This window comes from Pseudomonas sp. G5001 (assembly GCF_013385475.1).
Taxonomy (GTDB): domain Bacteria; phylum Pseudomonadota; class Gammaproteobacteria; order Pseudomonadales; family Pseudomonadaceae; genus Aquipseudomonas.
On sequence record NZ_JACAPZ010000019.1, the window covers coordinates 1 to 57,671 of the forward strand.

General features: G+C 61.2%; 42 protein-coding genes (1 of these 42 running past the window's edge). 25 read left to right on the forward strand and 17 right to left on the reverse strand.

Translation table 11 applies throughout. The features are described from left to right. Positions 1–227: 227 nt before the first annotated feature. The 3 genes from nfuA to HX805_RS17735 form a co-directional block, all read right to left on the reverse strand. On the reverse strand, positions 228–812 hold the full coding sequence (nfuA, locus tag HX805_RS17725) for a Fe-S biogenesis protein NfuA (protein ID WP_003210817.1): 585 nt from the start codon (positions 810–812) through the stop codon (positions 228–230). A 59-nt stretch (positions 813–871) separates the two neighbouring features. Continuing rightward, a complete protein-coding gene (locus tag HX805_RS17730) occupies positions 872–1,894 on the reverse strand; it encodes an acyltransferase (protein WP_177117124.1) in 1,023 nt (340 codons plus the stop codon). A gap of 81 nt (positions 1,895–1,975) precedes the next feature. Next, the gene (locus HX805_RS17735) at positions 1,976–4,267 is read right to left on the reverse strand and encodes a fatty acid cis/trans isomerase (protein WP_177117125.1); all 2,292 of its coding nucleotides are present in this window, start codon (positions 4,265–4,267) and stop codon (positions 1,976–1,978) included. Between the two features lie 164 nt (positions 4,268–4,431). On the opposite strand from HX805_RS17735, the gene metH reads away from it, so the two are divergent. Further along, positions 4,432–8,142 carry a methionine synthase gene (gene metH / locus HX805_RS17740; protein ID WP_177117126.1) on the forward strand — a complete coding sequence of 1,237 codons (3,711 nt, stop codon included), beginning with the start codon at positions 4,432–4,434 and terminating at the stop codon, positions 8,140–8,142. Positions 8,143–8,181: 39 nt separating this feature from the next. On the opposite strand, the gene HX805_RS17745 is transcribed toward metH, so the two are convergent. Next, the gene (locus tag HX805_RS17745) at positions 8,182–14,814 is read right to left on the reverse strand and encodes an NEL-type E3 ubiquitin ligase domain-containing protein (RefSeq protein WP_256348188.1); all 6,633 of its coding nucleotides are present in this window, start codon (positions 14,812–14,814) and stop codon (positions 8,182–8,184) included. Between the two features lie 141 nt (positions 14,815–14,955). Between HX805_RS17745 and HX805_RS17750 the strand changes: the two genes are divergently transcribed. Beyond that, the gene (locus HX805_RS17750) at positions 14,956–15,171 is read left to right on the forward strand and encodes a DUF2970 domain-containing protein (RefSeq protein ID WP_008432997.1); all 216 of its coding nucleotides are present in this window, start codon (positions 14,956–14,958) and stop codon (positions 15,169–15,171) included. A gap of 6 nt (positions 15,172–15,177) precedes the next feature. Here HX805_RS17750 and HX805_RS17755 read toward each other — a convergent pair whose 3' ends face one another. Beyond that, positions 15,178–16,257, reverse strand: a complete 1,080-nt coding sequence (locus tag HX805_RS17755) for an ABC transporter substrate-binding protein (protein ID WP_102604658.1) — start codon at positions 16,255–16,257, stop codon at positions 15,178–15,180. 449 nt (positions 16,258–16,706) lie between these two features. Between HX805_RS17755 and HX805_RS17760 the strand changes: the two genes are divergently transcribed. After that, a complete protein-coding gene (locus HX805_RS17760) occupies positions 16,707–18,365 on the forward strand; it encodes a nitrite/sulfite reductase (protein ID WP_003210800.1) in 1,659 nt (552 codons plus the stop codon). Then, positions 18,349–18,843 carry a DUF934 domain-containing protein gene (locus HX805_RS17765; RefSeq protein ID WP_003210798.1) on the forward strand — a complete coding sequence of 165 codons (495 nt, stop codon included), beginning with the start codon at positions 18,349–18,351 and terminating at the stop codon, positions 18,841–18,843. Before HX805_RS17760 ends, HX805_RS17765 begins: the two co-directional genes overlap by 17 nt. A 44-nt stretch (positions 18,844–18,887) precedes the next feature. On the opposite strand, the gene HX805_RS17770 is transcribed toward HX805_RS17765, so the two are convergent. Together HX805_RS17770 and HX805_RS17775 are read right to left on the reverse strand one after the other, a co-directional pair. After that, positions 18,888–20,534 (reverse strand): SulP family inorganic anion transporter, encoded by a 1,647-nt coding sequence (locus tag HX805_RS17770; protein ID WP_177117127.1) that lies wholly within the window; start codon positions 20,532–20,534, stop codon positions 18,888–18,890. Positions 20,535–20,614: 80 nt separating this feature from the next. Next, a complete protein-coding gene (locus HX805_RS17775; protein WP_102604662.1) occupies positions 20,615–21,892 on the reverse strand; it encodes a serine/threonine transporter in 1,278 nt (425 codons plus the stop codon). A gap of 252 nt (positions 21,893–22,144) precedes the next feature. On the opposite strand from HX805_RS17775, the gene HX805_RS17780 reads away from it, so the two are divergent. The 3 genes from HX805_RS17780 (at position 22,145) to HX805_RS17790 (ending at position 23,930) form a co-directional block, all read left to right on the forward strand. After that, positions 22,145–22,528: a tautomerase family protein gene (locus HX805_RS17780; protein ID WP_003210790.1), complete on the forward strand. Its 384-nt coding sequence runs from the start codon at positions 22,145–22,147 to the stop codon at positions 22,526–22,528. A gap of 52 nt (positions 22,529–22,580) precedes the next feature. Next, positions 22,581–23,177, forward strand: coding sequence for a TetR/AcrR family transcriptional regulator (locus tag HX805_RS17785; protein ID WP_102369272.1), 597 nt, complete (start codon positions 22,581–22,583; stop codon positions 23,175–23,177). 216 nt (positions 23,178–23,393) lie between these two features. Continuing rightward, positions 23,394–23,930, forward strand: coding sequence for a cysteine hydrolase family protein (locus HX805_RS17790; protein WP_087692888.1), 537 nt, complete (start codon positions 23,394–23,396; stop codon positions 23,928–23,930). A gap of 15 nt (positions 23,931–23,945) precedes the next feature. On the opposite strand, the gene HX805_RS17795 is transcribed toward HX805_RS17790, so the two are convergent. Next, complete coding sequence (locus tag HX805_RS17795; protein WP_003210784.1) at positions 23,946–24,272, reverse strand: hypothetical protein; 327 nt, start codon at positions 24,270–24,272, stop codon at positions 23,946–23,948. Beyond that, entirely contained in the window at positions 24,269–24,754 is a 486-nt protein-coding gene (locus tag HX805_RS17800; protein ID WP_177029357.1) for a hypothetical protein, read from the reverse strand. The genes HX805_RS17795 and HX805_RS17800 overlap by 4 nt, the downstream gene beginning before the upstream one ends. A gap of 29 nt (positions 24,755–24,783) precedes the next feature. Between HX805_RS17800 and HX805_RS17805 the strand changes: the two genes are divergently transcribed. From HX805_RS17805 to HX805_RS17830, 6 genes are all read left to right on the forward strand, one after another. Beyond that, entirely contained in the window at positions 24,784–25,734 is a 951-nt protein-coding gene (locus HX805_RS17805) for a 2-hydroxyacid dehydrogenase (protein WP_102369274.1), read from the forward strand. 91 nt (positions 25,735–25,825) lie between these two features. Then, positions 25,826–27,682, forward strand: a complete 1,857-nt coding sequence (locus tag HX805_RS17810) for a pilus assembly protein TadG-related protein (protein WP_177117128.1) — start codon at positions 25,826–25,828, stop codon at positions 27,680–27,682. 130 nt (positions 27,683–27,812) lie between these two features. Continuing rightward, a complete protein-coding gene (locus HX805_RS17815) occupies positions 27,813–28,880 on the forward strand; it encodes a phosphotransferase family protein (protein ID WP_003210778.1) in 1,068 nt (355 codons plus the stop codon). A gap of 19 nt (positions 28,881–28,899) precedes the next feature. Then, the gene (locus tag HX805_RS17820) at positions 28,900–29,667 is read left to right on the forward strand and encodes an SDR family oxidoreductase (RefSeq protein WP_003210776.1); all 768 of its coding nucleotides are present in this window, start codon (positions 28,900–28,902) and stop codon (positions 29,665–29,667) included. A gap of 59 nt (positions 29,668–29,726) precedes the next feature. Next, positions 29,727–31,160: a PLP-dependent aminotransferase family protein gene (locus HX805_RS17825; RefSeq protein WP_102604666.1), complete on the forward strand. Its 1,434-nt coding sequence runs from the start codon at positions 29,727–29,729 to the stop codon at positions 31,158–31,160. 83 nt (positions 31,161–31,243) lie between these two features. Then, positions 31,244–31,645 (forward strand): cupin domain-containing protein, encoded by a 402-nt coding sequence (locus HX805_RS17830; RefSeq protein ID WP_003210770.1) that lies wholly within the window; start codon positions 31,244–31,246, stop codon positions 31,643–31,645. Between the two features lie 134 nt (positions 31,646–31,779). On the opposite strand, the gene HX805_RS17835 is transcribed toward HX805_RS17830, so the two are convergent. Continuing rightward, the gene (locus HX805_RS17835; RefSeq protein WP_177117129.1) at positions 31,780–32,409 is read right to left on the reverse strand and encodes a DNA-3-methyladenine glycosylase I; all 630 of its coding nucleotides are present in this window, start codon (positions 32,407–32,409) and stop codon (positions 31,780–31,782) included. A gap of 232 nt (positions 32,410–32,641) precedes the next feature. On the opposite strand from HX805_RS17835, the gene HX805_RS17840 reads away from it, so the two are divergent. From HX805_RS17840 to HX805_RS17850, 3 genes are all read left to right on the forward strand, one after another. Beyond that, the gene (locus HX805_RS17840; RefSeq protein ID WP_177117130.1) at positions 32,642–33,952 is read left to right on the forward strand and encodes a C4-dicarboxylate transporter DctA; all 1,311 of its coding nucleotides are present in this window, start codon (positions 32,642–32,644) and stop codon (positions 33,950–33,952) included. Positions 33,953–34,097: 145 nt separating this feature from the next. Beyond that, positions 34,098–34,802: a FadR/GntR family transcriptional regulator gene (locus HX805_RS17845; protein ID WP_003212959.1), complete on the forward strand. Its 705-nt coding sequence runs from the start codon at positions 34,098–34,100 to the stop codon at positions 34,800–34,802. A gap of 17 nt (positions 34,803–34,819) precedes the next feature. Beyond that, positions 34,820–35,506 carry a GntR family transcriptional regulator gene (locus HX805_RS17850; RefSeq protein WP_102369279.1) on the forward strand — a complete coding sequence of 229 codons (687 nt, stop codon included), beginning with the start codon at positions 34,820–34,822 and terminating at the stop codon, positions 35,504–35,506. Positions 35,507–35,702: 196 nt separating this feature from the next. On the opposite strand, the gene HX805_RS17855 is transcribed toward HX805_RS17850, so the two are convergent. Continuing rightward, positions 35,703–40,562 (reverse strand): NAD-glutamate dehydrogenase, encoded by a 4,860-nt coding sequence (locus HX805_RS17855; RefSeq protein WP_003212956.1) that lies wholly within the window; start codon positions 40,560–40,562, stop codon positions 35,703–35,705. Between the two features lie 1,020 nt (positions 40,563–41,582). Here HX805_RS17855 and HX805_RS17860 point away from each other — a divergent pair. The 9 genes from HX805_RS17860 (at position 41,583) to HX805_RS17900 (ending at position 52,124) form a co-directional block, all read left to right on the forward strand. Then, on the forward strand, positions 41,583–42,773 hold the full coding sequence (locus tag HX805_RS17860) for a YcaO-like family protein (RefSeq protein ID WP_256344656.1): 1,191 nt from the start codon (positions 41,583–41,585) through the stop codon (positions 42,771–42,773). Positions 42,774–42,809: 36 nt separating this feature from the next. Then, positions 42,810–44,528: an ATP-binding cassette domain-containing protein gene (locus HX805_RS17865; protein ID WP_256345119.1), complete on the forward strand. Its 1,719-nt coding sequence runs from the start codon at positions 42,810–42,812 to the stop codon at positions 44,526–44,528. Between the two features lie 83 nt (positions 44,529–44,611). Beyond that, a complete protein-coding gene (locus HX805_RS17870) occupies positions 44,612–44,968 on the forward strand; it encodes a hypothetical protein (RefSeq protein ID WP_003212949.1) in 357 nt (118 codons plus the stop codon). Positions 44,969–45,278: 310 nt separating this feature from the next. After that, complete coding sequence (locus HX805_RS17875; protein ID WP_003218556.1) at positions 45,279–46,238, forward strand: MoxR family ATPase; 960 nt, start codon at positions 45,279–45,281, stop codon at positions 46,236–46,238. A 5-nt stretch (positions 46,239–46,243) separates the two neighbouring features. After that, the gene (locus HX805_RS17880; protein ID WP_003218540.1) at positions 46,244–47,176 is read left to right on the forward strand and encodes a DUF58 domain-containing protein; all 933 of its coding nucleotides are present in this window, start codon (positions 46,244–46,246) and stop codon (positions 47,174–47,176) included. Beyond that, the gene (locus tag HX805_RS17885) at positions 47,173–47,667 is read left to right on the forward strand and encodes a DUF4381 domain-containing protein (RefSeq protein ID WP_003218539.1); all 495 of its coding nucleotides are present in this window, start codon (positions 47,173–47,175) and stop codon (positions 47,665–47,667) included. Before HX805_RS17880 ends, HX805_RS17885 begins: the two co-directional genes overlap by 4 nt. Beyond that, complete coding sequence (locus HX805_RS17890; RefSeq protein WP_087694057.1) at positions 47,660–48,748, forward strand: VWA domain-containing protein; 1,089 nt, start codon at positions 47,660–47,662, stop codon at positions 48,746–48,748. Before HX805_RS17885 ends, HX805_RS17890 begins: the two co-directional genes overlap by 8 nt. Continuing rightward, positions 48,745–50,487: a tetratricopeptide repeat protein gene (locus tag HX805_RS17895; RefSeq protein ID WP_177008209.1), complete on the forward strand. Its 1,743-nt coding sequence runs from the start codon at positions 48,745–48,747 to the stop codon at positions 50,485–50,487. Before HX805_RS17890 ends, HX805_RS17895 begins: the two co-directional genes overlap by 4 nt. Further along, on the forward strand, positions 50,484–52,124 hold the full coding sequence (locus HX805_RS17900; RefSeq protein WP_177117131.1) for a BatD family protein: 1,641 nt from the start codon (positions 50,484–50,486) through the stop codon (positions 52,122–52,124). Before HX805_RS17895 ends, HX805_RS17900 begins: the two co-directional genes overlap by 4 nt. A 140-nt stretch (positions 52,125–52,264) precedes the next feature. Here the strand turns inward: HX805_RS17900 and HX805_RS17905 are convergent, their stop codons facing one another. The 6 genes in view from HX805_RS17905 to HX805_RS17930 are tightly spaced (at most 35 nt apart) and all read right to left on the reverse strand, a layout consistent with a single transcriptional unit that may run on beyond the window. Beyond that, positions 52,265–54,007 (reverse strand): ABC transporter substrate-binding protein, encoded by a 1,743-nt coding sequence (locus HX805_RS17905; RefSeq protein WP_003218534.1) that lies wholly within the window; start codon positions 54,005–54,007, stop codon positions 52,265–52,267. 35 nt (positions 54,008–54,042) lie between these two features. Beyond that, positions 54,043–54,315, reverse strand: a complete 273-nt coding sequence (locus tag HX805_RS17910; RefSeq protein ID WP_003218532.1) for a DUF2160 domain-containing protein — start codon at positions 54,313–54,315, stop codon at positions 54,043–54,045. A gap of 10 nt (positions 54,316–54,325) precedes the next feature. Next, complete coding sequence (locus tag HX805_RS17915; RefSeq protein WP_008433050.1) at positions 54,326–55,126, reverse strand: carbohydrate ABC transporter permease; 801 nt, start codon at positions 55,124–55,126, stop codon at positions 54,326–54,328. A 10-nt stretch (positions 55,127–55,136) separates the two neighbouring features. Next, the gene (locus HX805_RS17920) at positions 55,137–56,003 is read right to left on the reverse strand and encodes a carbohydrate ABC transporter permease (protein ID WP_003218527.1); all 867 of its coding nucleotides are present in this window, start codon (positions 56,001–56,003) and stop codon (positions 55,137–55,139) included. Continuing rightward, the gene (locus HX805_RS17925) at positions 56,000–57,097 is read right to left on the reverse strand and encodes an ABC transporter ATP-binding protein (RefSeq protein ID WP_003218526.1); all 1,098 of its coding nucleotides are present in this window, start codon (positions 57,095–57,097) and stop codon (positions 56,000–56,002) included. The genes HX805_RS17920 and HX805_RS17925 overlap by 4 nt, the downstream gene beginning before the upstream one ends. After that, positions 57,097–57,671: the 3' portion of an ABC transporter ATP-binding protein gene (locus HX805_RS17930; protein WP_003218524.1), read on the reverse strand. Its footprint extends 520 nt past the window's final position; only the last 575 of its 1,095 coding nucleotides appear in the window; its start codon lies off the right edge, out of view; the stop codon is at positions 57,097–57,099. The genes HX805_RS17925 and HX805_RS17930 overlap by 1 nt, the downstream gene beginning before the upstream one ends.

Below are 57,671 nucleotides of genomic sequence, written 5' to 3' on the forward strand. Positions count from 1 at the left end.
GCGAGGCACCGAGTGGTGGGGCAAAGACCTTTTGGTTACTTTTGGGGCGTTTGCCAAAAGTGACCCGCTGTAAGAGCGGAACCATAAGCCGCCGTTACCTAAATAACGGATATGTACACAACATACCTAACCTAAAACCTCACAACCCTAACGCAACCCACTGAATCCAAACCATAAAAAAACGGCGCTCACGGGGCGCCGTTTTTCACATCCGCAGCGAACACCCTTTAGTAGTAGGCGTTTTCTTTCTGCGTATGGTCAGTCACATCCCGCACACCCTTGAGCTCCGGAACCCGCTCAAGCAGCGTACGCTCAATACCCTCACGCAAGGTCACGTCCGCCTGGCCGCAGCCCTGGCAACCGCCACCAAACTTCAACACAGCAATACCATCATCAACCACGTCAATCAGACTCACCTGACCACCGTGGCTGGCCAACCCAGGATTAATCTCGGTCTGCAGGTAATAGTTGATGCGCTCGTTAATCGGGCTATCCGCATTAACATTCGGCACCTTGGCGTTCGGCGCCTTGATGGTCAGTTGGCCACCCATGCGATCAGTGGCGTAATCAACCACCGCATCGTCAAGGAACGCTTCACTGAACGCATCGATATACGCCGTGAAGCTTTTCAGCCCCAACGCCGTATCTTCAGGTTTTTCTTCTCCCGGCTTGCAGTAGGCAATGCACGTCTCAGCGTACTGGGTGCCGGGCTGGGTGATAAAGACGCGGATGCCAATGCCCGGGGTGTTCTGCTTCGACAGCAGATCAGCCAGGTAATCGTGGGCGGCGTCGGTAATGGTTATGGCGGTCATGGAAACTCCTCGCAGGCTTGCCGGCAGTTTACGCCAAATTATTACCGAGGTACAAAGTCCTAGTATTTTTGTCGGGAAAGCACCAACCGTTCGTCGCCATCGAACCAGCCTTTGAGCCGACGATAGCTGCCCTTTTCCAGCCAGTGGTAGCTGGCCAGCGACCCAAGGGCGATCAGCACCACGCACACGCCGAGCATCACGTAGGCGTTAACCCCATAACGCTGGGCGACAAAACCACCCGCCGACAGCACCAGCACGTGCATCAGATAGACCGAGTAGGAACAATCCCCCATCACCTTGAGCAGCCGGCTGCGCTCGAAATAGCGTTCCATCGAGATACAGGCCACCACCAGCACCGCACTCGGCAAGCCCCAGGACAGGGCCCGCGGCGATGCCGGCCAGTGATAGATCGCCAGCAATGCCCCCGCAATCCCCAGCAATGGAAGCCACAGCCCGGGGCGAATCCAGCCCTTGCGGTAGAGCATGCCGATGCCTATCCCCAGCAGGAACTCATACACGATGTCCGAACGATAGAAATCGCTGATCCAGCCGAAAGAAGTCCACGCCTGGCACACCGCGAACAACAACGCGCCCACCACCAGCACCCGCCACTGCCGGCGAAACAGCAACGCCCACGCAAACATCACGTAGAAGAGCATCTCGTAGTTCAGGGTCCAGCCGACGTTCAAGGTCGGGTACACCCCATAACCACCGGGATTTTCGGAAGGTATGAACAACAAGGACATCAACACATGGGCCGCATCGACGCTCTGGTCCGGCAACACCGGCCGCGCAAACACCACCAGCAGCGCCATCAACAGCGTGTAGAACCAGTAGGCCGGGACGATTCGCAGCAGGCGATACAGCAGGAATCGCCAGGGCGGCAGCTGTTTGTTCTCGGTGGAGAGGAAGATCACCAGGCCGCTGATCACAAAAAACACATCCACGCCCGCCGCACCTTTGTCGACAAACAGGTGGCCCAGCGCCGAATCGGCCTTAAAGCCAAAGAAAATCTGCATGAAGTGATGACCCACCACGGTCCAGGCCGCCAGGGCGCGCAGTGCCTGTACTGAAATCAACATCGTCGACCCACTCTCCCAACCCTCGACACTGGTTATTCAGGTGCCTATGGCTTGGGACAGCCGTCGACGGTCAAAGGTCGATCAAAGATTCTCGTAGCGGTTCATGTCCAGCACGCCCTCTTCCACCGGCGTGGTTTCGCGGATGTACTGCGACAGGTCGTGGAAGTACTGCCAGAACTGCGGGTGACTGCGGCGGATGCCCCAGCGGTCGACAATCTTCTCGAAGCGATTGGCGTCCTTGGCATTCTCCATGGCCGCGACAAACTCCGGCACTTGCTGCGCCGGAATGTTGAACATGAAGTTCGGGTAGCTGCTCAGCACGCCGGGATAAATGGTCACGGTGTCCAGGCCCGGCTGATAGCGATAAGCCTCACCGAGCATAAAGGCCACGTTGCTGTGGGCGCGGTTGCGCAACAGGCTGTACATCTCACGTTTGCCGCTGCGGGTTTCGATGCGCAGCATGGTCGCTTCCGGCAACAGGTCGATCACCTTGAGCCCCGCCGCCGGGCGGTTGGTCAGGCGGCTCAGGGCCTGTTCGGCGTCCTGCAACGCAGGGTCAATGCCCGGACGCGAGCAATAGGCGCTGACGCAACGGTTGATCGGGTCCGGGCTGGCGTTCAGGTCGCCGTAGCGGGCCAGCAACTGGTTGGCGAAGTCGCGCTTGGGGTCCTTTTCATCGAGCTTGAGGCCCGTGGGCTTGTCATCGTCGATGGCTTCATAGTCCAGCCACAGCTTGACCTTGCCGCTGTTCTGGTACCAATCGTCAAGGAAGTCATTCCGCGAGTCCGCCGGCATCAGGCGCAGGAAGTTCTGCTCGGCACCGTTGCGGATCAGGTCGAAATACAGGCGCGTCTGGGCCTGATGGGAAACGTTGCCGAACACATCGAAATTCACCGCCAACTGGTAGTAGGTGCGCTCCAGCAGCGGATAGTCGAACAGCCACAGGGTTTGCGGCACTTCGCCAATCAAGCCCTTGGTCACCGAGGCGCTGTCGAAGTGACGGAAGATGCTCAACAAGGCGTTGTCGTTGCCCGCCCACAGGCTCGACCAGCTCGGCGGCGGCAGGTCGGCATAACTGTCCCGGCGCAACGCCTCGTACTCGTTGCGCTTGTCGCGGTATTTGAGCCAGAGGCTGAGCACGCTGCCCACATCGTCAATCTGCCCCGGCATCGCCAGCAACGGCGTGGCCTGGCCGCGGTAGCGGGCATCGGTGATGTACAGGTCGTGGTCGGGGTCCTGGAACAGGGTCCAGAAGTTGTCGCGGATCACGTCTGTCGCGATCTGGCCCCGGCATACCGGCCCGCGAATAAAGGTGCGCACGAAGTATTCGGCGTTATCCAGCATGAACTGGTAGCGCGCCTTGGCCGGAATCGCCTCGAAGGTCTCGAACGGGTTTGCGCGCCGGCCCGGCCCGTAGCCCGGCAAGGCTTGCACCTGCCAGTCATCGGTATAGAACAGCGACTTGATCCGGGCCATCTTCTCGGCGCTGAACGGATAGGTGATGTGAGTCTTGTGCACGATTACCCCCTGCACCGGCCACAGGCGGTAGTACACCTGGGTGCCCGGGTCGTCGTTGGGGCGGCGGGTGTTGATCAGGTCGATCGGCTGCCCGCTCGGGGTGCGCGAGCGTACCCACTGGAAGAAATGCCCCGGCTCGCCGCCTTCAAAGTAGATGTGAGCAAGGAACAGGTGCTCGAACAACCAGCGCGCCACCAGGCTTTCCCGGGCCCCGGGCTGGTTGAACAGGTTTTCCCATTGCTGCACTTGCAAGGCTTCCTTGGCACTCGGGGCCAGGCCTTGTTCGTCGATCGGTGCGCCGGAGGCCAGCCAGCGTTGCAGGGTCTGGTACTGCTGGTCGGTCAGGCCGGTGACGGCCAGGGGCATGCCTTCCTTCGGGTGGTTACCTGCGTAGGCGTTGAACTCCCCCGGCATCGGGCAGGTGTTTTCGCGGCTCAGGCCCAGCACGATGTCGTCGGGCAGCTTGGCGTTGGGCGCAAGCGGCGCGTTATGCCCCAGCTCCAGCATGCGCGCCATCAGTGCGGCCTGGCTGCCCTGGGCGTCGAGTACCGAGTAGAAATCCTTTTGCTGCCAGGCGGCTTTGCCGAAGGCGTCATAGAACAAACGGGTGGGCTGGCTGGCCTGGCTGCGCTCGCCGTCGTACACCGGCACCTTGGTCGCGCCACGTGCGGCGCCTTCGGCACTGCCCAGGTTGAGCTGGCAGGCCGAGTCGTAGCAGGCGTGGCAGGCCACGCATTTCTCGGTGAAGATCGGCTGGATGTCACGGGTATAAGAGATCGCCGGGGCGGGACCTTCTGCCTGTGCGGTAAGGGCGAACAGCGCAAACGCGGCGCTGACGATGAGGCGAAGTGACATGTTTCCGGTCCCGATTCAATGCGTGCAGTGAAAAACCCGTCGATTCTACCGATGTAACGCCCCCGCCAACATGAGCGATATTCATGCAAACCCAGCACATGCTCTAAAAGCGCACAGGTTTGTTATGATCTTCGCCCTCCGTAATACCTGACCAGAGTAGTCCCATGCCCGATCGTAGCGCTCGTCTGCAAGCCCTCCACCAAGCCCTCAAGGAACGCATCCTGATCCTCGACGGCGGCATGGGCACGATGATCCAGAGCTATAAACTGGAAGAGCAGGACTACCGTGGCAAACGCTTCGCCGACTGGCCGAGCGACGTCAAGGGCAATAACGACCTGCTGGTGATCACCCGTCCGGACGTGATCGGCGGCATCGAAAAAGCCTACCTGGATGCCGGCGCCGACATCCTGGAAACCAACACCTTCAATGCCACGCGCATTTCCATGGCCGACTACGGCATGGAAGACCTCGCCTACGAATTAAACGTAGAAGGCGCGCGCCTGGCGCGCAAGATCGCCGACGCCAAGACCCTGGAAAACCCGGCCAAGCCGCGCTTCGTCGCCGGCGTGCTCGGTCCGACCAGCCGTACCTGCTCGCTGTCGCCCGACGTAAATAACCCCGGCTACCGCAACGTGACCTTCGATGAGCTGGTGGAAAACTACACCGAAGCCACCAAAGGCCTGATCGAAGGCGGCGCCGACCTGATCCTGATCGAAACCATTTTCGACACCCTCAACGCCAAGGCCGCGATCTTCGCCGTACAGGGCGTGTTCGAAGAATTGAACGTCGAACTGCCGATCATGATCTCCGGCACCATCACCGACGCCTCCGGCCGCACCCTGTCGGGCCAGACCACCGAAGCCTTCTGGAACTCGGTCAGCCACGCCAAGCCGCTGTCTGTGGGCCTGAACTGCGCACTGGGCGCGAGCGAGCTGCGTCCGTACCTGGAAGAGCTGTCGAACAAGGCCAACACCCACGTTTCCGCCCACCCGAACGCCGGCCTGCCCAACGAATTCGGCGAGTACGATGAACTGCCGTCGGAAACCGCCAAGGTCATCGAAGAATTCGCCCAGAGCGGCTTCCTGAACATCGTCGGTGGTTGCTGCGGTACCACCCCGGGCCATATTGAAGCCATCGCCAAGGCCGTGGCCGGTTACGCACCGCGCCCGATCCCGGACATTCCGAAGGCCTGCCGCCTGTCGGGCCTGGAACCGTTCACCATTGATCGCAACTCGTTGTTCGTCAACGTCGGCGAGCGCACCAACATCACCGGTTCCGCCCGCTTCGCCCGCCTGATCCGTGAAGACAACTACACCGAAGCCCTGGAAGTCGCCCTGCAGCAGGTGGAAGCCGGCGCCCAGGTGATCGACATCAACATGGACGAAGGCATGCTGGATTCGAAGAAGGCCATGGTGACCTTCCTCAACCTGATTGCCGGCGAGCCGGACATCTCCCGCGTACCGATCATGATCGACTCATCCAAGTGGGAAGTGATCGAGGCCGGCCTGAAGTGCATACAGGGCAAGGGCATCGTCAACTCCATCAGCATGAAGGAAGGCGTGGAACAGTTCATTCACCACGCCAGGCTGTGCAAGCGCTACGGCGCGGCGGTAGTGGTGATGGCGTTCGACGAAGCCGGCCAGGCCGACACCGAAGCGCGCAAGAAAGAAATCTGCAAGCGCTCCTACGACATCCTGGTGAATGAAGTCGGCTTCCCGCCGGAAGACATTATCTTCGACCCGAACATCTTCGCGGTCGCCACCGGTATCGAAGAGCACAACAACTACGCCGTCGATTTCATCAACGCCTGTGCCTACATCCGCGACGAGCTGCCGTATGCGCTGACCTCGGGCGGCGTGTCCAACGTGTCGTTCTCGTTCCGCGGCAACAACCCGGTGCGTGAAGCGATCCACTCGGTGTTCCTGCTGTATGCGATCCGCAACGGCCTGACGATGGGTATCGTCAACGCCGGCCAGCTGGAGATCTACGACCAGATCCCGGCCGAGCTGCGTGACGCGGTGGAAGACGTGGTGCTCAACCGCACCCCGGAAGGCACCGACGCCCTCCTCGCCATTGCCGACAAGTACAAGGGCGACGGCAGCGTCAAGGAAGCCGAGACCGAAGAATGGCGCGGCTGGGAAGTCAACAAGCGCCTGGAACACGCGCTGGTCAAGGGCATCACCACCCACATCGTCGAAGACACCGAGGAATCCCGGCAGTCGTTCGCGCGCCCGATCGAGGTGATCGAAGGCCCGCTGATGTCCGGCATGAACATCGTCGGCGACCTGTTCGGCGCCGGCAAAATGTTCCTGCCTCAGGTGGTGAAATCCGCCCGGGTGATGAAGCAGGCCGTGGCCCACTTGATCCCGTTCATCGAGCTGGAAAAAGGCGACAAGCCGGAAGCCAAGGGCAAGATCCTGATGGCCACGGTGAAGGGCGACGTGCACGACATCGGCAAGAACATTGTCGGCGTGGTGCTGGGTTGCAACGGCTATGACATCGTCGACCTGGGCGTGATGGTCCCGGCCGAGAAAATCCTGCAGGTGGCCAAGGAGCAGAAGTGCGACATCATCGGCCTGTCCGGGCTGATCACTCCGTCCCTGGACGAGATGGTGCACGTCGCCCGCGAGATGCAGCGCCAGGATTTCCACCTGCCGCTGATGATCGGTGGCGCCACCACTTCCAAGGCCCACACGGCCGTGAAGATCGAGCCCAAATACAGCAACGACGCGGTGATCTACGTCACCGACGCCTCCCGCGCCGTGGGCGTGGCGACGCAATTGCTGTCCAAGGAATTGAAGCCGGCGTTCGTCGAGAAGACCCGCCTGGAATACATCGACGTGCGCGAGCGCACCTCCAACCGCAGCGCGCGCACCGAGCGCCTGAGCTACCCGGCCGCCATCGCCAAGAAGCCGCAGTTCGACTGGAACAGCTACACGCCGGTCAAGCCGACGTTTACCGGCGCCAAGGTGCTGGACAATATCGACCTCAACGTCCTGGCCGAGTACATCGACTGGACACCGTTCTTCATCTCCTGGGACCTGGCCGGCAAGTTCCCGCGCATCCTCACCGATGAAGTGGTGGGTGAAGCGGCGACGGCGCTGTACGCCGACGCACAGGACATGCTCAAGAAGCTGATCGACGAAAAACTCATCAGCGCCCGCGCGGTGTTCGGTTTCTGGCCGACCAACCAGGTGCAGGACGATGACCTGGAAGTCTACGGCGATGACGGCCAGCCGATTGCCAGGCTGCACCATTTGCGCCAGCAGATCATCAAGACCGACGGCAAGCCGAACTTCTCCCTGGCCGACTTCGTCGCACCCAAGGACAGCGGCGTAACCGACTACATCGGTGGCTTCATCACCACCGCTGGCATCGGCGCTGAAGAAGTGGCGAAGGCCTACCAGGACGCCGGCGACGACTACAACTCGATCATGGTCAAGGCCCTGGCCGACCGCCTGGCCGAAGCCTGCGCCGAGTGGCTGCACCAGCAGGTGCGTAAAGAGCACTGGGGCTACGCCAAGGACGAAGTGCTGGATAACGAAGCGCTGATCAAGGAGCAGTACAGCGGTATCCGCCCTGCCCCGGGTTACCCGGCGTGCCCGGATCACACCGAGAAGGCCCAGTTGTTCCAACTGCTGGACCCTGAAGCCCGGGAGATGCACGCCGGCCGCAGCGGCGTGTTCCTGACCGAGCACTACGCGATGTTCCCGGCAGCAGCCGTCAGCGGCTGGTACTTCGCTCACCCGCAAGCGCAGTACTTTGCGGTGGGCAAGATCGACAAGGACCAGGTCGCCAGCTACACCGCCCGCAAGGAGCAGGACCTGAGCGTGACCGAACGCTGGCTGGCGCCGAACCTGGGTTACGACAACTGATATGCGGCAGGCCCGCTTTCGGGCCTGCCGCGGTGCGTCTTATAGCCCCAACGTCGCTCTCTCCTGTACGGACAGGCGAATCAGCAGGGCCTGGCGTTGCTCAGTCCTTTGCTTGGCCAATACCACGGCTTGCGCCTCGTACTGCGCACCAAACGCCGGATAGCGATCCTCCAGGGCTTCAGCCTCGCGGGCCTGGGTCTGGGCCAGCGTCGTAAAGTCGGCGGCGTATTGCTTCTGCACGTAGTCGACCCAGTACTGGCGCGTGACCAGATCGGCCGTGAACGCCTCGGTCGCCTCCCGGCCGATGATGCTGGCGTAGGCCTGGTCGATATCGGCCTGTTTCACTTGGGAAAGGTTGCGGTACAGCATGCCGGACGGCTGGCGCGGCAACTCCAGGCGTTGGGCCAGGCCGATGCGGTAGGCCAGGCGAATTTCCGCCGGGTCAACACTGGGCTTTAGGCTGACCACGCGGCTGGCGGTGGCTTCAGTCTGTTCCAGGCGGATCATGCTTCTGGCCAGCTTGAACAGCGCCGCGCCTTCTTTTCCGGGTTCCACGGTTTCCAGGGCCTTGAACTCATAGACACTGACTTCAAGGTCGCTGAACAGCAGGATCCAGCCGTCACCGCAGGTCGCGTTGATCCGCATGCCGCGAGCCTTGCCGAACAGTTGCTCGCGCAACGCCGGACGTTGCTCGGCGGCCTCCAGCACCTCCCATACCCGGCGCGTCAACTCAGGGCGGTCGGTGATGAAGTCCTGGGCGTTTTTCAGCTGGGAAATGATGTAGAAGAAATCCTCACTGTCGTCAGCGCTCTTGAGCGACTCCCAGACTGCGTGTTTGCTGGAGTCGGCCGCCACGCCAGCAAACCACTGGGCCTTCTGTGCTGCGGGCGTCAGCAGCTCCGGATGCAGCTCACCGCTCAGATCCGCTTCCTCGTGACTGGTACTGAGGAGGAAGCCATCGAGCTCGCGATCAATTTGCTCCCGGGTATAGCCCAGGCCGAACCCCGTTTCCTCGAGGAAGTCGCTCAGGCGCTCGAACACGCGTTCTTCCAGCCCGTTGTCCGTCAGGTTGGTGTTGCTCATCAGGAGGTTGTGGCGAGGCAACAGGGCATCGTCCGGGATGGTCTCGATCTGGTTATTGCTGAGGTCGAGGGTGCGCAGTCGCGGCAGTTCCAATGCCCCGGCCGGCCATTCCTCCAGGACGTTGTTGTGCAGGTCCAGGTTTGTCAGCCCGCGCAGGCCGCTGACATCCAGGCTGGCCAGGGTGTTTTCGCCAAGGTCGAGCCATTCCAGCGCACTTAATGGGCCGAGCAGTGCCTGTAGCTCCACAGCGTCGCGCAAATCATTGTAGGTGGCTTCGAGATGAGTCAGCGCCGTGTATTGGTTGATCACCTCGGGCAGGTGCGCCAGGCCATTCTTGTTGAGCACAAGCCGGCGCAGGTGGGGGAAACTGCCCAGGAACCCATTGGACCCCTGCTCCGTCAGCTTCACCTCGGTGAGGTCGAGCACGCTGACGTGGCTCATTGAAGCCGGCAACGTCGGCAGGTCGCCCAGATACAACCCGGACAGGTCCAGTACCTCGCGCCCGTCCACCGGCGGCACCTCGGGCCGGGCACGCAGGTTGTGGCGCCAGCTTTCAAGGAGCCGGCCGGCGGCACGACGACGGTCGAGGGCACTGACCCAGCCGCCCCCCTCGCGATAACCTTCGATGTCGATCCAACTGTTCAACACCCGGCTCAAGCGTTGATGCTCGGCGCGCAACTGCACCAGGCGTGTGTCGACGCCGGTGGCGCCCAGGCCGGCGGCCAGCCATTCATCAAGGCGCGCCACCGCCTGGGCACTGCTCAAGGCAGGATCCAGTTGTTGCAGGCGCGCCGCCGGAGTGAGGCGTGCTTGCGCGTCGACGTTCTCGACGTGCAGGGGCAACAGCAACTGGCCGGGGTCGTCGGTGACCCTGACCGGGAAATACTCCGGATCGCCGCCGGTCCGGCCGATGCGCAGCTGTTCCTGGGGAATGCCCAGCGGCTTGTGCAGGTAGATTTCCGGCCCCACCAACGGCAGTAATTCCACATCAAGGCCCAATGGATTTTCCCGCAGGGTGCGTTGCGCAAAGGCCAGGATGTCGGCGCAGGCCCGGGCAGTCAGTCGGCAACCCCGCAGGTTGCTCTTGAGCATCAGCGTGTCGTGGCCGGTGAGCGCCTGGGCGGGCACCCGGGTGATAGCGCTGTGGCTCAGGTCCAGGCTCTCCAGGACTGGCAAGTCCAGGACACCCTCAGGCCATTCGGTGATTCCAGTGCGGCTGAGGTTCAAGTGGCGCAAGGCGTTGAGGCCACGCAGATCCAGGCTCGCGACACGGTTGTATTGCAAGTCCAGGGTTTCAAGAGCCGTCAGGCGGCTCAAGCGTTGCTGGATGGACGGGATGATGCTCAGTTGGTTGTGGGAAAGATCCAACTGGCGCAGGGCGGTGAAGTTGTCCAGGGCCGACGGCAGCTGTGCCAGGTTGCTGGCACTGAGGTTCAAGTCTTCAATGGCGTTGAATGCGCCGAGAAAGTCATTCAGCGCCTCAATCGAAACCCGGGTGCCGCTCAGGTTGACCTGTTTGACATGGGCGAACGCGGCCGCCGGCAACCCGGGCAAGTCGCCCAGCACGCCCCCCGACAGGTTCAGTGTGGCGGTCGGCAGGTTGGAGCGCGCCGACATGCCCGACGGCGCAAGCCGCGGCCCCAGGCCTTCACGCCAACTGTCCAGGAGCCGCTCGGCGGCGCGCTGGCGGTAAAAGACATCCACCTGCCGGCGGTCAACCCGCAACTCCCTGGCCGCCCACTCCTGCAGGTCCCGGCTCAGGGCGAGCTGTTCGTCGAGTACCTGGTGAGTGCGAGCCAGTATCTGTTCAGTGGTCAGACCCTGCTGCCGGAACTGAGAGACAACGTCTATGCCAAACCCCCAGTGCACATTTTTCAAGCGGTCCATCACGCCTTCACAGTAACCCTGCACCAGGGCTTGCTCATTGAGCAGGTGAGCCGGATTGCCCCGCACATGTTCATACACCGCCATGAATTCCCGGCGGTCAAACGCGGCCCACCGCAGGTTCAGGCCGCGCCACAATCGTTCATGCCCGATGAGCATCGACGGGGGTACCGAACGGATGTTTGTTCGCCACAGGTCGAGCCTCTCAAGGTGCTCAAGTGACGTCACCCCCTGTGGCCACTCCTGCACCGAGCCCTCCATGCGCAACGAGCGCAGGTGCGTGAGGGGGCTGACGTCCAGGTTTTGCGAAAGCCCCGCGACGGACAGGTTGCGCAAGCGCTCCATTGCCCCCAGGCGTTGAATGAAGGGGACCGAATAGGCCACGTCCCGACCATTCAACGTCAGTTGGTTGAGATCGACGAAGCGGTTCAGCCCGTCGACCAGTCCGGTGCCCGGCGTTGCGTCAAAAAAAACCTCAAGGTGTCGCACCCGGGAAAACTGATCGGCCAGGCGCACGCCCTGATCACCCAACAAAAGCTCGGCATGTGCGCTCAGCGCCTGCACATGGGAAAAGTCTGCACTCAGGCGCGGAAGGTCCGTCACGCTGCCCAACGACAGAATGCTCTGGGGCGGCCGCTCGCGGTAAATGCCCTGGCGCCAGCAACCGATGATGTCAGCCGCTACCCGTTGTTGCTGGCTGGCCCCGCCCGCCTGCCCGGCTGCAGCGGCGGTCCACTGATCAAGCTCTGCCTGCAACAGGTCGAACTCACGCTGGCGGTTTCCCAGCAGGGTGAAGATCTGTTGGGCGCTTTCACCGGCCTGCAATCGGCTCAGGACAAAATCGCTGGCCTGCCCGGCGTTGAGGTTCGGATAGAGCGCCTGCACCCTCGCCGTCAGCGATGCATCCACGTCAAAGCCTTTGCCCCGACCGCTCAACGGGTAACCCAGGACGCCCCCCGCCCCCGTCAACACGGGTCGCGAACGCGGTGCGCGCAGGCCGAGCACATTGGACATTTGGCTACGGCGGCGGGTGGCATAACTGGCCACCGCCTGTTGCAGTTCCCGGTCCAGGGTCGCCACGGGCATGTCCAGGCCAGGTCGGGCCGCAGCGGGGATCGCATGCACGACGGACTGGAAGAAATTACGCCGCCCGGTGGTCCGGCTGTTCAGCGCGACACCGCGCTCGTCGTAGGCCTGGAAGGCTTCGCCCTGCTTGACCAGGTATCTGCGCAGCGGCGCATCTTGCGGGCCAATGCTGTTCAGTAACGGTCCTTCGACAGCCTGAAAGCGCACTTCCAGGCGCAGATTGGTGGGCCAGCCCGGCAAGTGTTGCAGGCAATGCAGGGCCAGGCGGTCAGTGTCGGCACCGGCGTCGGCCTGACGATGCAGCCCCGCCAGGGCACGGCTCAGGCGGCCTTGTTGGACTGCGCGGCGAGCGGCATTGTCCAGGCGCGCCGAGGCTCCACGCTGACTGCGCAGTTGCAAGCGCTCCTGTTCGCTGGCGGTATCAAGAATTTCCTGGATGGCTCGCCTCGACAATCCAGGGAAGCGCCGTTGCAGCACCGCCTCTTCGCCAGCCAGCGGCGCCGTATCCGCCACTGGCTGGCTGCGGAACTGCTCCAGGGTATCGGCCAGCACGGCGGGCAGCGGCCTGCCTTCGATATACGCCTTGCGCAACACGTCATCCTGGACCCCACTGATATCCCCAATAATGCCCAGTGTCGTATCAGAGAATTCTTCAGTAGCAGGCCCCTGTCGTCGCAACAGGGTCAGGCGGTCCCATTTGAAGGGCTGCTCATGCACATGCCGCCAGGCACCGGCGTTGTTGTGTTCAAGGATCGGTTGGTAAGCCTCGGGATTATCCGGGTGTTTGATCCGCCACTTGCGGATTCGGCTGTCGAAGACCTTTTCATGCAGGTTTTCGCCGATACGCACATAAATCTTGCCGCCTGTCTCGTACTGGCCCCGGGCATTGGGCTTGAGAGCCGGGGCCAGCACCACCTCGCTGCGGTACGGCGCCAGGTCCGGTTTCCACAGCCGAGCCTCACCACTGGGCAGTTTGACCGGTACCAGGCCATCCACCCAGCGGGACACCTGGATTTTCGGCGCGCGACCGGCCAGGGCCGTCGAACCGCCGAGGGCGGCCATGAAGGCCACGTTCAGCGCCACCGACTCCAGATGTCCCCAGGCGGCATCGATGTCGCCTTCCTTCCACGCCTCGATGCCATGGTAGACCTCCAGGCCCAGCTGCACAGCCGTAACCGCCAGCATCACCTCCCCCAGGCCGGGCACGACAAAGGCCGCCATGTTCAGCACATTCAAGCCAATACTCAGCCAATGTTCGTGGCGTTCCTGGGCAGCCTTGCGATCCGCCTCGGCGGTGGGTACGGCGAGCGTTCTGGCGTTATCTTTCAGGCGTTGCAGGTGGTTGTCATAGAGCGCTCCGAACAGCTCGCCACTGATCAGGCTTTCGCGGCGCGCCAGGTTGATGTTCGGGTCGTAGACCTGCTCCATGTAGCCTCTGGAATTCCACTCGAAGGTAAAGAGCTTGGTCTTCAGTCGTTGCAGGAAAGCCGCGGCTTCGTCTTGCGGCACCAGGCTGGCAAACAGCCGCTGATACTCCGGGGAGCGCAGGTTGATCGCCAGTTCCGCCTCGAACGCCTTTATCGACGGGTATTCCTTGAGCGGGCACAACGGCGCACCGGGGATCCACGCCACCAGCCGCTGGTCGGCCGCGGCCGGCACCAGCAATTCCCCGAGCGAGGCGCCGGGCACCAGCACAGTGCCCCAGCCCAACGGCTGCCGGGCATCTGCCATCGCGCCGACGCCCGGCCCGATCAGTACGACTTCACCCACCTTGCAGCCGAGAATCGCCAATTGGCTGCAGGCAACGGGCTTGCCATCCAACTGCGGCCGTTCGGTACCGGCCAGCAAGGCGTTGAGCATGGCATAGGCACTGTCGCTGACTTCGTTCTTCATCCGCGCCGTGTGCAGCCTGACGGCCAGCAGTTTCTTGTGCGCGTCGATCATCTGCTCGCGCACCACGGCCTTGGTGCCCGCCTCCTCGAACACTTGTTGCAAATGCGCCTGGTATTGCCGGCCCAGGTCCAGCGTGCGGCAGAGCGCGGCAAACTGGTCCGGGGTGACGGCGAGCTTTTCGCGGTAGCGATAGCGGGCCCGGCGTGAATGGTCGTTCAGAATTTCGCCGTAGTACTCGGTGAACAACGCCCCTTCGGGGGCCAGCGCGCTGGTTTGCTCAAGGGCGATATCGGCAAAGTCTTCATTGCCTTCAAAGTTGAGCAATGCTGCCTGCAACAGCGAATGCTGTTGCGGCACCTGACGGTAACGCAGGTAGTGCAACTGGTGCTTGTGGACGTCCGGTACCTCACCGAACCGTTTGCGCCAGGCGTCTTCCAGCAGCGGCTGGGCGAACTCGGTGATGCCCTTGAGGCCGTCGAGAGTCTTGGCCAGCCGCTCGTGGGCGCGGCGACTGGCCCACTGGCTGTCGGCGAATGCCTGGCGCAACCCCTGGGGCGCGTTACTGAGCCAGGCAGGTGGTGCATCCTCGGGGACGCGCCCGGGCAGCAGGCCCGGCTTCAAGCGTCGGATGTCCGCAGCCGCGCTGCGGGCAATCCAGCCGGGCAAGCTGTTCTTGATCAATGCGGTGTGTAGCCCCTGCTCTGTCGGGGCGGGTAAGGTTGGCATGCGCTCGTTCCTGATGACTCTGTTAAGGAGTCCCAGTACAGCGAACGGGCCAACCGCCAGGGCGGTAGATAGCTACAGCCGGTGTTTTGCGGGAACTTGGCTATCCTCATCCATGGGTTTGATCCCTACCGCGAGGCCTTTATGGACGATTCCAACAACAAGCCACCGACTTTCTGGCAGATGCTTCACAGCGTGATGGCAGCCGCCTTCGGGGTGCAGAGCGGGAAGAATCGCGCCCGCGACTTTACCCATGGCAAGCCCAGCCACTTTGTCATCCTGGGTATTGTGTTTACCGCCGTGTTTGCCTTGACCCTGTTTGGCATCGTCAAGCTGGTGCTGCACCTGGCCGGTGTTTGAAGCCGGTCAATGCATCAGCAGTTGCAGGCTGAACGGGTAGCGATAGGTGGCTGGCTTGCCCTGGGCTGACAGTGCTCGAAAGTCGACGCCGTAGTCCTCGCGCCCCTGCATCTCTAAAAGGCGCGAGGCTTGTGGCGGATCAATCAATCGAAAGAGCCCAAGCTTGCGCTCACGCCCACCGTACTGCGCCATGCCCAGGCCGCGGGCATCGTCATGCAGCACCACCATCGCCCAGCCGCCAAGGGTGAAATGCCCGGCCACCAGCACACTCAGGCGCCCCTCAAGGCGCGCCTGCAACGCTTCGGGCGAACTGTTGACCGCGCTGAACAACACGTCCGTGCCCGGCGTGCGCCCGCTGCCTTTGAGTGCATCCATTGCCCCCAGCGCCATTTCATCGTTGGCCGCCCACACCAGCGCGGTCTGCGGGTAGCGTTTGAATAACTGCGTGGCCTGGTCGAAAGCGCGCTGGCGACTCCACTCGCCATACACCAACTGGCGCAGGCGCACCTGCGGATGATCCGCCAGGGCGCGCTGCAAGCCTTGCTCGCGCAGTTGCGCGGCGGGAGTGGTCTTGGCCCCGGAGAACGCGATCAGGTCGAGGGTCTGGCCGGGGGCGACAGGCCCATGCAGGCGCAACAACTGGGTGAGCATCAAGTAGCCCGCCTGTTCGTCGTCGGCGACCATGCTGCCGATCCAGTCAGGGTATTTGCCGGCGTCCAGCAGTTGAGTCTGGTCCGCGGTCAGCGCGTTGTTGACGATCAGCAGCTTGACCCCGCTGCCCTGGGCCAGGCGCAAGATCTGTGGGGCGATGTACTGCTCGTTGACCAGCACCAGGTAGTCCGGGCGCTCGGCGCCTTGCAGGGCTTCACGGGCCTGCACCAGCGTGGTCTCGGGGTTGCGCTCGGAATAGCGCACACGCAAATCCAGGCCGAGGTCCCTGGCGGCGGCCTGCATGAATTGCGCGTAGCTGACCCAGAAGGTCTCGGTCGAATTGCCAGGGTTGAGAAACACCACCGACGTCGCCTGGGCGATGGCCCAGAACGGCATGCTCAGCACCAGCAAGCACTTGCAGAGAACCTTCAACATCGTTGCCTGAGCCCTTCGGAATGACGGCCCATGATAATGGCATCAGGCCGGTCAATCTCGGCTAATTGCCGATTGTCGACAACAAGGCTCGATAACGCCCTTTTATTGATGGCTGACCCAGAACACGGCAGTGGAAACCACCAGGATAATCAAGAACAGAATGGCCCACGCATCGACACTGCTGTCACTTTTGCGGGCTTTGGTCGGATTGCTCATAGCATCGCCTCTTGTCGGTTTTATAGGTGATTGCACAAAGACACGAGCACAGTAAAGTTCATGATTGCCCGCATGACAAATGTGGGTATCGCGATAACCGTTCTCATTAGGCCATTTGGTTATTTGCATATACTCAAACATCACTTTTGCGCATAAACGCAAACTGGTATCGTGCGCCGGCTCCGTTGGGAGTGCGCGGCCGTGCGCGCAGATTTGCCGAGAACAGGACCTATATGTACGTATACGACGAATACGATCAGCGCATCATCGAGGACCGCGTCAAGCAGTTCCGTGATCAGACCCGACGCTATCTGGCAGGTGAACTGAGCGAAGAAGAGTTCCGCCCTCTGCGCCTGCAAAATGGCCTTTATGTTCAGCGCTTTGCGCCGATGCTGCGGGTTGCCGTGCCTTATGGCCAACTGACTTCCCGTCAGACGCGCATGATGGCCAAGATTGCCCGCGACTTCGACAAGGGCTATGCCCACATCAGTACTCGCCAGAACGTTCAGTTCAACTGGCCGGCGCTGGAAGACGTGCCGGACATCCTGGCTGAATTGGCCACCGTGCAGATGCACGCCATTCAGACCAGCGGTAACTGCCTGCGCAACGTGACCACCGACCAGTTCGCCGGCGTTGCCGCTGACGAGCTGATCGACCCCCGCCCATGGTGTGAAATCGTCCGTCAATGGACCACCTTCCACCCGGAATTCGCCTACCTGCCGCGCAAGTTCAAGATCGCCATCAATGGCTCGACCTCGGACCGCGCCGCCATCGAAGTGCACGATATCGGCCTGGAGCCGGTGCATAACGCGGCGGGCGAGTTGGGCTTCCGTGTGCTCGTCGGCGGTGGCCTCGGTCGTACGCCGGTAGTGGGTGCCTTCATCAACGAATTCCTGCCGTGGCAGGACCTGTTGAGCTACCTCGACGCGATCCTGCGGGTCTACAACCGCTACGGCCGTCGTGACAACAAGTACAAGGCCCGGATCAAGATCCTGGTAAAAGCGCTGACCCCCGAGGTGTTCGCCCAGAAAGTCGACGCCGAGATGGAACACCTGCGCGGCGGCCAGACCACCCTGACCGACGCCGAAGTGCACCGCGTTGCCAAACACTTCGTCGACCCGGACTACAAGGCCCTGAGCAATCAGGACGCCGCGTTGGCCGAGCTCGATGCGCAGCACCCGGGTTTCGCCCGCTGGCGCACCCGCAACACCCTGGCCCACAAAAAGCCGGGCTATGTGGCCGTGACCCTGTCGCTGAAACCTACCGGTGTTGCACCGGGTGACATCACCGACAAGCAACTGGACGGCGTCGCCGACCTGGCCGAGCGCTACAGCTTCGGCCAGCTGCGCACCTCCCACGAGCAGAACATCATCCTCGCCGATGTTGAACAGTCTCAACTGTTCACCCTGTGGGGCGAGCTGCGCGAGCAGGGTTTTGCCACGCCGAACATCGGCCTGCTGACCGACATCATCTGCTGCCCGGGCGGCGACTTCTGCTCCCTGGCCAACGCCAAGTCGATCCCGATTGCCGAATCGATCCAGCGCCGTTTCGACGACCTGGACTACCTGTTCGACATCGGCGAGCTGGACCTGAACATCTCCGGTTGCATGAACGCCTGTGGTCACCACCACGTCGGCCACATCGGCATCCTGGGCGTGGACAAGAAAGGCGAAGAATTCTACCAAGTGTCCCTGGGTGGCAGCGCCAGCCGCGATGCGAGCCTGGGCAAGATCCTCGGCCCGTCCTTCGCCCAGGAAGCCATGCCTGACGTGATCGGCAAGCTGATCGACGTGTACGTTGAACAGCGCACCGAAGATGAGCGTTTCATCGACACTTACCAGCGCATCGGCATTGACCTGTTCAAGGAGCGCGTCTATGCAGCGAATCATTAAGAACAACGAAGTCCTCGACGAAACCTGGCACCTGCTGCCCAAGGATGCGAGCTTCGATGGCATCTCCAATTGCGACGACCTGATCGTGCCGCTGGCCCTGTGGCGCGAGCACGCCCACGCCCTCAAGGCCCGCGACGGCGGCCTGGGTGTGTGGCTGGACGCCGATGAAGAAGCCGAAGAGATCGGTGATGACGTGGAGCACTTCCAGGTCATCGCCCTGAACTTCCCGGCCTTCACCGACGGTCGCAACTACTCCAACGCCCGCCTGCTGCGTGACCGTTATGGTTACAAGGGCGAGCTGCGGGCGATTGGCGATGTGCTGCGCGACCAGTTGTTCTACCTGCGCCGCTGCGGGTTCGATGCCTTCGCCTTGCGCGCGGACAAAGACCCGTATGAAGCGCTGGAAAGCCTCAAGGATTTCTCGGTGACGTACCAGGCCGCGACGGATGAACCGTTGCCGTTGTTCCGCCGCAGGTAAGCTCGCGTCAATAAAAAGCCCCGACCAGTCGGGGCTTTTTGCATTCAGGCGGTGGGTTGCAACGCGAGTTGCACTGCACCATCGACACTCAACCCGCTGATCAGCACCTGGGGCGCACACGCCTCAGGCAGCGTCTGCAACACCTCCTGCGCCTCATGCCGTACGCGGGCCAGCACCAGGCATTTGCCCTCCCCTCGCACCTGTACGAAAAACGCCTGCAATGCCTCGATGCTGGTGCCGTCCAGGTCGGGGGATTCTTCCAGGCTGAGCACTACCGTGTGCACCGGTAACGTAGCGTGCCGCATCAGGCTCAACACCGCCCCCAACACTCGCTCGGCATTCGCGAAGAACAGCGCTTCACTGGGCCGCACGATCAGCACACCGGGGATCCGTTCGGCGCTCGGGTGATGCAGCAAGTCGACAAAATCATGTCCGCCGTCAATGCGCCCCAACTCGCGCACGTCCGCCGACGACATCTGGCGCAACATCAACACCACGCTGATCCCGACCGCCACCAATAACCCATCCAGCACCCCCAGCACCAACACCGCCGCCACCGCGCAAATCACCAGCAACCGGTCGCGCCTCCAGGAGAAATAGCGGCCCAGGGGCTGCAGGCTCAAGCCACGGCCCAAGGCGTAAATGACGATGGCGGCAAGCACCGGCTCCGGCGTCAATGCCACCAGCGGCAGCACCGTCAGCACGATCGCCAACACCACCAGCGCCGCCACGGCGCCCGCCAGCCGCGAGTTGGCTCCCGCCGCCTCATTGGCCGATGTCACCGAATACCCGGCGCCGGTGGGCATGCCCTGGAACAGCCCGGACAGCAGGTTGGCGGCCCCCAGCGCCAGCAGGTCACGGTTGGATGACACGCGATCACCATGCTTGAGGGCGAAGGAGCTGATGGAGCCGTAGGACTCGGCGTAAAGAATCATCACCATGGCAAACGCCAACTCTCCCAGGCGCAGCCAGTCGGCGAACGGCAATACCGGCAAATGCGCCAGTTCCAGGCGCAGGTCGATGACGCCGATCAACGCCACGCCATGGGCCTGCAGATCCAGCCACTGGCCGGCGGCAATCCCGAGGATCACCACCAGCAACCCGCCCGGCAGGCGCCGAACTCGCGCGCATAGCCAGAGCAGCAGCAACGCGACGCCCGCGACGGCAGCGGCGGCCCAGTTCCAGCGCGGCAGTTGCTCCAGGAGCTGGGGCAGGAAGCGAATCAGGTTGTTGTCGGTCAGGTGCACGCCCACCACGCTGGCCAACTGCTTGAGGATGATCGTCAGCGCCAGGCCAAAGGCAAAGCCACGCAACACCGGCTTGGCGATAAACGAGGTCAGCCCGCCCAGCTTGAGCATCCCGGCCAACAGGAAAAACGCCCCCGTCACCAGTACCAGGCCCATTGCCAGGCTCAGCCTGAGTGCCGGGTCATCCCCCGCCAGCGTTGCCGTGGCCGCCGCCAGCACCGCTGCCGAGGACGATGTGGCAGAGACAATCGCGAAGCGGCTGGTGCCAAACAGGCCGTAGCACAACAATCCGGCAAACAAGGCGATCACGCCCGCCTGGGGCGGCAACGCGGCGATACTGGAATAGGCCACGGCCTCGGGCAGCAACAGGCCGGCGATGGACAGGCCGGCCAGCAAGTCTTGTGCACGGTTCGGCGTGGTGTCGCTCTCAGGCTTGGTGTTCAATCCCTAATTCCCTGGCAAAAAAAACGGCCAATCCGCTGTCTGCGAATTGGCCGTGATCATTGCACTGAAACCGGGTGCTGTCAGGACACCAGCGAATAAATCAGCGCGGTAATCGCCACCAGGCCCACCGCCGTGACGAACACGTTGGACGCCTGGCCACGGTACTTGGCCATCGCCGGTACCTTGCGGATCGCGTACATCGGCATCAGGAACAGGATCGACGCAATGATCGGCCCGCCCAGGGTCTCGATCATGCCGAGGATGCTAGGGTTGAGGGTCGCGACGATCCAGCACACCACCAGCATGAAGGCAGCCGTCATGCGGTCCAGAGTCTTGGCAGCCGGGCGACGGCCGCTTTTGAGCACCAGGCCCTTGAGGCCTTCACTGGCGCCGATGTAATGGCCCAGGAACGACTTGGCAATCGCCACAAACGCGATCAGCGGCGCGGCGAACTCGATGGTCGGGTTGCTGAAGTGGTTCGCCAAATAGGACAGGATCGACAGGTTCTGCGCCTTGGCTTCGGCCAGTTGCGCCGGCGACAGGGTCAGTACGCAACTGAACACGAAGAACAGCACCATCACTACCATCAGGATGTGTGCCCGGGACAGGATCTGCGAGCTGCGTTCCTCGGCGTGTTCGCCGTACTGGCGCTTCTGGTCCACCGCAAAGGCCGAGATGATCGGCGAATGGTTGAACGAGAACACCATCACCGGAATCGCCAGCCACAGCGTGTGCAGCAGCGCCGACGGGGCCGGCACGGTGCTGGCGGTGCTGAGGATGCCGCCGTTCCAGTGCGGCACCAGGTACACGGCGAGGAACAGCAAGGCGACGATAAACGGATACACCATCAGGCTCATGGCCTTGACGATCACCTGCTCGCCGCAACGCACCACGGCCAGCAGGCCGAGGATCAGCACGAGTGACAGGATCGCCCGCGGTGGTGGCGCGATGTGCAGTTGATGCTCCATGAAGCTGCCGACGGTGTTGGTCAGCGCCACGCTATAGATCAGCAGGATCGGGAAGATCGCGAAGAAGTACAGCAAGGTGATCGCGGCGCCGGCCTTGAGGCCGAAATGTTCTTCGACCACGTCGGTGATGTCCGAGCCTTCACGGCCCGAGAGCACAAAGCGGGTCAGGCCACGGTGCGCGAAAAACGTCATCGGGAATGCCAGCAGCGCGAGGATCACCAGCGGCCAGAAACCGCCAAGGCCCGCGTTGATCGGCAGGAACAAGGTGCCGGCGCCGATGGCCGTACCGAACAGGCCGAGCATCCAGGTGGTGTCCTGGCGGCTCCAGCTTGTGAGGGTTGCAGGTGTCGTTGCGTAGCGTTCGTCGACGCTATTGGCCTGATCATTCATCCGTTCGGATCTCCGCATTCACTCAGTCGAGACGAGTCAGAAAAACCTGACAGGCAGCGCCACGACCGAAACAGGGGCGCGATTGTCCGGGATTCGCTTGAAGAAGCAAAGACTTAGCTGAGGAATGGTTGTGCAGTGCAGAGGATTGAAGACGTTTCCGGCAGGGTCAATTTTACATTTCATAAGAAATCTATTTTATAAATTCATCACGTCATGTATTTTTAAAGCACGCCCCTCACTGGACTACCTGCCATGCCAATCGTGCGCATCGACCTTCGGAAAAACCCCGACGTCACCTACGCCAAGCGCGTCGGCGTATTGATCTACAACGCCATGCACACGGCTATCGGCGTGCCTGAGCACGACAACTTCCAGATCCTCACCGAACACGATGAACACCACTTCATCTATGACCCGGAGTACCTGGGCATCCAGCGCACCGACAACCTGGTGATCATCCAGATCACCCTGAATGAAGGCCGCAGCACCGAGCAGAAAAAGCTGTTGTACAAGACCATCGCCGAGAGCTTGAACCGTGAACTGGCGGTGCGCCTGGAAGATGTGTTTATCAGCCTGGTGGAGGTCAAGAAGGAAAACTGGTCGTTCGGCAACGGGATCGCGCAGTACGCCAGCTAAACGTTTTATGATGCCACCCATCACTGCCACCACCTGATCCAGAGAGCCCTCGATGCCACGCGTGTCCCGCAAACAAGCCGAACTCAACCGCGAAATCATCGTCGAGGCCGCCACGCGGCTGTTTCGTGAGCGGGGCATCCATGGCATCAGCGTGTCGGACGTGATGGCGGCTGCAGGGCTGACCCATGGCGGTTTCTACGGGCACTTCGAGTCCCGCGAGGCACTGGCCACGGAAGCCTGCAACCGGGCATTCGAGCAATCGAGCGAGCGCTGGCAGGCCAGGGTCGAGCAAAGCCCTGATCCCGAGGCTGCGCGCCTGGCGTTGATTGATCCGTATCTGTCGGCCGCCAATCGTGACAACCCCGGGGACAGTTGCCCGGTTGCGGCTTTTGCCGGGGAGATGTGCCATGAAGCCGCCGACAGCGCGTTGCAACGCAGCTTTATCCGGGGCTTTGAAGCGTCCATGGGCATCCTGGCCGCTACCCAGGCCACCGGAACCCCCGAAGGTGACCGGCAGGCCGCCATTGCCCAGTACGCGACGATGGTCGGCGCCCTCACCCTGGCCCGTGCGACCAAAGGCAACGGCCTGTCTGATGAATTCCTCGCTGCCGCCAGGAATCTCCTGATCCCGGAAAAAAACCTCGGCTGACGCGTTGACAGGCAAACGCCAGCGCCAGCATGATCGGCCCATGAACCTTATTCAGCTGGCCCTCACCCGTACCACCACCACGACCGCTTCCGGCGGGTCGTGTGGTAGCGGTGAGTGGCGCGCAAACTAAGCCACCCGGATTTACCCAAGGCCCCGCCAGCAATGGACGGGGCCTTTTTATTGCTCCGCCATCCGGCAAACACAAGGAGCAGTACCATGCCTGACAACAAGCGCCCCGCCCTGCTGATCATCGACATGCAGACCGGTCTGTACGATGGTCCGGAAAAACCCTACGAACGCCAGCGCGTACTCGACAACATCAACCAGCTGATTCAGCGCGCCCGACACGCTGGCGTGCCGGTTTTCGCTGTACGTCACACCGGCCCTGCGGGTTCGCCCATCGAGGTGGGCAGCCCGTTTTGGCAACTATGGCCAGCACTGGAGGTTGATGAAGCTCGCGACACGGTTTTCAATAAAACCCGGCCCAGCTGTTTTCTCGGCACCGAGCTGTCGCAGCAACTGGCGGCGGCACAGGTGAATGAACTGGTGATCGTCGGGATGAAAACCCAGTACTGCATCGACACGACGTGCCGAGTGGCCGTGGAGCTGGGGTTCTCGGTGCTGCTGCCGGAGGATGCCCATACTTGCATGGACACTCCGGCGTTATCGGCCGCATCGATTATCGAGCACCATAACGCAACCTTGGCCGGGGCATTTGTGCAGCGTGTGAAAGCTGACGATATCTGCTTCTAAAGCCTGGAGCTTTATCTAAGCCGAGGTTCTCAATACGTTGCGCAGTTCGCCATTGATCGCGCTCTGCGCAACAGCCAGTTGCTCCACCAGATCACCGGCTGCGTGCGCCGTTAACGCAATCACTGGGCGGTCCCAGTCGTAATTTCTTATTACATTGATGCGGAACCCACCATGGGTATCGAAGGAGGGGTACCAGCCGACATCCAATATAAGCCCACCGGCGTATTCAACCTGAAGCATGTCCTCTTTCAACAGGTGAACCTGACTCTCCATCGCCCCATCCTGCAAGATGGAGAGATCATCATGGGTGACGTTTCCGTCAATAAAGCCTAGTGAGATCAACTTGTTAACCTCCTGAATTCCTGCTCGGAAATCGGATGACCATGTATGACGCCCGCGCTTGACTCAATTCGAACCCAGTAACTGGGCTTGCCATCACTGGCACCTATGACTTGCGGATACTCCCTGAGTTTCCAGGGTTTTGCATGAGTGCTTGGCACTCCATTTTTATAGGCTTCTCGCTCAAGCTTTTCAATATTTATACCGGGCTTGTATTTGGCCGGGCCGTATCGGGTGCTGCTGACAATATCTTCCCAAGCTAGGTTTTTTGATGGGCTGTGCTTGTAGCCATAAGAGGTCCACTCGACGATTTCGGAGGTGGCAGGAACATGCATCCATGACGTCTCTGCTAAGGAAAGTCGTCGAAGTCTGCTGCAGTAAAAAGGCCTGGGACGAGCGGTCTGGAAAATCAGATTAGGCTGGTGAGAAATGAAATTTTTCTGCGGTAAAGAAACGATCGGGACTACAAATCCCGCATAATCCAAGCCTCTAATCCTTCAGGAAGAACCTTCCGATGCCCGTCACCGTTCTGGTCCTGGTTGAAACCATCAACGACTACCTGCCGATCATCGAAGGCAATGGCTTTCACGTGATTCTTGCGCCCACCCCGGCCGAACGCACCAAGGCCATCAAGACCCACGGCGGGCAGGTCCAGGCGGTGCTGACCCGTGGCCCGCTGGGCCTGTACGCCGAGGAAATCGCCGCGCTGCCGCTGCTTGAGATCATCTGCGTGATCGGCGCCGGGTATGAACACGTGGACCTGCAAGCCGCCAGCAACCGTGGAATCGTGGTCACCAATGGCGCCGGGGTGAATGCGCCGTCGGTGGCCGACCACGCCATGGCGTTGTTGCTGTGCCTGGTGCGGGACATTCCCCGGGCGGACGCAGCAGTACGGCGCAGCGAATGGCCCAAGATAATGCGCCCTTCCCTGGCCGGCAAACAGTTGGGCATTCTCGGCCTGGGCGCCGTGGGCCTGGAAATCGCCAAGCGGGCCGCCCTGGGTTTTGGCATGGAGGTGAGTTATCACAACCGCCAGCCCCGCGAAGATGTGGACTACACCTACTGCGCCACCGCCGTGGAACTGGCGCGGGCCTCGGACTTCCTGATCCTGGCCACCCCGGGCGGCGCCAGCACGCGACATTTGATCGACCGCCAGGCCCTCGACGCACTGGGGCCCAACGGTTTCCTGGTGAACATCGGCCGTGGCAGCGTGGTGGTCACCGCCGACCTGATTACCGCCCTGGAGCAACGGCGCATCGGCGGCGCGGCACTGGACGTGTTCGACGATGAACCCAACGTGCCCGACGCACTCAAGCGCCTCAGCAATACCGTGCTCACGCCCCACGTCGCCGGCCTGTCGCCGGAAGCCGCCCATGACACCGTGCAGCGCGTGGCGGACAACCTGCTGGAATACTTTGCCGGCCGCCCTGTGCTGACGCCCGTAGCACTGCCTCCGCGAAAATAATGGCCAATAGCCATGAATCCTTGCAAAACCTGACTACACTGCCTGAGGGGATACTCAGGATGCCGGTACTGGACCGGCGAAGGAACGCAGGATGGTTTGCCAAGGACCCGGCTCGGCCCGCCAACGCGGCGCAATAGGACTGATGGGTGCGATGACCCTGGGGATCGCACTGTTGTTCCTGTTGCTGGTGGTCGACAGCGGCCGGCTGTACCTGGAAAAGCGCAAGCTGCAACGGGTTGCCGACACCGCGGCGCTGGAAGTGGTCACCCGCGGCGGCGCCTGCGTGACGCCGAATACCAACGCCGCGCAATTCGCGATCCAAAGCGCAGCCCGCAATGATTTCCCGCTGAACGAAGACCGTACCCTGGCGACCACCTGTGGCACCCTGGTCACCGGGGCTGACTTCATGCGCGCCTTCAGCCCCAATCCCTCAAGGTCCGATGCGATCCAGGTCATCGCCACCCACCGCGTCGTCACCAGTATCGCCAACCGCCTGTTCATGCTGCTCTCCACCGGCCCTTTCGAGCCGACCATCCGGTTGCAGGCAGTGGCCGTGGCCGCCGTGCCCGCGCCACCGGTGGCCGTACTGACCATCCGCAGCACCTTGCTGACCGTGGACAGCACCAAGTCCGCCGCACTCAATGCGTTGATCGGCGGACTGCTGGGGGGCAAATTGCAACTCGACGCGGTGGGCTGGAAGGGCCTGATCAATACCGATATCAACCTGCTCAGTTACCTGGACGCGCTGGCGATTCAATTGAAGGTCAGCGCCGGCAACTACGACGAGTTGCTCAAGACCGACGCCAGCGTCGGCGATCTGATCCAGGCCGCGATAGATGTACTCAAGCTGGGGGGCGATGCGGTCAAGGTGGTGATCAATAACCTGGAAGCGATCAAGCTGATTGCACCCGGCACCAAGATCCTGCACCTGGGCGACCTGCTGACCATCCAGAACGGCACCGACAAGAGCGCCCTGGACGTTAACCTGCAACTGTTCAACCTGATCCAGGGGTTTGTGCAACTGTCGAACAAGTACAACGCGGTCGCGGTGGAGCTGCCGGTGGATGTGCTGGGACTGCTGAATATCACGGTCAAGACCAAGGTCATTGAACCGGCGCAGGTTTCCGCCATAGGTAACCCCAAGCTGATCGCCACCCAGCCGATCTACGTCAGGACCGCGCAAGTCAGGACGTTGATCTCGGTGAAACTGCCGGCAATCGGCGCGGTGAACGATTTACTGGGCGGGGTAACGGCGCTGGTGGGCATCTTGTTAGGCAGCTCCTTTGACCCCAAAATCGGCCAGCAAATCGATGTAGCACTGGAAGCCGCCAGCGGCAGCAGCACGGTCACCGGATATCGCTGCAACGGGCCTGCGGACAAAGCCTTGTCGGTGCTCGGTACCACCTCGGCGGTTAGGCTGATGGTGGGCCAGATCGACCCAAAAAACCTGTTTTCCTCCACAGCACCACTGAACGTTGACGAATTCCCATTACTCGACCTTGGGGTGAAGACCTGTAGCAACGGTGTCTGCGATCCCCGGCAACCGTATGGCGTGGGTGGCATCAGCCTGAAGATCGACAGCAGCGTGGCCAAGACCGTCCGGAACCACACTTACCTGTCGCCGCCCGAGTTGAAAAGCCCCCCGGATTACTTCAGTTTCAGTTCCAACAACGTGGTGGGCAGCTTGAGCAACACCCTCAATGGCATCCAGTTGATCAACCATCCACCGACACAGGGCGGACTGATTGGGCTGGTGCTGAACCTGGTGGTCGGCCTGGTCACCGGCGTACTGAATCTGCTCAGCGGCATCATCTCCGGACTGCTCAGCCCGCTCCTCGACCCGCTGGTCAATAACCTGCTCGCCGGCCTGGGCATCGACCTGGCAAAAGTCGAAATCGGTGCCAACCTGTCCTGCAACCCCGGCGGGCGCGCAGTTCTGGTGATCTGAGCACATCAAGCCCGCTGATCATCGGCCAACACGCTAACCTATTAAGCCGCCCCAACCTTGTGGCTCGGCGGCCGCGCGCATTAGATTAGCCAATAGTCCAAGGCCTTAAGAATAAGCAGAAGGGATAAGCATGGCGCTTAATGACCAATCGACCCAGATTCGCCCCGGCGAAGAACTTGATGCCAGCCTCATCGATCCCTACCTCAAGGCCCATATCCCGGGCTTGAGCGGCAGCGTCAAAATCAGCCAGTTCCCCGGGGGTGCCTCCAACCTGACGTACCTGCTGGAATACCCCGGCCAGGAATTCGTGCTGCGCCGCCCGCCCTTTGGCCACAAGGCCAAGTCCGCCCACGACATGGGCCGCGAATACCGGATTCTCAACCAGCTCAAGGACGGTTTCCCGTATTGCCCCAAGGCCTACGTGCACTGCACCGACGAGTCGGTGATCGGCGCCGAGTTCTACGTGATGGAGCGGGTCAACGGGATCATCCTGCGCTCGGACCTGCCGCCGGAACTGGGCCTGGACGCGGCGAAAACCGAAGCCTTGTGCAAAAGCTTTATCGACAAGTTCGTCGAGCTGCACCAGGTCGACTACAGCGCCTGCGGCCTGGCCGACCTGGGCAAGCCCGAAGGTTACGTGGAGCGGCAGATTCGCGGCTGGAGCGACCGCTACGAAAAAGCCCTGACCCCCGACGCCCCCAGCTGGGAAGCGGTACGTGCCTGGCTCAACGACAAGATGCCGGCCGACCACCCCACCTCGAGCATCGTCCACAACGACTACCGCTTCGACAACGTGATCCTCGACCCGCATAACCCGATGCAGATCATCGGCGTGCTGGACTGGGAACTGACCACCCTCGGCGACCCGCTGATGGACCTGGGCAACACCCTCGCCTACTGGATCGAAGCGGCCGACCCGGCCCCGGTGCAACTGATGCGCCGCCAGCCGAGCAACGCCCCCGGCATGCTTACCCGCCGCCAGTTCGTCGACTACTACGCCGAACGCTCCGGGATCCAGATCGACAATTTCGACTTCTACTACACCTACGGCCTGTTCCGCCTGGCCGGCATCGTGCAGCAGATCTACTACCGCTTCTTCCATGGCCAGACCCAGGACAAACGCTTTGCGCAGTTCATTCACATGAACAAGCTGCTTGAGCAGATGAGCCTGAATGTCATCAAACAGTCTTCCCTCTGACCCTCTTCAAGGAAAAACCATGTCCAAGACCCAACTGTTCGACCTCGACGGCAAGATCGCTTTCGTTTCCGGCGCCAGCCGCGGTATCGGTGAGGCCATCGCCAAGTTGCTGGCCCAGCAAGGCGCCCACGTGATCGTGTCGAGCCGCAAGATCGACGGCTGCCAGCACGTGGCCGACGCGATCATCGCCGACGGCGGCAAGGCCACGGCAATTGCCTGCCATATCGGCGAAATGGAACAGATCACCAACGTGTTTGCCGCGATCCGCGAACAGTTCGGCCGCCTGGACATCCTGGTCAACAACGCCGCCACCAACCCGCAGTTCTGCAACGTGCTGGACACCGACCTGGGCGCATTCCAGAAGACCGTCGACGTGAACATCCGCGGCTACTTCTTCATGTCGGTGGAAGCCGGCAAGCTGATGCGCGAGAACGGTGGCGGCAGCATCATCAACGTGGCCTCGATCAACGGGATTTCGCCGGGCGTATTCCAGGGCATCTACTCGGTGACCAAGGCCGCCGTGATCAACATGACCAAAGTCTTCGCCAAGGAATGCGCGCCGTTCGGCATTCGTTGCAACGCACTGCTGCCGGGCCTGACCGACACCAAGTTCGCCTCGGCACTGGTGAAGAACGACTCGATCCTGAAAATGGCCCTGGCGCAGATCCCCCTCAAGCGCGTGGCCGACCCGAGCGAGATGGCCGGCGCGGTGCTGTACCTGGCCAGCGACGCGTCGAGCTACACCACCGGTGTATCGCTGAATGTGGACGGTGGTTTCCTGTCCTGATTCGGCTGGCGGGTGACTTGCGGTAATCTTGCGGGTGATTGCTTGCCTCTGGATGAAACATGGAACTGCACGTCGTTATCAAGGGCCGCAAGGACCTGGCCGAACAGCTTTACCAGCAATTGCGCACGGCCATTGAGTCGGGACAACTGGTGGCCGGGTCGCAATTGCCTCCCAGCCGCTTGCTGGCCCTGCAACTGGGCGTGTCGCGCAAGACAGTCTCAGACACCTACGCGGCGCTGACCTACGAAGGGTTGTTGGTCGGCAGGATCGGCCGTGGCACGTTCGTCAACGCCTGGGCCACGCGCCGCGAACACCTGCAAAGTGCCGCCGACCTTGCCTGCGCCGCCAACCTGGCCAAGTGGCAGGCCCTTCCCGCGCCCATGGGTCACCCCAACCGTGAAACCCGCCCGAGCCGGGACTTTATCGGCGGTGCCACCGCCCGCAGCCAGTTCCCCCAGGATGAATGGCGGCGCTGCACCCTCGATGCCTTGCGCCGTATCTCACAGGACAGCGGCTTCTACAGCCGGCCGGAAGGCTTGCCGGCCCTGCGCAGTGCAATCGCCGGGCATATCGCATTTTCCCGTGGGGTCAGGTGCAGCGAAGACGACATCGTAGTCACCAACGGCGCCCAGCAGGCGCTCGACCTGATCGCCCGCGTGGTGCTGGAACCGGGCACCGTCGTCGCCATGGAAGACCCCGGCTACACCCCGGTGCGACTGATGTTCGACGCCATGGGGGCGACCGTGGTGGGCGTGCCGGTGGACGAACACGGCCTGCGGGTCGACTTGATTCCCGACGGCACGCGGCTGATCTACGTGACACCGTCCCATCAGTTCCCCCTGGGCATGCCCATGAGCGTGCCGCGCCGTGAGGCGTTGCTGGCACGTGCGCTGGCGTTGGGCGCCATCGTGATCGAGGATGACTACGACAGCGAATTCCGCTACGAGGGCCGCCCCACCGACTCCCTGCAAAGCATGGACACCCGCGGCGTGGTCGCCTACGTCGGGACCTTCTCGAAAACCCTGCTGCCGGAGTTGCGCCTGGGCTACACGGTGTTGCCGCCGGCAATTTTCGGCGCGGTGCTCAAGGCCAAGCAACTCACCGACCAGCACAGCTCCACCCTGCCGCAATGGGCCCTGGCCAAGTTCATCAGCGAAGGCTACCTGCTCAAGCACATTCGGCGCTGCCATGGGGTATATGCCGGGCGCCGGGAACGGATTCTGCAGCGCCTGGCGGGGGACCTCTCGCCGTGGTTCGACGTGGTGCCCACCGTGGCCGGGTTCCATCTGGCCGCACTGTGCAAGGTGCCGGTGAATATTCCGCAGCTCACCCAATTGGCACGGGAGGCTGACGTGGGGCTCTATCCGCTGAGCGTGTTTTTCCACGACACACCGGTACGCGAGGGACTGAAGATCGGGTTTGGCGCGATCGAAACCCTGGACATTGACCCGGCGCTGGACGTGGTGCGGGATATCCTGCGACAGATTGGCTGAGGGAATTTCCGCCGGATTGGCTATTGGTCAAATCCGGATCGGGGCCTAGGGTGAACGGGTCTCGACTCACTCGGAGCCTCACCATGAAAGTACTGCTCGGCACCACCCTGCTGCTGGCCTCGTTAAGCGCCTTTGCCCACGACCCGGTGTACAACCAGGAAAAGATCAACGTGTTGCAGGAACACGCCCTGGCCAACGTCCCCGGCAAGAAAACCGTGATGCTCACCGTGGACTATGCGCCGGGCCAGGCCACCGTGCCCCATAGCCACACCGGCACGGCCGTGGCCTATGTGCTGGAAGGTGCAATCACCTCGCGGGTCAACGATGAAAAGGCGATCACCTACAAGGTCGGCCAGTCGTTCTATGAACCTGCCGGCTCGCGGCACTTTGAATCCAGCAATGCCAGCCAGACCCAACCGGCGAAACTGCTGGTAGTGATGGTGATGGATGACAAGGCCGACGTGCTCACGCCGCTGCCCCACTAACCCGCGCCACCGCACCCTCCTGTGGGAGCTGGCTTGCCTGCGATGGCGGTGCATCAGACACAGTTGTGTTTGCTGATCCACCGCCATCGCCGGCAAGCCAGCTCCCACAGTTTTAACCGCGCACAGTCAGTGGCTCAGGGTCGTTTGAAGTGGTGGCGCAGATGTTCGATTCGAGGCCGGCAGATACAGCCTTCAAGGTGGTCGTTGACCATGCCCATCGCCTGCATGAACGCATACATCGTGGTCGGGCCCACATAGCTCCAGCCACGTTTCTTCAGGGCCTTGGACAAACGTGTTGACGCGACTGACGTGGGGTTGGCCGTCCAGTACGCCATGTCCACCACCGCCGGGCGCTCATCGGCGGCCGGTTCAAACGACCACAGCCACGCCGCCAGCGAACCGGTCTCATCCACCAGCTCACAGGCGCGCCGGGCGTTGTTGATGGTGGACACGATCTTGGCGCGATTGCGCACGATACCCGGGTCGGCCATCAGCCGCTCGATATCCTGCTCGGTGTACTGCGCCACCCGGCGAAAATCAAAGCCCTCGAACGCCCGCCGAAACGCCTCGCGCTTACGCAGGATGGTGATCCACGCCATGCCCGCCTGAAAACCCTCCAGGCAAATCTTCTCGTACAGCGCAATGTCATCGGCCACCGGCACGCCCCATTCGTGGTCGTGGTAATCCGGGTACTCCGGCGCCGCCGTGCGCCACGTACAGCTGGTGACGCCCGCCGCGTCCGTGATCAATCCTGGAATATCCATAACTCACCCAGTGAACCAAGCCCGGGATGATAAGCGAAAAAAATTCCGGGCCGCCAACCGCTCAAGTACGAACCTTGCGGACCAACTGGTCAGACCGGGACCTGCCATCCGCGTAATATTTACTTGCGACTTGAAAAAAACCGAGCGTAGACTGGCCCCGCACTGGACATACCGGTCAGACCACAACAATTAAGCCCTGGACCCACCAGGGCACCGAATAGAGATCCTTCCCATGCTCAGATGGTGCTCGCGTTCGATTTTCCTGCAAGTCGTGATTGGCCTGGTGATCGGCATAATCTGCGGCCTCGCCCTCCCTGAATTCTCCTCGCAACTCAAACCCCTGGGTGACGGCTTCATCAAGCTGATCAAAATGCTGATTGGCCTGATCGTATTCTGCGTGGTGGTCAGCGGTATTTCCGGTGCCGGCGACTTGAAGAAAGTCGGGCGCATCGGCCTCAAGTCGGTGATCTACTTCGAAGCACTGACCACCGTGGCCCTGGTGATCGGCCTGATCATGGCCTTCAGCACCGGGATCGGCACCGGCGCCAATATCCACCTCGAGCAACTGTCGTCTGCCGGCCTGAATGAACTGGCAGACCGCGGCCAACACATCAAGGGCACCAGCCAGTTCCTGATGGACCTGATCCCCAACTCGGTGATCGGCGCCTTCGCGGACAACAACGTGCTGCAAGTGCTGTTGTTTTCCGTGTTGTTCGGCAGCGCGCTGAACCTGGTGGGCGAAGCCGCTTCCGGCATCTCGCGGTTGATCAACGAGCTGAGCCACGTGATCTTCCGCATCATGGGCATGATCGTGCGCCTGGCGCCCATCGGCGTGTTCGGCGCCATCGCCTTCACCACCAGCACCTACGGCCTGGATTCCCTGCAACACCTGGGCAGCCTGGTGGGCCTGTTCTACCTTACGTGCTTCCTGTTCGTCGCGGTGATTCTGGGGCTGGTGATGCGCCTGTCGGGCCTGCGGATGATGCCGCTGCTCAAGTACCTGCGGGAAGAACTGTTGATCGTGATGGGCACCGCGTCCTCCGATGCCGTGTTGCCACAGATCATGCGTAAACTGGAACACCTTGGCATTGGCAGCTCCACCGTGGGCCTGGTGATTCCGACCGGGTACTCGTTCAACCTCGAGGGTTTCTCGATCTACCTGACCCTGGCCATCGTGTTTATCGCCAATGCCACCGGCACACCGCTGTCGATGACCGACCTGCTGACCATCCTGCTGGTGTCGCTGATCACCTCCAAGGGCGCCCACGGGATTCCGGGTTCGGCACTGGTGATTCTGGCGGCGACACTCACCGCAATCCCGGCGATTCCGGTGGTGGGCCTGGTGCTGGTGCTGGCGGTGGACTGGTTCATGGGCATTGGCCGGGCGCTGACCAACCTGATCGGCAACTGCGTCGCCACCGTGGCCATCGCCCGCTGGGAAAAAGACATCGATATCCAGCGCGCCAACAAGGTGCTGGACGGTCAACAAGGGTATGCCTTCCAGGCCAAGAAACCGGTGCTGCCCGCCCACCAAGAGTTCTGATGAGACAGACTCACCCCCTGTGGCGAGGGAGCTTGCTCCCGCTGGGGCGCGAAGCGGCCCCAAAAAATGGGCCTGCTGCGCAGTCCAGCGGGAGCAAGCTCCCTCGCCACACCAAGCAGACAGTTCAATTTAAAGGGAGCCACACGTGATCACCTCGTCAACCGTCGTCAATTCAGTGGTAGAAAAACTGCGCGCCGCCCTGGCGAGGGGTCAGTGGCGGCGCGGCGAGATGCTGCCCGGCCAGCGTGAACTGGCCGAGCAAATGGGCATCAGCCGCCCAAGCCTGCGCGAAGCGGTGATCGTGCTCGAAACCCTCGGCCTGGTACGTTCCATGCCCGGCAAGGGCGTGGTGGTGCTGGAAACCACCCTCAGCGAATCCCAGGCCCAGGACAGCGGCGTGGCGGACGCCAGCCTCGAAGACATCCTACAACTGCGCTACACCCTCGAGCCCTTTATCGTAGGTTTAGTGGCGCAATCCATCAGCAGCAAGGAAGTCGGGCAACTGCGCCTGACCCTGATGGACATGCGCGAAGCCCTCGACGCCGGCGACAGCGAAGCCGGGATGAACGCCTACATCGCGTTCCACGAAGAACTGTTCGCCCTGACCTCCAACCCGATCTTCCAGAACGTGGTGCAACAAACCAGCAACGCCCTCAAGCAAAGCGCCCAGGTGCTGCGCAACTCCCCCGAACACCTGGCGGAACGCTTGCAGGAAAACGACGCCGTGGTGCGCGCGATCCGCAACAAGAACAGCGCCCTGGCCAGCGCCGAAATGCGCCGGCATATCCTGCAGGAAGGCTTGCGCATGGGCATTCGCTTGAACATCCCGGATGACCATCTGGGTAGCTGACTTCCAGGAGACCGCGCATGACCGCTCACGCCCTGCACACCCCTTTCCCCTTTACGCCGTTGCGCCTGGTGGGCAAGCCGAAACTCTCGGTGGACGACATCTACCCGGCACTGTTCGACGCCATTCTCGAGCAACGCATCGCCCCCGCCAGCCGTTTTACCGAGGAGAGCCTCGGGCAAAGTTTTGGCGTCAGCCGCAGCGTGATTCGCCGGGTGCTGGCGCGGCTGTCGCACCAGCAAGTGATCATCCTTCGGCCCAACCATCGGGCCCAGGTGGCGGCACCGGATGCACAACAGACCCAGCAGATTCTCGAGGCGCGGCGCCTGACGGAAATCACCGTGGTGCAGTTGGCGTGTGCCCAGGCGAAACCGGCGCAGATCCGCCAACTGCGGGAGTTGATCGCACGGGAGCGCGACTGCATCGAGCGTGACGAACGTGGCCCGGCGATTCGGCTCTCCGGGGAGTTTCACCTGCAACTGGCAGCCATCGCCGGGAATGCACCGTTGGCACAGTTTCTCAACAGCCTGGTGCCGCTGACCTCATTGGCGATTGCGCAGTTTGAGGCCAAGGCTTGCACGTATTGCGCATGGCAGGAACATAGGGCAATTGTGGATGCGGTGGAGCATGGCGATGCCGGCAAAGCCGTCAACTTGATGACCCGGCATCTGGATCATCTGGAAGCCAAGCTACTACGCAGCAATTGATCACACTGTTTTAACCTGTGGCGAGGGAGCTTGCTCCCGCTGGGACGCGCAGCGGCCCCAAAAACGGGACTGCTGCGCAGCCCAACGGGAGCAAGCTCCCTCGCCACAAGTTGAGATAACACGCCGATAATCAAATGCAAAAAAGCCCGATATCTTTCGATACCGGGCTTTTGGTTTTACCGCTCAATCAAGCCAGTTACAGCACCGATTGACCGCTCATCGCCAGGTCCAGCAACTCACGGTTGGCCACCGCGTACATGGCGTAGTCCGTGCCGACTGCAGCACGAATCTCCACCATCATGGTGCGCCAGCGATCAGCCATGTCCTGGTGCTGCTCAAGCCACAGGGCCACGCGGGCTTCCATGTCTTCTGGCGCATCGGCCATTTGCAGTACGGAAATGGTGATCGCCCGTTGCTGCCAATCCACGTCATCGCGGAAGGCCTCGCGGGCCTGGGCCTGCCAGTTGTTGCCCACGGGCAGGCTGCTGATCTGCTGCAGGTACCACGGCAAGTCCAGGGCGCTGCCGACGGCGAAGTAAGCCTTCGCGACGTCTGCCGCACTTTGGCCTGTCACGTCGGCGGCTTCGATGATTGGCAGCAGGGTGTACAGGTGGGTAGTGCCTGCAACCATGCGCGCCAACAACTCCGGCACACCGGCTTCGACGTAAGCCTGGTAACGGTTCTGCCAACCTTCGCGGGTCGGGCCTTCCAGCAGTTCGTCGAGCTTGAGGCCCAGCGCGGCAAGGTGCGGACCGAAGTGCGCAACATCACGCCCCGCATCCTGTTCGTTGCGACGGCTGCGCAGGAACCAGCGCGTGGCACGGCGGCCCAGGCGCATCAGCTCGTCCATCAGCTCCAGTTGCACGTCGGCCGAGACCTGGTGGTCCAGGGCTTCGATCTGACGGAACCAGTGCGGGAGGTGGAAGATGTCACGCACGATCACGTAGGCGCCCGCCACGTTCGCCGGGCTCATGCCGGTGGACTCTTTGAGGCGCTGAACGAAGGTGATGCCCATGTGGTTGACCAGGTCGTTGGCGATCTGGGTGCTGACGATCTCGCGCTTCAGACGGTGGCGACGCATGGCTTCGGAGAACTTCGCCACCAGGCTCGGCGGGAAAGCGGTCTCCATGTCACGGGTCAGGTAGTCGTCATCCGGCACCAGGGATTTGAGCAACGCTTCCTTGAGGTCGATCTTGCTGTAGGAGATCAGTACCGACAGCTCCGGACGGGTCAGGCCCTTGCCCGCAGCGGCGCGCTCGTTGAGCTGCTCCTCGGTCGGCAGGTACTCGATGGCGCGGTCCAGCTTGCCACGGCCTTCCAGGTCGCTCATCAGGCGCTTGTACTCGGCCACGCGCTCGAAGGCTTTGCGGGCAGCCAGGGACAGGGCCTGGGTTTGCTTGTAGTTGTTGCCCAACACCAGGCTGCCGACTTCGTCGGTCATGCTCGCCAGCAACTGGTTGCGCTGCTTGTCGGTCATGTCACCGGCCTGCACCACTTCGTTGAGCAGGATCTTGATGTTCACTTCGTGGTCGGAGCAGTCCACACCACCGGCGTTGTCGATGAAGTCAGTGTTGGAACCGCCGCCATTGAGGCCGAATTCCACACGACCCAGCTGGGTCATGCCGAGGTTACCGCCCTCGCCCACTACCTTGCAGCGCAACTCGTTGCCGTTGACGCGCAGGGCGTCGTTGGCCTTGTCGCCCACATCGGCGTGGCTTTCGGTGCTGGCCTTGACGTAGGTGCCGATACCGCCGTTCCACAACAGGTCCACCGGCGCCTTGAGCAAGGCATTCAGCAGTTCGGTCGGGGTCAGCTTGTCGGCCTGGATGTCGAAGCGTTCTTTCATCTGTGGCGAGATGGCAATGCTCTTCGCGCTGCGCGAGAAGATACCGCCGCCTTCGGACATGATGCTGGTGTCGTAGTCGGTCCAGGCCGAGCGCGGCAGGTCGAACAGGCGCTGACGTTCAGCGAAGCTGTTGGCCGGGTTCGGGTTTGGATCGATGAAGATGTGCAGGTGGTTGAAGGCGGCGACCAGTTGCAGCTTGTCGGACATCAACAGGCCGTTGCCGAACACGTCGCCGGCCATGTCGCCCACGCCCACTACGGTGATGCTGTCTTGCTGGACGTTGATGCCGCGCTCACGGAAGTGACGCTGCACCCCCACCCACGCGCCCTTGGCGGTGATGCCCATTTTCTTGTGATCGTAACCGGCAGAACCGCCGGAAGCGAACGCATCACCCAGCCAGAAGCCGTAGTCGATGGCGATGCCGTTGGCGATGTCGGAGAAGGTCGCAGTGCCCTTGTCCGCTGCTACTACCAGGTACGGGTCATCGTTGTCGTGGCGCACCACGTTCAACGGTGGCACCAGGGCGCCGTCTTTCAGGTTGTCGGTAATGTCCAACAGGCCGGAAATGAAGATGCGGTAGCAGGCGATGCCCTCGGCCGCGATCTCGTCCCGGCTGCCGCCCAACGGCAGGCGACGCGGCAGGAAACCGCCCTTGGCGCCCACCGGCACGATCACCGAGTTCTTCACTTGCTGGGCTTTTACCAGGCCCAATACTTCAGTGCGGAAGTCTTCTTCACGGTCAGACCAGCGCAGGCCGCCGCGAGCGACGTTACCAAAGCGCAGGTGCACGCCTTCAACCCGTGGCGAGTAGACGAAGATTTCAAACTTCGGCACCGGCTTGGGCAGCTCAGGAATCGCGTGCGGGTTGAACTTGAAGCTGAAGTACGACTTGTTCTGGCCGTTGGCGTCAGCCTGGTAGAAGTTGGTCCGCAAGGTGGCCTTGATCAGGTCCAGGTAGCGACGCAGGATGCGGTCTTCGTTGAGCACCTGAACGTCGTCCAGGGCCGTGAGGATCGCTTGTTCCAGGCGTTGCTGCTTGTCTTCGAGGTCTTCGGCGGTGAGCTTGCGCGCCAGGTAGAAACGGGTCTTGAACAACCGGGTCAACTCGCGGGCGATGTCGGTGTGGTTGTTCAGGGTGCTGGCGATGTAACCCAGGTCGAAGCCCAGGCGAATCTGCTTCAGGTAACGGGCGTAGGCACGCAGCAGCGCCACGTCGCGCCATGGCAGGCCGGCAGTCAGCACCAGGCGGTTGAACGCATCGTTTTCGGCATCGCCGTGCACGATATGCACGAACGCGTCCTGCAGGGTGTCGTTCAATTGCTGGATATCGAGGTTCACGCCTTCGGCGGCGATGAACGCGAAATCGTGAATCCAGAACTCGCGGCCATTGGCATGACGCAGGCGGTACGGGAATTCACCCAGGACACGCAGGCCAAGGTTTTCCAGGATCGGCAGCACATCGGACAGCGCCAGCGGCGTATCGGCGTGATACAGCTTGCAATGCAGCTCGCGCTGGCCGGAAACCTGGCCCAGCGGCTGGTAGAAGCTCATCACCAGCGGGTTGGCTTCGGTCAGGCTGAGCAAGTGCTGCATGTCGACCACGGCCGAATGCGCGGCGAAACGCTCACGGTAGCCGGCCGGGAAACCTTTCGGGAAATCAGCCAGCACGTTGGTGCCGTGGGCTTCGCCGAAGCTTTCCACCACCAGGCTGGAGTAGTCGTCCTGCCAGCTGCGGCAGGCCTGCACCACTTCTTTTTCCAGTTGCAGCGGGTCGATGTCCAGGCGGTTCTTCGGGTCTACCCGCAGGATCAACTGCACGCGAGCCAGTACGGACTCGGAGAAGAACGTCCAGAACTCGCAGTCCGAGGCTTTCAGGCGATCCATCAGCACTTGCTGGATCTTCTGGCGCACCTCGGTGGAATAGATGTCGCGCGGCACGTAGGCCAGGCAGTAGCAGAAACGGCCGTACGGGTCCTTGCGCAGAAACACGCGGATCTTGTTGCGTTCCTGGATCTGCACGATCGACATCACGGTGCTGAACAGCTCGTCCACCGGGGTCTGGAACAGGTCATCACGGGGCAGCACCTCGACCACCTGGGCCAGTTCCTTGCCCAAGTGCGCCTTGGCCTGGAAGCCCGAGCGACGCTCGATTTCCGTCACCTTGCGACGGATGTAAGGAATCACCCGCACGCTTTCGCCGTACACCGAGGAGGTGTAGAGGCCCATGAAGCGGCATTCCTTGATGACCTTGCCGTCGGCGTCGATCTGGCGGATCGACACGTAGTCCGGGTAGGCCGGGCGGTGCACGCGGCTTGGGTGTGCAGCCTTGGCGAACGACAGCACGGCCGGCTCACGCAGATAGTTCACCGCGTAGTCTTCGATGCGCAGCTCGTCGGCCGTCAGGCCCGGGCGCAGCAGTTTGGTCAGACCGAGGAACGAGTTGGCGTCATATTCGATATGACCGCCGTCCGCCTCGTCACGTACCACAAACTCTTCATAGCCGAGGAAGGTGAAGTGGTTGCCCACCAGCCATTCCAGGAAGCTCTTGATCTCGGCTTTTTCTTCGCCGTCGATCACGTACGGGCTGGCGTCGATACCGGCCAGCAGTTCCTGGACCTTGGCTTTCATCGGTTCGAAATCGGCGACGGCAACGCGCACTTCGCCCAGTACCTGCTCAAGTTCCTTGCTCAGGACACTCAGCTCGGCGGCGTTGGCGCAACGGTCGATTTCCAGGTACATCAGCGATTCTTGCTGAACGTCTTCGCCCTGGGTGCCTTTGGGCAGGATTTCCAGCAGTTCGCCCTTCTTGCCACGACGCACGCTGAGTACGGTGGTTTGCAGGGTGTGGATGCTGTAGCCACGGCGGTTCAGCTCGGTACGCACCGAGTCCACCAGGAATGGCAGGTCGTGGTGCAGCACTTCGACCGCAGTGTGGGTCGATTGCCAGCCATGACGTTCGTAATCGGGGTTGTAGACCCGCACTTGCGGTTGGTTGTGATCAAAGCGCTCAAGCAGGCGCCAGGCAGACAGGGTGCAACCGGCCAGGTCGGACAAGCGACGCTGGGTCAGTTCATCCAGGGAAATGATGCCGAAGAATTGTTCAGCGAACAGCGCCACTTGTGGCAGTGCCTGTTCACTGATGTGCTGCGCCAGTGCCGCTTGCAGTTGGTGCTGGAAGTCGGCTTTGCTGGCTGCGGTGAAGAACGCCATCTGTGGTACTCCGCTTGGGCTTGTTATTGATGGAAGCGTCGCGTGTTATCCCCTTGCGGGGAGAACGTCAGCTCTGTTCGCGGTCTACAGTAACGAATTCAGAGTGACAGGTGGGTGAAGCTGGACAAGACAATGAGGTCACATTCAACTTCCATAAGATGCGCACCTTGCCAGGTGACGGTACGACGGGCAGGTCAGACTCCTGGCGAGGCACATCCGTTGCGCAGCTTAACGAGTGTAGGAAGCAAGCTGCTTGCGACGCTGCGACATATTCGGTCATCGGCACGCTGCCGGCGGGTTGCGACTTGGGCAACCGGGTGTTTTCGGAGAAATCCCGGGGCGCCGAGTACCGGAAATGACTGATATTGCCCGCCAGGTCATGCCTCAAGGTCTGACACACGATGCAGCACAAAATTCGCCGCATTTTCGCCAGCATGCCGCACGCCTCCTGAGAAAGTGAATCATCAGGGTAAATTCTCGGTGGTCGCCCCCTTCCCAATAGAGAGGCTGAACTCCCAATCACATCAAAAGCTAAATGAGTGATTTGTCGAACCGCTCTTAGTTTGCCTACCTCTCACAAAACCATAAACATCACAAACCATTGAAACAGCTGCGTACAACCGCAGCTAAGCCAAAAAATCAAACATAGACAACTATCATCCCACGCCCCGACGAGATAATTCCTACACAAACACAGGACGCTCGCGCCTTCACACCAATTGAATCGAGGTAGGGCCACTGCTATTAATTGATCACTTGCGAAATTACGCGCAAGTGGGGAACTCACTATCGAGTGCCTCTCATTCAAAATAGAAACGAGGTGATTGAAATGGGTAATAAACGCTCCGAAATAACCATCCCGACTGGCTTTCCGCAAAACGCAGGCGCATCCGAAAGCTTACTAGCGACCGAGGTCCACTTCTTCGCCACACTCACAAACTGACATTCCATACAAATGAAGCACCCGCTAAAAAATGCCGAAAGGAAATCCTTTCGGCATTCAAAAATAACGAGGCAAGCATGTCAGAGCGAGAACTAAGCCCAACCAATGCTCTATCAAAAATAAAAGAGACCATTCATAGCCTTGGCCTAACTGCGATTACGCAGTATGCAAACAAAGAAAACCTAGTAGCGACAACGGAACTGTACGACGCAAATAGCCAACTAGTCGCATCGGGCGCAGGCAAAGGGCCCGAATCACTTATTGGAGCACTCGCTGAAAGCTTAGAACACCTTATCGCGGGCCAACCAATCGCCCTTGGTATTACGACGTGTCACTGCAAGGCAGTTGCTGCACAAGCGCCAGCAAAAATCGATGGCTTACTCTTCAACTGCTCTCAAATCAAGGAGCCTCTTGAATGCTTAACGCTCACAACCCTTGATAAAAAGGAAAAATTATTAGTCCCACACGCGCTCCTCTGCCCAGCCATCGCCAAAAACAAACATCCCAAAGGAAACTCTCACTTAAATTTTCTAGCCCGCTACTCATCCAATTCAGGTATGGCATTCGGATGTACGGAAGACGAGGCCCTCTTGCACGGCATTCTCGAAGTCATTGAGCGACACATTCTATCGCTTTTTTATATGGCAATTTGCAAAATCGGCCCACCCATAAATTTATACTCCCCGTCCACATCCCTCCTTGCGATGGCACTACATAACAATCCGTATGCAATAAAATCTGCCCAACGTCTCCAGATCGTGGTCATTAAAGATTTTTTAGGCGTTTATTTTGCAGCAGCTTTCCCCAGAGCGGGCGCAGGCGATCTACATATTGCATCTGTTGGCTCAGGTTGCTCGCTGGACGTTAACGTAGCTTTGCAGCGAGCGGTGACGGAGCAATTCCAAGCAAACGAACTGTATGACTCTGCAGGAGAGGAGCTGGACAAGAAAACCCTGGAGCTGCTGTCTAGCTCAGAAAAGCTCAAACCTCTCATTGAGTTCTCCTCAATAAAGAACTTGAGACTGCCCCTCATTAAACATCAACACAAACAATTCTCAGCAAGCGTTCCGCATCAGCTGCAAATATTACAAAACAGCCTTTCCAATGACGGAAAGAAAATATTCTTCAGAACACTCACCAAGTTTGCCAACGGCTGTAGCGTTATACAAATCTACATCCCCAGCCTTGAGCGCTTCAACATTATTAGAAGTGGAAACTTGGTAGCGCCCCAGCACACTCTACTCAGCTGCCCCACCCCTACACTATAAGTATGAATGCAGCGAAGAATGCCTATAGGCGACCAAATGCAAACACTTGTTAAAATAGCATGCAAACAGCATACAGCTCTGCTTACGTCTACCGTCCTTACCACAATAGGGCTTAAACTTATAGCGCTCGCGCCACCTTTACTGCTAGGAGAAGTCGTAGACGCACTTAGCAACAACCAGCCAACAATGAACACCTTATTCATACTGATTGCAGGCTTCATTCTGGCCGGATGCATTCAGGCCTTAGTAAACCCTGCGCAAATATTCCTATTATCCAAGCTAATCCAACAAATCGTAAGAGATGCTTCGATCAATTGGATTGGGCAATTACTGCACAAAGACTTTCATCACTTTAGCTCATGGCGCATTGGCCACTTCATAAAGTCTGTGGAACGCGGAATCACGGCTCACGAAAAATTGCTTACGTTTTTCGTCACTGTCGCATTTCCTATGTGCCTGGAGTTGCTAATTGTTGGGGGAGCCTTTTTGTATATGGGTGGTAGCGGAGTGTTCCTCGCTGTGATCGGCCTGAGTGCTATCTATCTTTTTACAGCCCACAAAATCATAAGATGGCGGAGAAAGCACATTGACAGGATCAACGAACAAGAAGATGAGCTGGGTGCCATTCTGTTCAACACTTTAAAATCGGGGAAGTCTATAAAACTGGAAGGAGCAGAACATACTGCCACACACCCTTTGAATGAAGCTTTCACCCAATACGCCAATGCCGCGGTAACAGTTACAAGCTCCGGCGGTTTTTTAAACGGTATAAAGATCCTATTCATCAGCCTTGCCACCGGAGGGCTACTTGGCTGGGGGGTATTGGATCAGCTTTCAGGACAACCCGTTATTAGTCTTGGGCAATTAGTTGCGACATTCTCAATCGCTGGCAGCTTCTTAATCAACATTACTGCGCTTACAGAAGGCTACCGGGTACTGGATCAATTTCTCGCAGACCAGCGCCGACTCCTGCACCTACTGTCGTTACCAAATTTTGGCGACGACAACGGCCAACTCGAAATACCGCTAAAGCCCAAATCAACGTTAATACTTAATCCCTGCATCGTGACTGACACCAGCTCCATCCGCTTGACCATCAAGACAGCCATCGAATTTACCCAAAGTCAGTCAGTTGCCATCACTGGGCCAAGTGGAGCGGGGAAATCTACCTTGCTGGAAGTGCTGGCAGGCTTGAACCCCTCACTGACAAGCAGGTTGCTTATCGACGACAAGCCCATTTGCGAACTGAGTGCCCAAGCGCATTTGAGGTACCTGAGGTATTGCCCCCAGTCGCCCCAGTTCCTGGAAGGCTACTTTGATCACTCCGTACTGTTTGGAATCCCCCCCTCCCCACACTTGAACCACGCAATTGAGCAACTGAACCTGGAAGAAATCGTTTTAAACCGCAGCCTCAGCGAAAACGCGTCCAATATTTCAGGAGGCGAAGCAAAGCGTCTGTCCCTGCTGCGCCTCGTCAACAGGCCCGGGGAATTCAATTTATTCGATGAACCCAGCGCGTCCATTGAACAAAAACTGGCCACGCCTGTGTGGGATCTGCTGTTCGATATCTTCGGCAAACGCGGATTGATATGCGTCACACATGATGTCCGCCACCTGCACCGTTTTGATCAGGTTATTGTCATGTCAAACGGAGCAATCATTGATCAAGGCCCTTGGAGCGAGTTGGCTAACAAAACGTCGATCTTGACGCTGTTAAGTGACTTTGATCTGGAAAACCAAACCGGCAACAGCTAGGAGCCCCTCATACACGATGCAGCACAAAATTCGCCGCAATGGCACAATTGCCCTGCTTCGCCCTCCCCCAGACAGGATTAACCATGCCATTGCAACTCACCACCGCCCACCTGATCGTCAACCCGTGCGATGACGAAGAAGACAACATGGCCATGCTCTGCTGCCACGGCGACAAGGGCGAGATGTTCATGGTGACCCGTTATCCGGACGAGGACGAGGTGGAAGTCACCTGGGATTACGAGCCGTCGACCCTGGACGGGCTGAAGATCACCCTGAGTGCCACGACACTGTTGGTGGAGATTGGCGCGGCGGATGCCGATGCATTGGGCGGCCACGATCAATTGGCAATCACCCACGGCACCGCCGAGTCGGATCTGGCCGAAGTGGAAGAAACCCTGCAGAACATTCTCAAGGGCACCGGGACCTATATCCGGGCCTAGCTGCCAAACCCGCACAATGTGGCGAGGGAGCTTGCTCCCGCTGGGCTGCGAAGCGGCCCCAATCCAGCCAAATGCGTTCTGCCTGGAAAAACTCGGCAGCCTTGTTGGGGCTGCTGCGCAACCCAGCGGGAGCAAGCTCCCTCGCCACAAAGGCAGGCGCCTATCGGAAAAAACCTCAGACATTTCCCACATTTCCCGAAAAATACCCCCCGCGCCGTTAGTCTCCACCCCCTCCGATGCATTAAAGTAACGCCCCCAGGCCTGGCATTTTTCGCAATGCCGAGTCTCACCTCTCCAGGAACCGTCATCGATGGAACATCGTGAAGCGCTGCTTGCGCTGCGAACCTTTCTTTCAACGCAGATTCTCGGCCAGGAAAAGCTCATCGAGCGCTTGCTCATTGCCCTGCTCGCCGATGGCCATATGCTGGTTGAAGGCGCTCCCGGGCTGGCCAAGACCAAGGCCATCAAGGAGCTTGCCGAAGGGATCGAGGCACAGTTCCATCGCATCCAGTTCACCCCCGACCTGCTGCCCGCCGACATCACCGGCACCGAGATCTATCGCCCGGAAACCGGCAGTTTCGTGTTCCAGCAAGGCCCGATCTTCCACAACCTGGTGCTGGCGGACGAAATCAACCGTGCCCCGGCCAAGGTGCAGTCGGCATTGCTCGAAGCCATGGCCGAGCGCCAGGTCAGCGTGGGGCGCAGCACTTACGAGCTGTCGCCATTGTTCCTGGTGATGGCCACGCAAAACCCGATCGAGCAGGAAGGCACCTACCCGCTGCCCGAAGCCCAGCTCGACCGTTTCCTGATGCACGTGAAAATCGGCTTCCCCGATGCCGCCGTCGAGCGCCGCATCCTGCAGCAGGCCCGTGGCGAAGCCCTCAACGGTGAAACCAAGCCCGAGCGGCGCGTCAGCCAGCAGGCGATCTTCGCCGCGCGCAAGGAAATCCTCGGCCTGTACATGGCCGATGCGGTGGAGGAATACCTGGTGCAACTGGTCATGGCCACTCGCACCCCGGCCAAGTTCGATCCGGAAATGGCCGAATGGATTGCCTATGGCGCCAGCCCTCGTGGCTCGATTGCCCTGGACCGCTGCGCCCGGGCCCACGCCTGGCTGGCCGGCCGCGATTTCGTCAGCCCGGAAGACATCCAGGCGGTGCTGTTCGACGTGCTGCGCCACCGCATCATTCTGTCGTTCGAGGCCGAAGCGGCCGGCATCGACCAGGACCGCGTGGTGCAACGCATTCTCGACGTCGTTGCCGTCGCTTGACGCCTATGAACGCTGGCGATGGAACCCGTGTCACCCTGAGCGAATTGATCGAGATGCGTCATCGCGTGCGGGAAGTGCAGTTGTTTTCCACGCCGAGCCAGCGCAGCCCGCTGATCGGCCTGCACCACTCGAAACTGCGCGGGCGCGGGGTCGACTTCGACCAGGTGCGGGTGTATCAGGCCGGCGACGATGTGCGCACCATCGACTGGCGCGTCACCGCACGCACCCAGGAGCCACACACCAAGCTGTTTCATGAAGAGCGCGAACGGCCGATCTTCATCATGGTGGAGCAAAGCTGCCGGCTGTTTTTCGGCTCGGGGCAGATGTTCAAGTCGGTGCTGGCGGCTCAGGCGGCGAGCCTGATCGGCTGGGCGGCGCTGGGCCATAACGACCGGGTCGGCGGGCTGGTGTTCGGTGACAGCGAGCACTATGAAATCAAACCCCGGCGCAGCAAGCAAAGCCTGCTGCAATTGCTCAACCGGTTGGTACGGGTCAACCAGAGCCTCAACACCGAACGCCGCCCCGAAGCCGACGCCCTCGGCATGGCCTTGCGCCGAGCCCGGGAAGTATTGCGCCCGGGCAGCCTGGTGATTGTGATCTGTGACGAGCGCGCCCTGACCGAAGGCGCCGAGCAACAGCTGAGCCTGTTGTCGCGGCATTGCGACCTGCTGCTGTTGCCGGTTTCCGACCCGCTGGACCACGCCCTGCCCGCCGCCGGCCTGCTGCGCTTCGCCGAGCGCGGCGCACAGCTGGAGCTGGACACCCTGAATTTTGATCTGCGCCAGGCCTACAAGGCCCAGGCCGAAGCCCGCAGCGCACGCTGGGAACTGCTCGCGCAAAAGCTGCGGGTGCTGTTGATGCCCTTGAGTACCCAGGGTGAAATGGTCGAGCAACTGCGCGAATACCTGAACCCGCAACGCCCGGTTAAAAAGCAATGAGCAGCCTCGACCAACTGCAACCCCTGATTGCCCCGCCAGTGATCGGCTTCTGGCCGCCGGCGCCGGGTTGGTGGCTGTTGCTGCTGATCATCCCGTTGGCGGGCTGGGGCCTGTGGTGGCTGCGCCGTTTCCTGCCAGCCAAGCGCCCATTGGCCCGTGCCGAACAACCCCTGGACCCGCTGCGCATCGCCGCCCTCGCCGAACTGGCGCTGATGCCCAAACCCTACGACGGCGCACCGGCCGGTGCCTGGCTGCAACAACTCAACGGCCTGCTCAAGCGCCTGTGCCGCAACGACTACCCCTACAGCCAGAGCCACACCCTCAACGGCCGCAAGTGGCTGGCGTTCCTCGACAACCGTTGCCCCGCTGCCGGCCTGACCCGCTGGATGGTGCTGGTGGAAGGCGCCTACAAGCCCGAATGCAAACTCGACGACAAGGCCATCGCCGGTCTGACCCAGGCCGTCGATACCTGGATTCGCAAACATGTTTGAGTTCGCCTGGCCGTGGATCTTTGCCCTGTTGCCATTGCCCTGGTTGCTGCGGATTATCCTGCCGGTGGCCGACAGCGGCGAACCGGCGCTGAAAGTCAGCTTCCTCAGCGACCTCGAAGGCCTGGCCCGCCGCCGCGCGCGGGTCAACCTGCCGGGATGGCGCCAGCAAGCACCGTTTGTGTTCCTGTGGCTGCTGCTGTTGACCGCCGCCGCCCGCCCGGAATGGTTGGGCGAACCCTTGCCGATTGCAGCCAGCGGCCGCGACTTGCTGGTGGCGGTGGACGTTTCCGGCTCGATGGACTTCCCCGACATGCAATGGCAAGACGAAGACGTCAGCCGCCTGAGCCTGGTCAAGCACCTGCTGGGAGATTTCCTGGAGGGCCGCGAAGGTGATCGCGTGGGATTAATCCTGTTCGGCAGCCAGGCCTATCTGCAAGCGCCGCTGACCTTTGACCGGCGCACCGTGCGCACCTGGCTGGATGAGGCACGGATTGGCATCGCCGGTAAAAACACCGCGATTGGCGACGCCATCGGCCTGGCCCTCAAGCGCCTGCGCCAGCGTCCGGCGCAAAGCCGGGTGCTGATCCTGGTCACCGACGGCGCCAACAATGCCGGCGAAATCGACCCGCTGACCGCCGCCCGCCTGGCCGCCGAAGAAGGGGTGAAAATCTACCCGATCGGCATCGGCGCAGACCCCGAGCAAACCGGCTCCCTGGGCATCCTCGGCGTCAACCCGAGCCTCGACCTCGACGAACCGGCCCTCAAGGCCATCGCCGAGGCCACCGGCGGCCGCTACTTCCGCGCCCGCGACGGCAATGAACTGCTGAAGATCAAGGAAACCCTCGACCAGCTCGAACCCGTGGCCCAGCAACCCACCCAGGCCCGCCCCGCCCAGGCGCTGTACAGCGCGCCGCTGGCGTTGGCGCTGATCCTCAGCATGCTGCTGGTGATCCAGGAACGCTGGCCGGATAACGCCCTGCAACGCCTGTTCAACAAACTCTCAAGCAAGGGCCGTTTCCTGCAACCCAATCCTGAATGGCGTGAACGCCTCAAACGCCTGCGTTTGCGGAGGCGTCGATGATCGCCCTGTGGCCGCACTGGTTCCGCCCCTGGTGGCTGTTGCTGCTGCCGCTGCTCGGCTGGTTGCTGTGGCAGTTGTGGCACCGCCAGAAACGCGCCGGGCGCTGGCAGATGATTCTGCCGCCAGCGTTCCATGCCGCGTTGCTCAGCGGCGGCAGTGGCCGCGAAAGCAAGTCGCCATGGGTGGTGCTCGGCATCGCCTGGCTGCTGGCCGTGCTGGCGTTGCTGGGGCCGAGCTGGGAACGCGTCGAACAGTCCAGCCAGAAGCCCGCCGACCCGCTGGTGGTGCTGCTGGAACTGACCCCGGAAATGCTCGCCACCGACAGCCCGCCCAGCCGCCTCGAACAGGCACGGCGCAAGCTGTTCGACCTGCTTCAGGCCCGCAGCGATGCGCAGACCGCCATCGTGGTCTACGCCGGCAGCGCCCATACGCTGGTGCCACTCTCGGACGACCTGGCCACCAGCCATAACCTGCTGGAAGCCCTGCGCCCCTCGATCATGCCCGAGCCCGGCCACCGTGCCGATCTGGCCGTGGAGAAGGCCCTGAGCCTGCTCAAGCATGGCGGCCTCGGCCAGGGTCGGCTGCTGCTGATCGGCTCGTCGCTGTCCAAGCAGGAACGCCAGGGGATCCGCCTGCAGCTGCAAGGCAACCAGGCGCCGAGCTTGTCGATCCTCGGCATTGGCAGCCGCGAAGGCACGCCGGTGACCCAGGAAAGCGGCGAGTTCCTCAAGGACGCCCAGGGCGCGATCCTCGTGCCGCGCCTGGACAGCCCGACCCTCAAGGCCTTCGCCAGCGAAATGGGCGGCCTCTACCGCCAGGCACGCCTGGACGACAAGGACCTGCGCCACCTCGGGATGCTGGACGGCCCGCAAAGCCTGCGCAATGACGGCCAACTGCTGCACCTCGATACCTGGGCCGACCAGGGTTATTGGTTGCTCTTGCCACTGCTGCTGCTCGCTGCCTGCGCCGGGCGCCGGGGCTGGCTGTTCTTCCTGCCGTTGCTGCTGTTGGGCGCGCCGCAGCCCAGCTATGCCTTCGACTTCCAGGACCTGTGGCTGCGCCCCGACCAACAGGGCCAACTGCTGCTGAAGAAAAAACGCCCGGCCGAAGCAGCCGAACATTTCGAAGACCCGCAATGGCAAGGCGTCGCACTGTATGAAGCGGGCAACTATGCCGAAGCCGCCAAGCGGTTTGCCGAAGGCAGCGACGCCTACTCCCACTACAATCGGGGCAATGCCCTGGCCAAAAGCGGCGAGCTGGAAGCGGCGATCGATGCCTACGAACAAGCCCTCGAAGCCCAGCCAGACTTGCAGCCGGCGCTGAAGAACAAGGCGCTGGTGGAAAGCCTGATGCAACAGGAACCGGAAAAAACCGAGCCGGCCAAGCCTGCAAAAAACGAGGATGACGAAACCACCCAACCCGGCCAGACTGCGCAACCGGGCGCCAGCAGCCAGACCGCCACCGGTGGCGAGCAGACGTCCCAAGGCCAGGGCCAGCCCGGCGCGACCGACACGCAAACCGGGGCCACGCCCCACGCCGGCAGCAACGAGGTACCCGGCAGCGAGTTGGGTGATGAACAAACCACCACCCCGCCCCTGCGCCCGGTCGACGGCACGCTTGAAGGCGAGCAGCGCCAGGCCCTGGAACAATGGCTGCGGCAGATCCCGGACAACCCCGGCGAGCTGCTGCGACGCAAATTCTGGTACGAACAGCAACAACATCAGGACAAGACTCGATGAACCGCTGCACCGCCCTTCTTCTCACCCTCGCGTTGTGGGCCAGCCAGGCCCAGGCCGCCGGCCTGGTGGCCAGTGTCGACCGCAGCCGCATCAATTCCGGGGAGACGGTGGAACTGACGGTGGAATCCAACGACGTCACGCTGTTCGGCAAACCGGACCTGGCGCCGCTGGACCCTCTGTTTGAAGTGAGCGGCACACGCCAGATCAACCAGCTCACCACCCTGGGCGGCGACAACCACGCCACCACCCGCTGGATCATCACCCTGCTGCCCAAGGAGAACGGCACCGTGGTGATTCCACCGTTGCAGATCGGCGAACTCAAGACCCAGCCGATTACCCTGCAAGTGGTGGAAACCGTCAGCCAGAACACCGAGGCCCAACTGGCTCCCGTGTTCATCGAAACCAACCTCGACCAGGACAGCGTCTACGTCCAGGCCCAGGCGTTGCTGACCGTGCGCGTCTACCACTCGGTGTCGCTGTATGACGACAGCAGCCTCACGCCGTTGCAGATCGCCGATACGCGCATCGAGCAGTTGGGCGAGTCGCGCACCTACGAGAAAGTCATCAACGGCATCCGCCACGGTGTGATCGAAACCCGCTATGCCATCTACCCGCAGCACAGCGGCACGCTGACCATTCCGACGCAGACGTTCAGCGCCACCCTGGTAGAGCCACGGCCCGCCCAGGACAACAACCCCCAGGGTTCCAAGCCCGGCAAGCTGATTCACGTCAGTTCGCCGGAGCTGTCGTTGACGGTCAAGGCCAAGCCTGCGCTGTACCCGGCGGATGCTCCCTGGCTGCCGGCCCGCAGCCTGACCCTCACGGAAAGCTGGAACCCCGAGCCCGATCACGTACAGGTGGGCGACTCCCTGACCCGCAGCCTGACCTTGAAAGCCGAAGGCCTGGCCGGCGCGCAACTGCCACCGCTGGCACTGAGCGACATCCCCGGCCTGCGCCGCTACCCGGACCAGCCGGTGCTGAGCAACCAGAACAACGACCGTGGCCTGATCGGCAGCCGTGAAGACCGCGAAGCGCTGGTGCCCAACCGCGTTGGCGCGCTTGAACTGCCGGCGGTGGAAGTGGTGTGGTGGAACACCCACGAAGACCATCTGGAACGCACCAGCCTGCCGGCGCGCACCCTGCAAGTGGCGACCAACCCGAGCCTGATCGTGGACACGCCGGCCAGCCCGACCGTGATCACCGCGCCGGACAACGACAGCCTGTGGATCTGGCAACTGACCAGCCTGATCCTGGCCTGCACCACCCTGCTGGGCTTCGGTTTGTGGTGGCGTGCACGCTGGCAGCCGGCGATTTTGCGTGCCGCGCAAACCGGCCCGAGCCCGCGTACCTTGCTGGACGACCTCAAGCGGGCGAGCCAGGCGAATGACCCGCAGGCTACGCGTCAGGCGCTGGATGCCTGGGCGCGACAGCAGCCGGAGACCCTGGCGGATATGGCGGCGCGGTTTGTGCCGTTGTCGGATGCGCTGGATGGGTTGAACGGCGCGCTGTACAGCGAGAGTGGGCAGTATTGGCAGGGAGAGGAATTGTGGCGGGCGGTGAAGGCGATTCCGATGGCGGAGCGCGAGCAGGACCCTGCGGGGGACAGCACCAGCTTGCCGCCGCTGTATCCCAAATAGCCCCCCTTGCAGAAACACCGCAAACCCAATGTGGGAGCGGGCTTGCTCGCGAAAGCGGTCTGTCAGTCACATATCTGCTGACTGATCTACCGCCTTCGCGAGCAAGCCCGCTCCCACATTTTTGATCTGCGGCGTTTGGGTTACTTGCGCGCCGCCTCCCACGACTTCAGCAACTCGTTATAACTGACCGTCTCACCCTGTGGCTTCTCATTTGCCAACTTAGGCTTCGGCGCGCCCGGCTGGTCGAACCAGTACTGCGCATCCCGTTCTTCGTTCATTTTCGGCCCGCAAATCGGCTGCACCTTGGAGCGTTCCAGGCGCGTCATGATCGCGTCCTGATCCTTGGCCAACCCGTCCAGCGCCTGCTGCGGCGTCTTCTCTCCGCTGGCCGCCTCCGAAATATGGCTCCACCACAATTGCGCCAACCGTGGATAGTCCGGCACGTTGGTGCCGGTCGGGGTCCACTCCACCCGGGCCGGGCTGCGGTAGAACTCCACCAACCCACCGAGTTTCGGCGCCAGGTCGGTCATGGCCTGGGAGTTGATGTCAGACTCACGAATCGGCGTCAGGCCAACGATGGTTTTCTTCAGCGACACGGTTTTCGAGGTCACGAACTGCGCGTACAGCCAGGCCGCCAGTTTCTGCTTCTCGGGCGTCGACTTGAGGAAGGTCCAGGAACCTACGTCCTGATAGCCCTTCTTCATGCCCTTTTCCCAGTAAGGCCCGACGGGTGATGGCGCCATGCGCCATTTCGGCGTGCCGTCGGCGTTGACCACCGGCAGGCCCGGCTTGGTCATGTCGGCGGTAAACGCGGTGTACCAGAAGATCTGCTGGGCGATGTTGCCCTGGGACGGCACCGGACCGGATTCGGAGAAGGTCATGCCCGCCGCTTCCGGTGGTGCATAGGCTTTCATCCAGTCCACGTATTTCTGCGTGGCATACACCGCCGCCGGGCCGTTGGTGTCGCCACCACGGGTGACGCTGGAGCCCACCGGGTGGCAGTCCTCCACGCGAATGCCCCATTCGTCCACCGGCAAACCGTTGGGCAGGCCCTTGTCGCCGCCACCGGCCATGGAGAACCAGGCATCGGTGAAGCGCCAGCCCAGGGACGGGTCTTTCTTGCCGTAATCCATGTGCCCGTAGACGCGCTTGCCGTCGATTTCCTTGACGTCTTCGCTGAAGAATTTGGCGATGTCTTCGTAGGCCGACCAGTTCACCGGCACGCCGAGTTCATAGCCGTACTTCTCCTTGAACTTGGCTTTCAGGTCTGCCCGTTCGAACCAGTCGGCGCGGAACCAGTACAGGTTGGCGAACTGTTGGTCGGGCAATTGGTAGATCTTGCCGTCGGGCGCAGTGGTGAACGAAATACCGATGAAGTCCTTGATGTCCAGGGTGGGTGAAGTGAAGTTCTTGCCTTCGTTGGCCATCAGGTCGGTGATGGATTCTGTCTTGCCATAGCGAAAGTGCGTACCGATCAAGTCGGAATCGTTGACCCAGCCGTCATAGATATTCTTGTCGGACTGCATCTGGGTTTGCAGCTTTTCCACCACGTCGCCTTCCTGCAGCAAGTCGTGAGTCAGCTTGATCCCGGTGATTTCGCTGAAGGCCTTGGCCAGCACCTTGGATTCATACTCGTGGGTGGTGAGGGTTTCCGACACCACGTTGATCTTCATCCCGCGAAACGGCTCCGCGGCCTTGATAAACCACTTCAGCTCTTCAAGCTGCTGGGCTTCGGTGAGGGTCGACGGTTTGAACTCACTGCCGATCCATTTTTTCGCAGCGTCTTCATAAGCATCCGCCCAGGCCGCAGCACTGAGCCCGCTGAGCGCCAGCACGGCCGCCAATGAAATGCTATGTCGCAGCTTATTGTTTTTATCGAACATAGAGACCTCCTGGTTTTGGGGTTCAAAAGGGGCAGCTAGCCCCAACGCATCACAGACAACAGCCACACCAGAGACAGCGCGGACGCCACCCAGATGCTCCAGCCGGTTACGCCGATCACCAACAAATGCAGGTAGGCGCTGCCGAGAAGACCGATAAACAAACGATCACCACGGGTGGTGCTGATCGGTAAAAAGCCGCGCCGGGGGATACTCGGCGAGCGCAATTCCCAGGTCGTCATGCCCACCAGCAGCAGGCCGATCGCGGCAAAGAACAGTGCAGTCGGGGTGGTCCAGGCCATCCATTCCATCATCGACTCCTCAGACCCGGCCCAGGGCAAAGCCCTTGGCCACATGGTTGCGAACGAACCAGATCACCAGCATGCCCGGCAAAATGGTCAACACCCCCGCCGCCGCCAGCACGCCCCAGTCGATGCCGGAGGCCGAAACCGTACGGGTCATCACTGCGGCGATGGGTTTGGCGTTCACCGACGTCAGCGTGCGTGCCAGCAGGAGCTCGACCCAGGAAAACATGAAACAGAAAAACGCCGTGACGCCGATCCCCGAGCCAATCAGCGGGATGAAGATCTTCACGAAAAACTTGGGGAAGCTGTACCCGTCGATGTAGGCCGTTTCGTCGATTTCCTTGGGCACGCCCGACATGAAACCTTCGAGAATCCACACCGCCAGCGGCACGTTGAACAGGCAATGGGCCAAGGCCACCGCGATATGCGTATCGAACAAGCCAATGGACGAATACAGCTGGAAGAACGGCAGCAAAAACACCGCCGGCGGCGCCATGCGGTTGGTCAGCAACCAGAAGAACAAGTGCTTGTCGCCGAGGAAGCGGTAGCGCGAGAACGCGTAGGCCGCCGGCAGCGCCACGCTCAGGGAAATCACGGTGTTGAGGCTGACGTAGTACAGCGAGTTGAGGTAGCCGGTGTACCAGCTCGGGTCGGTGAAGATCACCTTGTAGTTGGCGAAGGTGAAGTCCTGCGGAAACAGGGTCAGGCCGCCGAGGATTTCGGTGTTGCTCTTGAAGGACATGTTCAGCAGCCAGTAGATCGGCACCAGCAGGAACAGGATGTAGACCAGCAGCGGGATTACCTTGCGCTTGCTCATGTTGGCGGCCTCAGCGGTTGGCGTCGGAGTGGGTCATGGCGGTGTAGAACAGCCAGGACACCAACAGGATGATCAGGAAGTACACCAGCGAAAACGCCGCCGCCGGGCCCAGGTCGAATTGGCCTACGGCCATCTGGGTAAGCGTCTGGCTGAGGAAGGTGGTGGCGTTCCCTGGCCCGCCGCCCGTCAGCACAAACGGTTCGGTGTAGATCATGAAACTGTCCATGAAGCGCAGCATCACCGCGATCAACAGTACGCTCTTCAGTTTTGGCAGCTGGATATGTCGGAACACCGCCCAGCTGGACGCCCGATCAATCCGCGCCGCCTGGTAGTACACATCCGGGATCGCCCGCAGCCCCGAGAAACACAGCAGCGCCACCAGGGACGTCCAGTGCCACACGTCCATCACCAGCACCGTGACCCAGGCGTCCATGGTGTTGGCGGCGTAGTTGTAGCTGATGCCCATCGCATTGAGCGTGGAACCCATCAGGCCAATGTCGGCACGGCCAAAGATCTGCCAGATGGTGCCGACCACGTTCCACGGAATCAGCAGCGGAATCGCCATCACGATCAACACCAGCGACGACCAGCGGCCCTTGGTGGGCATCGTCAGGGCAATCGCGATGCCCAGCGGAATCTCGATCAACAGCACACACGCCGAGTAGATGAACTGACGCAGCAGCGAGTCATGCAGGCGCGGGTCCAGCAGCACCTGTTTGTACCAGTCGGCGCCGACGAAGTAGCGGCTGGATTGGTCGAAGATGTCCTGCACCGAGTAGTTGACCACGGTCATCATCGGGATCACCGCGCTGAAGGCCACCAGCAGGAACACCGGCAATACCAGCCACCAGGCCTTGTTGTTCTGCACCTTGTTCATGGCTGCACCTCCAGCAAGTAGTCATCGGCATACACCATCAGCCACTGCCCCGGAAAGCTGATGGACGCCTGGCCCTCGGGCACCGGTTTGTCTTCGGCCAGGCGCACTTTCAACGGTGCGCCATCGAGGTTGAGGGTCATGATCTTGTAGGTGCCGAGGTCTTCCACATGGGTGACTTGCGCCTGTAGCGCGTCGGGATTGTGCTCATCCCACACATGGATAAATTCCGGGCGGATGCCGACCTGCAGCTTCTTGTAAGGCATTTCGCCAATGCGCTGCTGCAACGCCTCAGGCAACGCCAGATGTGTCCCGGCAAAGCGCACACCGCCCGCCTCTGCCTGCACCTCAATCAGATTCATCCCAGGGCTGCCGATGAAATAGCCGACAAAGGTGTGGCTGGGCCGCTCGAACAACTCCCGGGGCGTACCGAACTGCACGATCTGCCCGCCATACATCACCGCGATCTTGTCGGCGAAGGTCGAGGCTTCCAGTTGGTCATGCGTCACGTAGACCATGGTGATGTTGAACTGCTCGTGGATCTGCTTGAGCTTGCGCCGCAGCTTCCATTTCAGGTGCGGGTCGATCACCGTCAGCGGTTCGTCGAACAGGATCGCCGACACGTCATCCCGCACCAGCCCGCGGCCCATGGAGACTTTCTGTTTTTCATCGGCAGTGAGGTTGCGGGCCTTTTTGTCCAGCAGGTTTTGCAGGTCGAGCACCTCGGCAATTTCCTGCACCTTGCTGTGAATCTTCGCCTCGGCCATGCCCTGGTTTCGCAGGGGAAAAGCCAGGTTATCGAACACGGTCATGGTGTCGTACACCACCGGGAACTGGAACACCTGGGCGATGTTGCGCTTTTCCGGGGTCAGTTCGTTGACCACCTTGGCGTCGAACAGCACCTGGCCTTCGGACGGGCTGAGCAGGCCGGAGATAATGTTGAGCAAGGTCGACTTGCCGCAGCCCGACGGCCCCAACAACGCGTAGGCGCCGCCCTGCTCCCAGACGTGGTTCATCTCGCGAATCGCGTAGTCCTCGGGGCCGTTTGGCTTTGAGCTGTAGCTGTGGGCCAGGTTCTGCAAATGGATCTCGGCCATCAGGCAACCCTCGCGACACGTCGGCCCGGAGCCTGGACCAGACGTCCCTGACCATCGAACACAAACAGTTTGTGGGTAGGGATATAGATGCGGATCGGCGCGTCGACGTCGTACTCATGCACGCCGGGCAAATGCAGCACCAGCAAGAAGTGTTCGCTGCGCACATGCAGGAAGGTTTCCGAGCCACTGATCTCGGCGACTTCCACGGTCACTGCCAGCTCCAGGTCATCGTCGTTGCTCGGCACCAGGCTGATATGGCTGGGACGCACGCCAAAGCGAAACTCGCCCTCACCGATGGGCCGCAGGTCGACGTTCAGCGGGAAGTGCACGAAGTTGGCGAAGCTCACTTCATTGCCACTGATGCGCCCGGGCATCAGGTTGATCGGCGGCTCGGAAAACAGCTCGGCCGCCAGCACGGTTTGTGGCTGGTGATAGACCTCGGCGGCCTTGCCGCTCTGGATCACCCGGCCCTCGTGGAGAATCGTGGTGGTACCGCCCAGCGCCAGGGCTTCGTTGGGTTCGGTGGTGGCGTAGATGGCGATGGTGTGGCGTGCCTTGAACAGCTCGCGCATTT

Coding starts and splice junctions, on each gene's coding strand:
- HX805_RS17805 (WP_102369274.1), top strand. CDS start 24,784: ATGCCCGTCACCGTTCTGGTCCTGGTTGAAACCATCAACGACTACCTG.
- HX805_RS17815 (WP_003210778.1), top strand. CDS start 27,813: ATGGCGCTTAATGACCAATCGACCCAGATTCGCCCCGGCGAAGAACTT.
- HX805_RS17755 (WP_102604658.1), bottom strand. CDS start 16,257: ATGTTGAAGGTTCTCTGCAAGTGCTTGCTGGTGCTGAGCATGCCGTTC.
- HX805_RS17750 (WP_008432997.1), top strand. CDS start 14,956: ATGGACGATTCCAACAACAAGCCACCGACTTTCTGGCAGATGCTTCAC.
- HX805_RS17900 (WP_177117131.1), top strand. CDS start 50,484: ATGAACCGCTGCACCGCCCTTCTTCTCACCCTCGCGTTGTGGGCCAGC.
- HX805_RS17735 (WP_177117125.1), bottom strand. CDS start 4,267: ATGTCACTTCGCCTCATCGTCAGCGCCGCGTTTGCGCTGTTCGCCCTT.
- HX805_RS17765 (WP_003210798.1), top strand. CDS start 18,349: ATGCAGCGAATCATTAAGAACAACGAAGTCCTCGACGAAACCTGGCAC.
- HX805_RS17875 (WP_003218556.1), top strand. CDS start 45,279: ATGGAACATCGTGAAGCGCTGCTTGCGCTGCGAACCTTTCTTTCAACG.
- HX805_RS17905 (WP_003218534.1), bottom strand. CDS start 54,007: ATGTTCGATAAAAACAATAAGCTGCGACATAGCATTTCATTGGCGGCC.
- HX805_RS17860 (WP_256344656.1), top strand. CDS start 41,583: ATGTCAGAGCGAGAACTAAGCCCAACCAATGCTCTATCAAAAATAAAA.
- metH (WP_177117126.1), top strand. CDS start 4,432: ATGCCCGATCGTAGCGCTCGTCTGCAAGCCCTCCACCAAGCCCTCAAG.
- HX805_RS17895 (WP_177008209.1), top strand. CDS start 48,745: ATGATCGCCCTGTGGCCGCACTGGTTCCGCCCCTGGTGGCTGTTGCTG.
- HX805_RS17790 (WP_087692888.1), top strand. CDS start 23,394: ATGCCTGACAACAAGCGCCCCGCCCTGCTGATCATCGACATGCAGACC.
- HX805_RS17850 (WP_102369279.1), top strand. CDS start 34,820: ATGACCGCTCACGCCCTGCACACCCCTTTCCCCTTTACGCCGTTGCGC.
- HX805_RS17825 (WP_102604666.1), top strand. CDS start 29,727: ATGGAACTGCACGTCGTTATCAAGGGCCGCAAGGACCTGGCCGAACAG.
- HX805_RS17830 (WP_003210770.1), top strand. CDS start 31,244: ATGAAAGTACTGCTCGGCACCACCCTGCTGCTGGCCTCGTTAAGCGCC.
- HX805_RS17820 (WP_003210776.1), top strand. CDS start 28,900: ATGTCCAAGACCCAACTGTTCGACCTCGACGGCAAGATCGCTTTCGTT.
- HX805_RS17890 (WP_087694057.1), top strand. CDS start 47,660: ATGTTTGAGTTCGCCTGGCCGTGGATCTTTGCCCTGTTGCCATTGCCC.
- HX805_RS17840 (WP_177117130.1), top strand. CDS start 32,642: ATGCTCAGATGGTGCTCGCGTTCGATTTTCCTGCAAGTCGTGATTGGC.
- HX805_RS17925 (WP_003218526.1), bottom strand. CDS start 57,097: ATGGCCGAGATCCATTTGCAGAACCTGGCCCACAGCTACAGCTCAAAG.
- HX805_RS17880 (WP_003218540.1), top strand. CDS start 46,244: ATGAACGCTGGCGATGGAACCCGTGTCACCCTGAGCGAATTGATCGAG.
- HX805_RS17775 (WP_102604662.1), bottom strand. CDS start 21,892: ATGAATGATCAGGCCAATAGCGTCGACGAACGCTACGCAACGACACCT.
- HX805_RS17910 (WP_003218532.1), bottom strand. CDS start 54,315: ATGGAATGGATGGCCTGGACCACCCCGACTGCACTGTTCTTTGCCGCG.
- HX805_RS17920 (WP_003218527.1), bottom strand. CDS start 56,003: ATGAACAAGGTGCAGAACAACAAGGCCTGGTGGCTGGTATTGCCGGTG.
- HX805_RS17785 (WP_102369272.1), top strand. CDS start 22,581: ATGCCACGCGTGTCCCGCAAACAAGCCGAACTCAACCGCGAAATCATC.
- HX805_RS17855 (WP_003212956.1), bottom strand. CDS start 40,562: ATGGCGTTCTTCACCGCAGCCAGCAAAGCCGACTTCCAGCACCAACTG.
- HX805_RS17865 (WP_256345119.1), top strand. CDS start 42,810: ATGCAAACACTTGTTAAAATAGCATGCAAACAGCATACAGCTCTGCTT.
- HX805_RS17745 (WP_256348188.1), bottom strand. CDS start 14,814: ATGCCAACCTTACCCGCCCCGACAGAGCAGGGGCTACACACCGCATTG.
- HX805_RS17810 (WP_177117128.1), top strand. CDS start 25,826: ATGGTTTGCCAAGGACCCGGCTCGGCCCGCCAACGCGGCGCAATAGGA.
- HX805_RS17835 (WP_177117129.1), bottom strand. CDS start 32,409: ATGGATATTCCAGGATTGATCACGGACGCGGCGGGCGTCACCAGCTGT.
- HX805_RS17870 (WP_003212949.1), top strand. CDS start 44,612: ATGCCATTGCAACTCACCACCGCCCACCTGATCGTCAACCCGTGCGAT.
- HX805_RS17760 (WP_003210800.1), top strand. CDS start 16,707: ATGTACGTATACGACGAATACGATCAGCGCATCATCGAGGACCGCGTC.
- HX805_RS17915 (WP_008433050.1), bottom strand. CDS start 55,126: ATGAGCAAGCGCAAGGTAATCCCGCTGCTGGTCTACATCCTGTTCCTG.
- HX805_RS17730 (WP_177117124.1), bottom strand. CDS start 1,894: ATGTTGATTTCAGTACAGGCACTGCGCGCCCTGGCGGCCTGGACCGTG.
- HX805_RS17885 (WP_003218539.1), top strand. CDS start 47,173: ATGAGCAGCCTCGACCAACTGCAACCCCTGATTGCCCCGCCAGTGATC.
- nfuA (WP_003210817.1), bottom strand. CDS start 812: ATGACCGCCATAACCATTACCGACGCCGCCCACGATTACCTGGCTGAT.
- HX805_RS17780 (WP_003210790.1), top strand. CDS start 22,145: ATGCCAATCGTGCGCATCGACCTTCGGAAAAACCCCGACGTCACCTAC.